At 62.6% G+C, this 55,711-nt stretch carries 54 protein-coding genes (2 of these 54 cut by a window edge); 27 read left to right on the top strand and 27 right to left on the bottom strand.

Annotated features, from left to right (window positions below; translation table 11 throughout):
- Positions 1–71: the 3' end of a formate--tetrahydrofolate ligase gene (locus tag QTJ18_RS16240; RefSeq protein ID WP_252751218.1), read on the top strand. 1,609 nt of this gene lie to the left of the window's left edge; only the last 71 of its 1,680 coding nucleotides appear in the window; the start codon falls outside the window, past its left edge; it ends in the stop codon at positions 69–71.
- Between the two features lie 278 nt (positions 72–349).
- The gene (locus QTJ18_RS16235) at positions 350–1,486 is read left to right on the top strand and encodes a GGDEF domain-containing protein (protein ID WP_252751217.1); all 1,137 of its coding nucleotides are present in this window, start codon (positions 350–352) and stop codon (positions 1,484–1,486) included.
- Positions 1,487–1,518: 32 nt separating this feature from the next.
- Here QTJ18_RS16235 and QTJ18_RS16230 read toward each other — a convergent pair whose 3' ends face one another.
- The 3 genes from QTJ18_RS16230 to QTJ18_RS16220 form a co-directional block, all read right to left on the bottom strand.
- Positions 1,519–2,643 (bottom strand): extensin family protein, encoded by a 1,125-nt coding sequence (locus QTJ18_RS16230; RefSeq protein ID WP_252751216.1) that lies wholly within the window; start codon positions 2,641–2,643, stop codon positions 1,519–1,521.
- A gap of 117 nt (positions 2,644–2,760) precedes the next feature.
- Complete coding sequence (locus QTJ18_RS16225) at positions 2,761–3,633, bottom strand: DUF2076 domain-containing protein (protein ID WP_252751215.1); 873 nt, start codon at positions 3,631–3,633, stop codon at positions 2,761–2,763.
- A gap of 229 nt (positions 3,634–3,862) precedes the next feature.
- The gene (locus QTJ18_RS16220) at positions 3,863–4,453 is read right to left on the bottom strand and encodes a HupE/UreJ family protein (RefSeq protein WP_252751214.1); all 591 of its coding nucleotides are present in this window, start codon (positions 4,451–4,453) and stop codon (positions 3,863–3,865) included.
- A gap of 225 nt (positions 4,454–4,678) precedes the next feature.
- Here QTJ18_RS16220 and QTJ18_RS16215 point away from each other — a divergent pair, with 225 nt between their 5' ends.
- The 3 genes from QTJ18_RS16215 (at position 4,679) to QTJ18_RS16205 (ending at position 7,082) form a co-directional block, all read left to right on the top strand.
- Positions 4,679–5,266 carry an ATP-dependent Clp protease proteolytic subunit gene (locus QTJ18_RS16215; protein WP_252751213.1) on the top strand — a complete coding sequence of 196 codons (588 nt, stop codon included), beginning with the start codon at positions 4,679–4,681 and terminating at the stop codon, positions 5,264–5,266.
- 125 nt (positions 5,267–5,391) lie between these two features.
- Positions 5,392–6,357 (top strand): acetylxylan esterase, encoded by a 966-nt coding sequence (locus QTJ18_RS16210; RefSeq protein ID WP_252751212.1) that lies wholly within the window; start codon positions 5,392–5,394, stop codon positions 6,355–6,357.
- Positions 6,354–7,082, top strand: a complete 729-nt coding sequence (locus QTJ18_RS16205) for an esterase family protein (protein ID WP_252751211.1) — start codon at positions 6,354–6,356, stop codon at positions 7,080–7,082. The genes QTJ18_RS16210 and QTJ18_RS16205 overlap by 4 nt, the downstream gene beginning before the upstream one ends.
- A gap of 66 nt (positions 7,083–7,148) precedes the next feature.
- Here the strand turns inward: QTJ18_RS16205 and QTJ18_RS16200 are convergent, their stop codons facing one another.
- Positions 7,149–7,757, bottom strand: coding sequence for a LysE/ArgO family amino acid transporter (locus tag QTJ18_RS16200; protein WP_252751210.1), 609 nt, complete (start codon positions 7,755–7,757; stop codon positions 7,149–7,151).
- A gap of 96 nt (positions 7,758–7,853) precedes the next feature.
- Here QTJ18_RS16200 and QTJ18_RS16195 point away from each other — a divergent pair, with 96 nt between their 5' ends.
- The gene (locus tag QTJ18_RS16195) at positions 7,854–8,753 is read left to right on the top strand and encodes a LysR family transcriptional regulator ArgP (protein ID WP_252751362.1); all 900 of its coding nucleotides are present in this window, start codon (positions 7,854–7,856) and stop codon (positions 8,751–8,753) included.
- Between the two features lie 18 nt (positions 8,754–8,771).
- On the opposite strand, the gene prmB is transcribed toward QTJ18_RS16195, so the two are convergent.
- The gene (gene prmB / locus QTJ18_RS16190) at positions 8,772–9,719 is read right to left on the bottom strand and encodes a 50S ribosomal protein L3 N(5)-glutamine methyltransferase (protein ID WP_252751209.1); all 948 of its coding nucleotides are present in this window, start codon (positions 9,717–9,719) and stop codon (positions 8,772–8,774) included.
- Between the two features lie 81 nt (positions 9,720–9,800).
- Here prmB and QTJ18_RS16185 point away from each other — a divergent pair, with 81 nt between their 5' ends.
- The 3 genes from QTJ18_RS16185 to QTJ18_RS16175 all read left to right on the top strand — a co-directional run bounded on the left by QTJ18_RS16185 (position 9,801) and on the right by QTJ18_RS16175 (position 12,769).
- On the top strand, positions 9,801–10,610 hold the full coding sequence (locus QTJ18_RS16185; RefSeq protein WP_252751208.1) for a pseudouridine synthase: 810 nt from the start codon (positions 9,801–9,803) through the stop codon (positions 10,608–10,610).
- 279 nt (positions 10,611–10,889) lie between these two features.
- A complete protein-coding gene (locus QTJ18_RS16180) occupies positions 10,890–12,131 on the top strand; it encodes an AAA family ATPase (protein WP_252751207.1) in 1,242 nt (413 codons plus the stop codon).
- Positions 12,131–12,769, top strand: a complete 639-nt coding sequence (locus QTJ18_RS16175; RefSeq protein WP_252751206.1) for a DUF4276 family protein — start codon at positions 12,131–12,133, stop codon at positions 12,767–12,769. The genes QTJ18_RS16180 and QTJ18_RS16175 overlap by 1 nt, the downstream gene beginning before the upstream one ends.
- A 61-nt stretch (positions 12,770–12,830) precedes the next feature.
- On the opposite strand, the gene QTJ18_RS16170 is transcribed toward QTJ18_RS16175, so the two are convergent.
- Positions 12,831–14,069 (bottom strand): saccharopine dehydrogenase family protein, encoded by a 1,239-nt coding sequence (locus tag QTJ18_RS16170; RefSeq protein WP_252751205.1) that lies wholly within the window; start codon positions 14,067–14,069, stop codon positions 12,831–12,833.
- A 51-nt stretch (positions 14,070–14,120) separates the two neighbouring features.
- Complete coding sequence (locus tag QTJ18_RS16165; RefSeq protein ID WP_252751204.1) at positions 14,121–15,218, bottom strand: carboxynorspermidine decarboxylase; 1,098 nt, start codon at positions 15,216–15,218, stop codon at positions 14,121–14,123.
- A 346-nt stretch (positions 15,219–15,564) separates the two neighbouring features.
- Between QTJ18_RS16165 and QTJ18_RS16160 the strand changes: the two genes are divergently transcribed.
- Positions 15,565–16,743 carry a benzoate/H(+) symporter BenE family transporter gene (locus QTJ18_RS16160; RefSeq protein ID WP_252751203.1) on the top strand — a complete coding sequence of 393 codons (1,179 nt, stop codon included), beginning with the start codon at positions 15,565–15,567 and terminating at the stop codon, positions 16,741–16,743.
- Between the two features lie 442 nt (positions 16,744–17,185).
- On the top strand, positions 17,186–18,922 hold the full coding sequence (gene leuA / locus QTJ18_RS16155) for a 2-isopropylmalate synthase (RefSeq protein ID WP_252751202.1): 1,737 nt from the start codon (positions 17,186–17,188) through the stop codon (positions 18,920–18,922).
- Positions 18,923–19,021: 99 nt separating this feature from the next.
- Here leuA and QTJ18_RS16150 read toward each other — a convergent pair whose 3' ends face one another.
- Positions 19,022–20,425, bottom strand: a complete 1,404-nt coding sequence (locus QTJ18_RS16150; protein WP_252751201.1) for an aminotransferase-like domain-containing protein — start codon at positions 20,423–20,425, stop codon at positions 19,022–19,024.
- A 167-nt stretch (positions 20,426–20,592) separates the two neighbouring features.
- On the opposite strand from QTJ18_RS16150, the gene QTJ18_RS16145 reads away from it, so the two are divergent.
- Together QTJ18_RS16145 and QTJ18_RS16140 are read left to right on the top strand one after the other, a co-directional pair.
- Entirely contained in the window at positions 20,593–21,459 is an 867-nt protein-coding gene (locus tag QTJ18_RS16145; protein WP_252751200.1) for a DMT family transporter, read from the top strand.
- A 196-nt stretch (positions 21,460–21,655) separates the two neighbouring features.
- A complete protein-coding gene (locus QTJ18_RS16140; RefSeq protein ID WP_252751199.1) occupies positions 21,656–23,347 on the top strand; it encodes a methyl-accepting chemotaxis protein in 1,692 nt (563 codons plus the stop codon).
- Positions 23,348–23,372: 25 nt separating this feature from the next.
- Here QTJ18_RS16140 and QTJ18_RS16135 read toward each other — a convergent pair whose 3' ends face one another.
- From QTJ18_RS16135 to QTJ18_RS16125, 3 genes are all read right to left on the bottom strand, one after another.
- Positions 23,373–24,200: an anti-sigma factor family protein gene (locus tag QTJ18_RS16135; RefSeq protein WP_252751198.1), complete on the bottom strand. Its 828-nt coding sequence runs from the start codon at positions 24,198–24,200 to the stop codon at positions 23,373–23,375.
- Positions 24,200–24,682, bottom strand: coding sequence for a sigma factor-like helix-turn-helix DNA-binding protein (locus QTJ18_RS16130; RefSeq protein ID WP_252751197.1), 483 nt, complete (start codon positions 24,680–24,682; stop codon positions 24,200–24,202). The genes QTJ18_RS16135 and QTJ18_RS16130 overlap by 1 nt, the downstream gene beginning before the upstream one ends.
- Before the next feature lie 186 nt (positions 24,683–24,868).
- Positions 24,869–25,822, bottom strand: coding sequence for a metallophosphoesterase family protein (locus QTJ18_RS16125; RefSeq protein ID WP_252751196.1), 954 nt, complete (start codon positions 25,820–25,822; stop codon positions 24,869–24,871).
- Between the two features lie 97 nt (positions 25,823–25,919).
- Between QTJ18_RS16125 and QTJ18_RS16120 the strand changes: the two genes are divergently transcribed.
- Positions 25,920–26,360 carry an NUDIX domain-containing protein gene (locus tag QTJ18_RS16120; protein ID WP_252751361.1) on the top strand — a complete coding sequence of 147 codons (441 nt, stop codon included), beginning with the start codon at positions 25,920–25,922 and terminating at the stop codon, positions 26,358–26,360.
- Positions 26,361–26,460: 100 nt separating this feature from the next.
- Here the strand turns inward: QTJ18_RS16120 and QTJ18_RS16115 are convergent, their stop codons facing one another.
- Positions 26,461–27,447, bottom strand: coding sequence for a glutathione S-transferase family protein (locus QTJ18_RS16115; RefSeq protein ID WP_252751195.1), 987 nt, complete (start codon positions 27,445–27,447; stop codon positions 26,461–26,463).
- 255 nt (positions 27,448–27,702) lie between these two features.
- Between QTJ18_RS16115 and QTJ18_RS16110 the strand changes: the two genes are divergently transcribed.
- The gene (locus QTJ18_RS16110; protein ID WP_252751194.1) at positions 27,703–28,320 is read left to right on the top strand and encodes a GNAT family N-acetyltransferase; all 618 of its coding nucleotides are present in this window, start codon (positions 27,703–27,705) and stop codon (positions 28,318–28,320) included.
- Positions 28,321–28,324: 4 nt separating this feature from the next.
- Here QTJ18_RS16110 and QTJ18_RS16105 read toward each other — a convergent pair whose 3' ends face one another.
- The 7 genes from QTJ18_RS16105 to QTJ18_RS16075 form a co-directional block, all read right to left on the bottom strand.
- The gene (locus tag QTJ18_RS16105; RefSeq protein ID WP_252751193.1) at positions 28,325–29,095 is read right to left on the bottom strand and encodes a class I SAM-dependent methyltransferase; all 771 of its coding nucleotides are present in this window, start codon (positions 29,093–29,095) and stop codon (positions 28,325–28,327) included.
- Positions 29,092–29,571, bottom strand: a complete 480-nt coding sequence (locus tag QTJ18_RS16100) for a GNAT family N-acetyltransferase (protein WP_252751192.1) — start codon at positions 29,569–29,571, stop codon at positions 29,092–29,094. Before QTJ18_RS16100 ends, QTJ18_RS16105 begins: the two co-directional genes overlap by 4 nt.
- A gap of 220 nt (positions 29,572–29,791) precedes the next feature.
- Positions 29,792–30,874 (bottom strand): VirK/YbjX family protein, encoded by a 1,083-nt coding sequence (locus QTJ18_RS16095; protein ID WP_252751191.1) that lies wholly within the window; start codon positions 30,872–30,874, stop codon positions 29,792–29,794.
- Between the two features lie 403 nt (positions 30,875–31,277).
- The gene (locus QTJ18_RS16090; protein WP_252751190.1) at positions 31,278–33,362 is read right to left on the bottom strand and encodes a hypothetical protein; all 2,085 of its coding nucleotides are present in this window, start codon (positions 33,360–33,362) and stop codon (positions 31,278–31,280) included.
- 13 nt (positions 33,363–33,375) lie between these two features.
- A complete protein-coding gene (locus QTJ18_RS16085; RefSeq protein ID WP_252751189.1) occupies positions 33,376–36,186 on the bottom strand; it encodes a DUF4159 domain-containing protein in 2,811 nt (936 codons plus the stop codon).
- Complete coding sequence (locus QTJ18_RS16080; RefSeq protein WP_252751188.1) at positions 36,183–37,118, bottom strand: DUF58 domain-containing protein; 936 nt, start codon at positions 37,116–37,118, stop codon at positions 36,183–36,185. Before QTJ18_RS16080 ends, QTJ18_RS16085 begins: the two co-directional genes overlap by 4 nt.
- A 50-nt stretch (positions 37,119–37,168) precedes the next feature.
- Positions 37,169–38,182 (bottom strand): AAA family ATPase, encoded by a 1,014-nt coding sequence (locus QTJ18_RS16075; protein WP_252751187.1) that lies wholly within the window; start codon positions 38,180–38,182, stop codon positions 37,169–37,171.
- A gap of 172 nt (positions 38,183–38,354) precedes the next feature.
- Between QTJ18_RS16075 and QTJ18_RS16070 the strand changes: the two genes are divergently transcribed.
- From QTJ18_RS16070 to QTJ18_RS16060, 3 genes are read left to right on the top strand one after another with little or no spacing between them, the layout of a single operon-like run.
- Entirely contained in the window at positions 38,355–38,990 is a 636-nt protein-coding gene (locus QTJ18_RS16070; protein WP_252751186.1) for a DUF1285 domain-containing protein, read from the top strand.
- A complete protein-coding gene (locus QTJ18_RS16065; RefSeq protein WP_252751185.1) occupies positions 38,987–39,634 on the top strand; it encodes a CoA pyrophosphatase in 648 nt (215 codons plus the stop codon). Before QTJ18_RS16070 ends, QTJ18_RS16065 begins: the two co-directional genes overlap by 4 nt.
- Positions 39,631–40,899, top strand: a complete 1,269-nt coding sequence (locus tag QTJ18_RS16060) for a CCA tRNA nucleotidyltransferase (RefSeq protein ID WP_252751184.1) — start codon at positions 39,631–39,633, stop codon at positions 40,897–40,899. The genes QTJ18_RS16065 and QTJ18_RS16060 overlap by 4 nt, the downstream gene beginning before the upstream one ends.
- Before the next feature lie 158 nt (positions 40,900–41,057).
- Here the strand turns inward: QTJ18_RS16060 and QTJ18_RS16055 are convergent, their stop codons facing one another.
- The 3 genes from QTJ18_RS16055 to hemF form a co-directional block, all read right to left on the bottom strand.
- Positions 41,058–41,252, bottom strand: coding sequence for a DUF1059 domain-containing protein (locus QTJ18_RS16055; protein WP_252751183.1), 195 nt, complete (start codon positions 41,250–41,252; stop codon positions 41,058–41,060).
- Between the two features lie 169 nt (positions 41,253–41,421).
- Positions 41,422–41,694 carry a hypothetical protein gene (locus QTJ18_RS16050; RefSeq protein WP_252751182.1) on the bottom strand — a complete coding sequence of 91 codons (273 nt, stop codon included), beginning with the start codon at positions 41,692–41,694 and terminating at the stop codon, positions 41,422–41,424.
- Between the two features lie 92 nt (positions 41,695–41,786).
- On the bottom strand, positions 41,787–42,701 hold the full coding sequence (gene hemF / locus QTJ18_RS16045) for an oxygen-dependent coproporphyrinogen oxidase (RefSeq protein ID WP_252751181.1): 915 nt from the start codon (positions 42,699–42,701) through the stop codon (positions 41,787–41,789).
- A 494-nt stretch (positions 42,702–43,195) separates the two neighbouring features.
- On the opposite strand from hemF, the gene QTJ18_RS16040 reads away from it, so the two are divergent.
- Both QTJ18_RS16040 and QTJ18_RS16035 read left to right on the top strand, forming a co-directional pair.
- On the top strand, positions 43,196–43,453 hold the full coding sequence (locus QTJ18_RS16040; protein ID WP_252751180.1) for a hypothetical protein: 258 nt from the start codon (positions 43,196–43,198) through the stop codon (positions 43,451–43,453).
- Positions 43,454–43,698: 245 nt separating this feature from the next.
- Positions 43,699–44,658: a flagellin N-terminal helical domain-containing protein gene (locus QTJ18_RS16035; protein WP_252751179.1), complete on the top strand. Its 960-nt coding sequence runs from the start codon at positions 43,699–43,701 to the stop codon at positions 44,656–44,658.
- Between the two features lie 95 nt (positions 44,659–44,753).
- On the opposite strand, the gene QTJ18_RS16030 is transcribed toward QTJ18_RS16035, so the two are convergent.
- Complete coding sequence (locus QTJ18_RS16030; RefSeq protein WP_252751178.1) at positions 44,754–45,215, bottom strand: tRNA (cytidine(34)-2'-O)-methyltransferase; 462 nt, start codon at positions 45,213–45,215, stop codon at positions 44,754–44,756.
- 464 nt (positions 45,216–45,679) lie between these two features.
- On the opposite strand from QTJ18_RS16030, the gene QTJ18_RS16025 reads away from it, so the two are divergent.
- From QTJ18_RS16025 to QTJ18_RS16005, 5 genes are all read left to right on the top strand, one after another.
- Complete coding sequence (locus tag QTJ18_RS16025; protein WP_252751177.1) at positions 45,680–47,584, top strand: ABC transporter ATP-binding protein; 1,905 nt, start codon at positions 45,680–45,682, stop codon at positions 47,582–47,584.
- Between the two features lie 168 nt (positions 47,585–47,752).
- Entirely contained in the window at positions 47,753–49,615 is a 1,863-nt protein-coding gene (locus tag QTJ18_RS16020) for an ABC transporter ATP-binding protein (RefSeq protein WP_252751176.1), read from the top strand.
- Between the two features lie 328 nt (positions 49,616–49,943).
- Positions 49,944–50,522 carry a ubiquinol-cytochrome c reductase iron-sulfur subunit gene (petA, locus tag QTJ18_RS16015; protein WP_252751175.1) on the top strand — a complete coding sequence of 193 codons (579 nt, stop codon included), beginning with the start codon at positions 49,944–49,946 and terminating at the stop codon, positions 50,520–50,522.
- Positions 50,523–50,534: 12 nt separating this feature from the next.
- On the top strand, positions 50,535–51,806 hold the full coding sequence (locus tag QTJ18_RS16010) for a cytochrome b (protein ID WP_252751174.1): 1,272 nt from the start codon (positions 50,535–50,537) through the stop codon (positions 51,804–51,806).
- Positions 51,807–51,831: 25 nt separating this feature from the next.
- Positions 51,832–52,692, top strand: a complete 861-nt coding sequence (locus QTJ18_RS16005) for a cytochrome c1 (RefSeq protein WP_252751173.1) — start codon at positions 51,832–51,834, stop codon at positions 52,690–52,692.
- Between the two features lie 48 nt (positions 52,693–52,740).
- On the opposite strand, the gene QTJ18_RS16000 is transcribed toward QTJ18_RS16005, so the two are convergent.
- Complete coding sequence (locus QTJ18_RS16000; RefSeq protein ID WP_252751172.1) at positions 52,741–53,073, bottom strand: type II toxin-antitoxin system PemK/MazF family toxin; 333 nt, start codon at positions 53,071–53,073, stop codon at positions 52,741–52,743.
- Positions 53,063–53,413: a hypothetical protein gene (locus tag QTJ18_RS15995; protein WP_252751171.1), complete on the bottom strand. Its 351-nt coding sequence runs from the start codon at positions 53,411–53,413 to the stop codon at positions 53,063–53,065. Before QTJ18_RS15995 ends, QTJ18_RS16000 begins: the two co-directional genes overlap by 11 nt.
- 144 nt (positions 53,414–53,557) lie before the next feature.
- Between QTJ18_RS15995 and QTJ18_RS15990 the strand changes: the two genes are divergently transcribed.
- Complete coding sequence (locus QTJ18_RS15990) at positions 53,558–54,100, top strand: adenine phosphoribosyltransferase (protein WP_252751170.1); 543 nt, start codon at positions 53,558–53,560, stop codon at positions 54,098–54,100.
- A gap of 73 nt (positions 54,101–54,173) precedes the next feature.
- Complete coding sequence (locus tag QTJ18_RS15985) at positions 54,174–54,788, top strand: LysE family translocator (RefSeq protein ID WP_252751360.1); 615 nt, start codon at positions 54,174–54,176, stop codon at positions 54,786–54,788.
- Between the two features lie 18 nt (positions 54,789–54,806).
- On the opposite strand, the gene QTJ18_RS15980 is transcribed toward QTJ18_RS15985, so the two are convergent.
- The gene (locus QTJ18_RS15980) at positions 54,807–55,274 is read right to left on the bottom strand and encodes a MaoC family dehydratase (protein ID WP_252751169.1); all 468 of its coding nucleotides are present in this window, start codon (positions 55,272–55,274) and stop codon (positions 54,807–54,809) included.
- Positions 55,271–55,711, bottom strand: partial view of a MaoC family dehydratase gene (locus QTJ18_RS15975; protein ID WP_252751168.1) — the 3' portion only. The gene runs 33 nt beyond the window's last position; the window shows 441 of its 474 coding nt (coding positions 34–474); its start codon lies beyond the right edge, outside the window; it ends in the stop codon at positions 55,271–55,273. Before QTJ18_RS15975 ends, QTJ18_RS15980 begins: the two co-directional genes overlap by 4 nt.

Here is a 55,711-nt window from a genome sequence, read left to right as displayed (position 1 = left end):
GCCTGCCGCGATCGCCGTCTGCCGAACGTATCCACCTGAATGCGGCAGGCCATATCGAAGGCCTCTTCTGAGACCATGCCGGGCAAGACGGAGCAGCGGCTTCGTCTCGCCGGTCTGCTCTCCACACAGGAGCTGAAGTCGCGCCGGGCGAAACCGCAACGTCGCCCCACGCTTTCAGGTACCGGTTGTGGACAGGTCAAGCCTTGCCTTTCACTTCCCGCTAAACTTGTATTTCATCATATCCTTTTGCGTTGTAATGTTAATGCAAGCAAGAATTGAGTTTTTTACTGAATCTTGTAGATGAATTTGAAAGGTTCCTCTGAATAATACACGTGTCAGAGGGGCTTTGATGAAGAGCAGAAACACGTATAGCGAACCAGATCTGGCGCCGCTTCGGTGGTTCGTGGCGACGCAGGACGATGCCACGCCGGAGGTGCGCGCAAGGCTCCGCGACACGCTGGTCGCGGGGGCGGTCGTCGTCATTCCCGCCAACATCAATTGCGTCATCCTGGCTTTCCTCGGCTATCTGCGCTCGGGAAACGCCATCTTCTTGAGTTTCATCCTCCTCAACCTTCTGGCCATGGGCCTGCGTTTCCTGCTGCCATCGCGGCAGGATCGGCGCCTGGCCATTGATGCCGCCATGCTGAGCGGCCTTCTGTGGGCCATGGCCACGGCTGGAACCACCGCGCTTGCCATGCTCGGCAACGACCTGCCATTGATCCTGATCGTGGTCGCCTCCGCCTTTGCCTCCTGCGCCGGCATCATCACCTATAATTACGCCGCGCCGCGTTACGCCTTTCTGCAGCTGGTCCTGATCGAGGCATCCTTCAAGATTCCCTTCTGCGCCCGCTTTCCGGATTTCACCGTACTGCTGGCCGTTCAGTGGCTGGTTGTGTCCGTCGTCGTGCTGGCGGTCATGCGCAACCTGCGCAAGACGACGGTGACGGCGATCCAGGCGGGTGTCGAAAGCCGCCAGCAGGCGATCAACGATCCGCTGACGGGGCTCCTCAATCGTCGGGGGCTGCAGGAGGCGGCAGTGGCAATGCTGTCGCATCAGCGGCCGCTGGTGCTGCTCTATCTGGATCTCGATGGGTTCAAGGCGATCAATGACGATCTTGGCCATGCGGCGGGCGATGAGCTTCTGTGTCAGCTTTCGGCGCGGTTGCGCGAGGCCGTTCCAGACGCCGCGGTCTGTCGGCTGGGGGGCGACGAGTTCCTGGTGCTGGCCTCGATTTCCACGCGAACCATGGCCGCCCATATGGCCGCCACGCTCATTGCCGTGGTTTCAGCCCCTTACGTCATCAATGACAGGCTTTCGAGCGTCGGAATCAGCATCGGCATATCCCGCGTCGGCAGCGAGGAGACCGATCTCGTGCCCGCCACCGGACGCGCAGACCGCGCCCTCTACCGGGCCAAGACGGCAGGCAAGGGCTGCTACGTCTTCGACGACGATCCCGATCTCGGCCATCGGGGCATGATCGCCTGACCGGCTCTCCAACCGCTCGATTCTCGCCCGGGTCAGCGGCAGTAGCGATAGCCGCCGTCGCGCGCCATCACGTCGAGATGCAGATGATCCTGATGGGTGGCATCGCTGCCGGGTGAAAGCACCGTGGAGAAATACAGGCAGGCTCCGGACGTCACGGTGCGCTGGAAGGCGCCGGTCACCGTTGAATCCTCCGTCTTCGGCGTCATCGAGATCGTCTCGCCCTTGTCCATGTCGAGGCTGATGATGTCGATCGCGTTTCCGCGCGCATGCTCGGAAATCTTGCCCGTCTCGGCACCATTGCGCTTGCGGCAGGTATAGCCCGGCGCATTGTTCACGCGGGTCACACGCTGGCCCGGCGCGGTCAGCGATGCCATGGGCTGCACGACATTTTTCAGCCAATGCGACAGGGCAAGCGCCGCCTCGCAGCGAAGCGTCGTTGTTTCCGACAGAGGCAGGCCGGGCAAGGCTTCCTTCAGCGCGATCGGCTTCTCTATGCCGCAAGCGCCTTCCTCATCCTCGACCGGCGGCAGGGTTTCGAATGTGGCGCCGATCGCCGTCAGATCGGCCATACAGGCCGCCAGCCGCTGCGGGTCCTCGGCGATCACATTGCGTGGCGGCTTTTCGGGCTCTGCCGCCTCAGTCGCGGCGGCTCCGTCTTTCGCGGCCGGCGTGCCGGCCCCGTCTTCCGGCTTGCCGGTTTGCGCCGCATCCGGCTTTGCGTGCGGTTTGGCGGCTGGCTTGTCATCCGGCTTGGCGGGAGCAACGTCCGGCAGCGGCTCGGGAACAGGTTTCGGCAGCGGCGTGCCGGGTTCGGCAGTCGGAGGCGCTTCCGGCGAGGGGCTCGGGATCGGCGCGGCCCCGGCATCCGGCAGCGTCTCCTGTCCCTGAACCGTCGAGGGGTTCTGCGGCCCGGCTCCGGTCTCTGTGCCGGTCCCAGTCCCGGTTCCAGTCCCAGTCCCAGTCCCAGTCCCAGTCCCAGTCTCTATGCCAGTTCCGGCTCCGCTTTCTGAATCATTCTGTGACGGCGGCTGCGGGGCAGGCGCCTTGTCCTGTACCTCTTCTTCGGCCGGTTTCTGCATCGGGCGCGGTCCCTGCGCCGGCAGGCTCGCCCCCATGGTCACGATCACGGCTGCACTCAGCCAGATTATCGATCGCATCCTGTCCCCTTCCTCGCCTCGCTACAGCCCGTTCAACGCGCGAGGCGGAATTTGGTCGCATCCGATCGGCAGACGTTTGTGCACGCCAGGAGGGAAGGGCAAGGCCCCTTGCGCCGTTCAGACGGTATCGTCGCCGGAGCCGCCGAAATCCCCGGACCACCCGCCATCGCCATCATCGAGATCGGCCTGCTGCAGGCCGACATCCGGGCCCGCATCGGTCTCCGAGCCGGGCTCGGTCGGGTCCGGCTGGTTGTTGCCGGCGTCGATCTGCGGCGGATCATTGGCGGCATCGCCGTAGACATTGTTGATGATCGTCTCCTCGACCGGCCCATTGCCGAAGCCTTCGCTGAAGGGCGCGCCCAGACCGAGGCCGGCCATATGGTGGCCGAATATGCCGCTGAGCGAATTGGCCAGCAGCATGCCGCCCGCCACGCCGGCAGCGGTGCCGAGAGCGCCGGTAAGGAAGCTGCTGCCGGTGGAGGGGGTGCGCATGGGCTGCGACCAGGGTCCCGCCGCCTGCTGGCCAAGGGAAAAGGTTCCGGATTGCTGGACTGGCGGGGCAGACGGAGCGGCGCCGGGAGCCGCCCCCCATGGGCCGGATTGCGATTGCCCCGGGCGGGCCGCTTGCGTAGGGCCGGGCTGCGGCGACGCGGCGCGCGGCGGCTGGCTGGAGCCGAAGATCGAGCTGAGGAAGCCGCGCTCCTCCGGCCGGGCCAGGGCATTGTCATCGGCCTCCGCCTGGGCCTGAAGCGCCTGCAGGCGCATTTCTAGGTCGCTAATCTGGGTTTCGAGGGCGCCGATGCGCTGCGCGGCAGCCTCCAGCCCTTTTTCCTGCACGATCACCGCCTGCGCCAGGTAATAAGGCGCCGCCGGTTGCGTCCTGACCGCTTCGGCGATCAGCTGTTCCGCCTGCGGGTCTCGCGGACTTGCGGCTGCGCCCTGGACACGATCGAACAGGGAGGTCAACAATTGGCGTTCTTCCGGCGACATCTCGTTTCTCCTTCGGGCAAGGTGCCTGAGTCAGTCGGGCCTTGCAGACTGCTGTTCAGACCACCTCTGCAGGCTGCCTTATGCAGACTGGAATGAAAGAGAATTGGGGCTGGATAAGGTCTATGTCAGCGGGACGAAGCTTAATTCTTGGTAAGGCGGACAAAGAGGAGCAGGCCCGCTGCTCCTCAATACGTCTCTTCCAGATGCGATACGTCTCTTCTAGAAGCGATCAGCCGCCGAAAGCGAGCGAAACGCCGGCGAGCGCCGCAATCGCGCCGAGCACGCGCGACAGGGCTGGAGCGCTGCGGCTGACCAGCAGGCCAAGGCCCAAGCCGGCAAGATGCAGGAAGGCGGTGGCGGTCACGAAACCGATGCCAAAGGCAAGGGCGCCGGCGCCGCCCAGTTCGCCACCATGCGCATAACCATGGAAGAGGGCGAAGACCGCGACGATCGCTGCCGATCCGGCCACCGGCAGGCGCACGGCAAGGCTGACCAGCAGGCCAAGCCCGATCACCGAGGCGAGGATGGCGGGCTCGACGAAGGGCAGGGGAAGGCCAAGCAGTGCCAGCGCGAAACCGAGCGCCATGGTGCCCACGAAGGCGAGCGGTACGATCCACATCGCCGATCGGCGCCCCGGTTCCGCGGAGATCTGGGCGGCCCACAGGCCGACGGCGATCATTGCCAGCACATGGTCGGCGCCGAAGACCGGATGGGAGAGGCCGGCGGCGAACGACCCATGCGCCAGAGGGTCGAGATGAGCGAAGGCCGGTGCGCTTGCAAGAGCAAAAAGACCGGCGGTGAGCGAAAGGCGTTTGAACATGGAAGATCCCCTGAGAATCGGCAGCGGCACCATCAGGCCAGGGCCTGCTGCACTGCGTCAGGCGCAAGATTAGGCAGTGCCTAAATTGTTGTCCATCCGCAAAATGACGGAGAGCGGATTCACCTTCCCGCGAGTTCGACCGCGCTCTTATGGTTTCGCTCATTGTCTTGCGCGCCCGAACGCATTATGTCCGGTGACATGCACATCCATATTGGAGATCGCTCTATGCTTGATGAGAATGAAGACGACAAGACGAAGGAATTGCCACTGGGTAAGGAAACGGAGGCGAACCTTTTCAAGTCGCGTTCGATCTTCATCTATGGCGGCATCACGATGGAGCTGGCACAGAAGGTCTGCACGCAGCTGGTGGCACTTGCCGCTGCATCCGACGAGGATATCCGCATCTATGTGAACTCGCCGGGCGGCCATGTCGAATCGGGTGATTCCATTCACGACATGATCAAGTTCATCAAGCCGAAGGTCTGGATCATCGGCACCGGCTGGGTCGCCTCGGCCGGCGCGCTGATCTATGTCTCGGTGCCGAAAGAGCGGCGCCTTTGCCTGCCCAATACCCGCTTCCTGCTGCACCAGCCCTCCGGCGGCACGCGCGGCATGGCATCGGATATCGAGATCCAGGCCAAGGAAATCATCAAGATGAACAAGCGCCTGATCAAGATCTTCGCCAAGGCCACGGGCCAGACGGAAGAGAAGATCGCCAAGGATATCGACCGCGACTACTGGCTTTCGGCCGAAGACGCCGTGCCTTACGGCCTCGTCTCGAAGATCATCGAGAGCCAGTCGGAAATCGGCTGATCCTCGAGCTTGGGGCTCGACCTGATGAAACTTTCTCCCCCGCCGAGCGATCGGCGGGGGTTTTCGTCTCGGGACGGGCACAAACGCCTGCCCGCAGACCAAGCGCAGCACCAGAGAAGGCGCCGATGCCCATTCCCGCCGATCACCCTTTCGATTTCGATCCGAGCTATGGCATGGCCCAGGCCGACCTTGAGGCGCTGACGGCACCGGAGGCACCACCCGGCTTCGACCCATTCTGGCAGGAGCGTTATCGCCGCGCGCTGGCGGTTGATCCGCAGCCGGTTCGTCGGCCATCGTCTCTGTCAGATCCGCGCTGGCTGGTGGAGGAGGTGCGGTTCACCTCGACGGATGAGGTGCAGATCGAAGGCTGGCTGCTGACGCCGAAACAGGGGCCGGTGCGCCGCGGGATCGTGGTCGGCCATGGATATGGTGGGCGCGAGGCACCGGATTTCGACTATCCGGTCAGCGATGCGGCACTGTTCTTCCTGTGCTTTCGCGGCCTCGGCAAGAGCCGCCATCCTCGCATTTCAGCCGATCCGCTGTGGCATGTGCTGCATTCGATCGACGATCCGTCCCGATATGTGATCGGCGGCTGCGTCGAGGATCTCTGGCTTGCGGTGACTACGCTCGGCGCGCTTCTTCCGGATGTCCGGGACCGTATCGGCTATAGCGGCATCAGCTTCGGCGGCGGGATCGGCGCCCTTGCCATTCCCTTCGATCCCCGCATCGATCGCGGCTTCCTGGAAGTGCCCACCTTCGGCAACCGGCCGCTTTGGCTCACGCTTCCGACGACAGGCAGCGCCGCCGCCGTGCAGGTCTATCGCAAGCGCCATCCGGAGGTCGACGAGGCGTTGCGGCTTTACGATGCCGCCACGGCGGCTGCCCGCATTGCCGTGCCGATGCTGACGGCGGTTGCGCTCTTCGATCCGGCAGTGGCGCCACCCTGCCAGTTCTCGATCGCCAATACGCTTTCGTCATCGAGATTTAATCAAACTTTCATCCTCGACGCCGGTCACTTCGATTATCCTGGCTCCGCGTCGCAACAGAACCGTCTCGCCAAGACGGTAAGGCAGTTTTTCGGAGCGCCATGAAGCGGGAATATCTGCGCTGGTTCAGTCCCCGGCTCCATCGTGAGATGGAGCTTCTGATTTTCGGGGAGGCCGGTGCCAAGGTTCTTGTTTTCCCGACCCGCGACGGCCGGTTTTTCGAATATGAGCAACTGGGGCTGGTGGCCAGCCTGGAGGAGAAGATCAGGTCGCGGCATTTGCAGCTGTTCTGCATTGAAGGCCTGGCCCGGGAAAGTTTCTACTGCGACTGGCGCAGACCTTTCGAGCGCCTCAGCCGGCACGCCGTGTTCGAGGATTATGTGCTGAACGAGGTCCTGCCGCTGATGCAGGCGCGCAATGGCCATGACTGCACCATTGCGCATGGTTGCAGCCTCGGCGCCTTCCAGGCGGCCAGCATCGCGCTTCGCCACCCGCATCTGTTCTGCAAACTCGCCGCCTTTTCCGGCCGCTACGACCTGACCCTGCCGGTGGAGCATTTCGGCGACCTGCTGGATGGCCATTACGATGAGGATGTCTATTTCCGCATGCCGACGCATTTTTTGCCCAATCTCGGGCCGTCGGCGCAGCTCGAGGCGCTGCGGCGCCTGGATATCGTGCTCGTCATTGGCGCCGACGATCCCTTCCTCGACAATAACCGGCATCTGAGCCACCTGCTGTCGCAAAAGGCGATCCCGCACCGGTTGCATGTCTGGGATGGCCGGGCGCATCAGGGCGCTGCCTGGCGGCGCATGGCGCCGCTTTACATCTGACAGGCAACCATCCTGCCGCGCCTCGTGCGAACGCCTGTGATCACGGCCGATTCACTTTGGTTGGCATCAGTTGCCAAAGACGAGGCGAGCGGCGATACTGAACATCACGAGGGCGATTACGGCCTCCAGAATGCGCCAGGCCTGTGGCCTTGCAAAGAGCGGACGCAACCATGCCGCGCCATAGCCCAGCGCGAAGAAGAACAGGAAGGACCCGGTTATGGCGCCGAGTGCGAAGCTCGTTTCATGTCCGGGAAACTGGGTGGAAATGGTTCCCAGCAGGACGACCGTATCGAGATAGACATGCGGGTTCAGCCAGGTGAGCGCCAGGCAGGTCATCAGGCTGCGGGAGAGCGGCACGCTCATGCCGGCGCCGACCAGGAGCATATCGGTGGAGGCCAGGGCGGATTTGAGGCTGCGGGCGCCATACCACAGCAGGAAGGCGGCGCCGCCGGCGCGCATGAGCGGATCCAGCCATGGCATGATCTCGATGATCCGGCCGAAGCTTGAGACGCCAAGCGTGATCAGCAGCGCATCGGAAAGCGCGCAGGAGAGGCAGACGGCCGCCACGTGTTCGCGGCGCAGCCCCTGGCGCAGCACGAATGCGTTTTGAGCGCCGATGGCGGCAATGAGGCTCAGCCCCATGGTCAGTCCGGTCAGGTAGATGGTGATGTTCATGGCGGCGCGGATCTCGTGGCGTCTTGAACCTTTTGTAAATGCAGCTGAGCTAATCAGCTACTGAATATCCCTTAGGCTGATTAAGCGGGGCTAATGATGCTGGACTATTCTGCCTTGCGGGCCGTGGCGGCGGTCGTTCAGACGGGAAGCTTCGAAAGGGCGGCCGCGCTTCTGCATGTCACACCCTCGGCGGTGTCGCAGCGCGTCAAGCAATTGGAGGAGCGGCTGGGCACGGTGCTGATACAGCGAGGCTCGCCCTGCACGGCAACGGAGCACGGCGCCTGGCTGTGCCGGCATGTCGAGCATGTGGGCATGCTGGAAAAGGACCTGCTGCAAAACCTGCCGCGGCTCTCGGAGCGCGAGGCGCCGGCCCTGCGGGTCACACTGCATCTCGCCACCAATGCCGATAGCCTGGGCACCTGGTTTCTCAAGGCGGCGGCCGATTTTGCCAATGCGACGGACTATCTCTTGAAGATCGAGGTGGACGACCAGCATCATACCGCCGAATGGCTGCAGCGGGGCCGGGTGGTGGCCGCCGTGACCGGCTATGGCAAGCAGGTGCAGGGCTGTCGCATGACAAGGCTGGGAAACCTGCGCTACCTCGCCACCGCCAGCCCCGAATTCAAGGAGCGCTATTTCGGCGAGGGGGTGAGCGAGGTCTCGCTGGAACGGGCCCCGGCGCTGACCTTCAACCAGAAGGATCTTCTGCAGGGGGAGTGGATCCGCAAATTATGCGGCCATGATCTCAATCATCCCACGCATTGGCTGCCCTCCACCCAGGGCTTTGTGGATGCCTGTCTTTCCGGCATGGGCTGGGGGATGAACCCGGCGGTTCTGGTTCAGGATCACCTGGCGAGCGGCCGGCTGGTGGAACTGGCGCCGTCTATGGGACTGGACGTGCCCTTGTACTGGCAGGTGAACCGCATGGCCGCCGATCAGCTGTCGGGACTGACCAAGGCGGTCATCGCCGCCGCCCGGACGGTGCTGGAGCCCTGATCGGACGCCAGTCCGGCATCAGTCCGTTCCGTCGCTGACGCCGAGCGCTTCGGCCGAGATCCAGAAGACGGCATCCTGCGACTGCGCGGTCTCGATCCAGGCAAAATCGAGATGCGGGAATTCCTCTTCGAGGATCTCGCGGCCAGAGCCGATCTCGCACAAGAGACCGCCGCCGGCATTGAGGAATTGCGGGGCATCGCTCAGGATCCGCCGCACCAGATCCAGCCCGTCAACGCCGCCATCATGGGCGAGCCGCGGTTCCGCCTGATATTCCGGCGGATACCCATCGAGCGCCTCATGGTCGACATAAGGCGGATTGGTGATGATCAGATCATAGGTGCGGCCCGCGATGGGCGCAAAAAGATCGCCCTCGAGAAGCTCCACCTGGTCTTCCACCTCATGGGCCTCGACATTGATCGCGGCCACATCGAGCGCATCGGCCGAAAGATCGACCGCATCGACGCGGGCATTGGGGTAGAATTTCGCGGCCAGCACGGCCAGGCAACCGGAGCCGGTGCAGAGATCGACCGCGCTTTCCACCAGCATCGGATCCGGCAGGAAGGCCGAGCCGTTCTCGTTCAGATATTCCGAAAACAGGATTTCGCCGATATGGGACCGCGGCACGATGACCCGCTCATCCACATGGAAGCGCACGCCCTGGATATAGGAGCGGCCGGTGATATAGGCGGAGGGTTTGCGGCTCATGACACGCATCTCGATACGCTCGGCCAGCATGCGGCGCTCGGCGGGCAGAAGCTTCGCATCGAGGAAGGGATCCAGCACGTCGATGGGCAATTCGAGGGAATCGAGGATCAGGAAAGCGGCATCGTCGCTTGCCGTATCGGTGCCGTGGCCATAGCTCAGCTCGGCGGCGTTGAAGCGGGAGATCGCATAGCGCCAGTAATCGCGCAGCGTGACTAGCTCCGTGACGACCGCAGTCTGGTCGATGATCTCGTTCTGGTTCATGGGCGCCTCTCTTCCAAACGGTGCGGCTCTGCTTTATGGGCAAAGCCTGTCTTGAGCAACGGGGTCTGACCTGGGATCAGCATGGTGAAGAACAGCCGCAATCGCCCGCCGGCCGGGCCGGCCAGGACGCCGGACAACCGTCGTGGCAGGCAGGCCTTGCCGCGAAAGGCCGAGGCGGGCCAGCGCGCCACCCTGCCGCGGGCGCTCTCCAAGCTCGGTTTCTGCTCGCGCGGGCAGGCGGAGGCGCTGATCGCGCAAGGCCGCGTGCGCCTGGGTGGCCGGGTGATCACCGATCCGGAGACCTGGGTGGATCTGGCGGCGGATACGATCTTCGTCGATGGCGAACGGGTCGCGGCGGAACGGCGGATCTACCTGATGCTGAACAAGCCGCGCGGGCTCGTTACAACACGGCACGACCCGCAAGGCCGCCCGACGGTGTTCGACTGCCTGAAGGACATCGAGGCCACCCATCTCTCCGCCATCGGCCGGCTGGACAAAGCGAGCGAAGGCCTGCTGCTCTTCACCAATGACACCGACTTCGCCAACCGCCTGATGGATCCGAAAACCCATGTGGCGAAAACCTATCATGTGCAGGTGGAGGGGCAGGTTTCCCCGGAAGTGCTTGCCCGCCTTGCCGCCGGCGTCGAACACAAGGGCGAATCCTTGAACGCCGAGCGCGTGGCCCTCATCCGCAAAGGCGACAAGAACAGCTGGCTTGAATTCGTGCTGACCGAGGGAAAGAACCGCCAGATCCGCCGGATGCTGGAGGTGGAGGGGATTGCGGTGCTGCGCCTCATCCGCATCGCCATCGGCAGCCTGGAGCTGGGGACGCTTGCAAAGGGCGCGGTGCGGGACCTGACGGCAGACGAGGTGCGCAGGCTTGGGGGGTAGGTGAGATTCTTTTGAACTAACTATTGAAGAGGAGACGGCTGCAAGGGCTAGCTGTTTAGTCCCTGATCTGATGAAAACGACCTCGAAATCAGGGTTCTTTCGCCAACATCACGGACTACAACAAAACCATCACCAATCATTGGTTGAAGAAAACTGTGTGAAGGACCGCTATCGCGAACTTCTCTTGGAGCTAAAAGGCTTGTTGCGAGCTTCGAACTTTTTGCTGTCAGTTGCGGCGCAATCAGTCAGTATGTACGGTGACGGCAGTGAGGGGCCAAAATGCAAATTTCGAAGAACACCGCGAAGAAGTCAGTCAAGCCTGCTCGTATTACCTATCTCCGTGTCGAAAATTTCCGTGCACTTCGCAGCGTCGAATTAAAAAATATCACACCGCTAACAGTCTTGTTAGGCCCCAATGGAAGTGGAAAATCTACGGTTTTCGACGTTTTTGCATTTCTATCAGAGTGTTTCGAAGGTGGTCTGCGACGAGCGTGGGACAGGCGTGGAAGAGGTCGGGAGCTCAAGACTCGAGGTAGTGAAGGTCCGATCGTTATCGAGATCAAGTACACTGAGCCAGGGTACCCCATCATAACCTACCATCTTGCCGTGGACGAGAAAAATGGGTCGCCGGTCGTCGCGGAGGAATGGCTGAAATGGAGGAGAGGAGCAACCGGACAACCGTTTCGCTTTCTCGACTACAAAGAGGGTATTGGCCGGGCAATTAGCGGACAGTCCCCTGAGGCTGATGATACTCGTGTTGATATTCCCCTGAAGTCTCCGGACCTAATTGCAGTCAACGCGCTGGGGCAGTTTGCAGAGCATCCTCGTGTAGCTGCGCTACGTGATTTTATAACTGGATGGCATGTCTCCTACTTTTCGGTTGACAATACCCGCGGGCAGCCTGAAGCGGGGCCGCAAGAACGAATGTCCAGAACGGGCGATAATTTAGCGAACGTGATTCAATACTTGAGTGAGCAACATCCTGATCGTCTGGAAAACATATTTCAGGTATTGCGGCGCCGCGTGCCTAGGATCGAAAAAGTTATGGCGGAAGCTATGCCAGATGGGCGCCTTCTGCTTACCATCAAAGACGCCCCCTTCGAGAACCCTGTTCTCTCACGCTTTGCCTCGGACGGAACCCTTAAGATGTTGGCCTATTTGGTGCTTCTTTATGATCCAGATCCGCCCCCGTTTATTGGCATCGAAGAGCCAGAGAACTTTTTGCATCCACGCCTGCTTTACGGCCTAGCGGAAGAATGCCGAGCAGCAGCAGAAAAAGGTCAGTTGCTTGTTACGACACACTCTCCATTCTTTCTAAATGCCCTCCAACCGAATGAAGCCCGTGTGCTTTATCGCGATGAGTTTGGATACACGCAGGTGGCGACGGCCGGGGATATCGTTGGCATCAATGAGTTCATGAGTGAAGGTGCACTACTGGGTGACCTTTGGCTGGAAGGACACTTTGGTGTAGGCGATCCTCTCGTAAATCAAGGCGGCCCAAAAAGGAAAATATTCTCGTGATGGCTACACATTTTGAGTTTTTAGTAGAAGAGCCGTCTATGGAGGCGTTCTTATCGGTTCTTTTGCCTCGTATCCTAGCCGCTCAAGCCACATTTGATATTCACACCTATCAAGGCAAATCGGACCTGTTGAAGAAGCTGGACGGTCGCTTGCGGGGTTACGCCAGATGGCTTCCGCAAGACCATCGTATCGTGGTGCTAGTGGATAGGGATGACGATGATTGTGCCTCACTTAAAACTTCACTGGACGATATCTCCACAAAAGCCGGTTTGAATACAAAAGCCAGCGCAAACCCTGTGTGGCAGGTTGTCAATCGTATTGCGATCGAAGAGCTGGAAGCGTGGTTTTTCGGCGAATGGAAAGCTGTTAGGGCCGCTTATCCTAAGCTCAACGCAAATACGGTTTCCAAGCAAGCATATCGAGATTGTGATAAAATTGCTGGAGGTACGTGGGAAGCCCTGGAACGGGTGATGAAACCTCACGGCTATTTCACTGGCGGTCTGCGTAAAGTCGAATTGGCAACGGCCGTAGGTGCACAATTCAATCCCGCTGAATGTGTCTCGCCAAGCTTCCGCAAGCTTCATGATGCGTTAGCCGAGGCCATCAGTCCACTCGGCGGCCACGCGAACGTTGGATAACAAAAAACCCCGCCGGATCGCTCCAGCGGGGTCGCGTCTCTCACACCGTCTGCAATGCCGGTTAGAACTCGACGGCCCGGTCGCCGTTTTCGTCCTTTATGCGGGTCGGCAGGCCGATTTTGTTCAACAGGTTGATGAAGGGCTTGGGGGGCAGTTCCTCGACATTCGCCATTGCCTTGACATCCCATTCGCCGGTGGCAACCAGCATGGCGGCTGCGACGGGAGGCACGCCCGCCGTGTAGGAAATGCCCTGGCTGCCCACCTCATTGTAAGCCTCCTTATGGTCGGCGACGTTGTAGAGGAAGACGGTCTTTTCCTTGCCGTCCTTGAACCCCTTCACATAGTCGCCGATGCAGGTCTTGCCTTCGTAGTTCGGGGCAAGCGAGGCGGGATCCGGCAAGCAGGCCTTGACGACCTTCAGCGGCACGACTTCGGAGCCGTCGGCGAGCTTGACCGGCTGTTCGGACAGCAGGCCGATATTCTTCAGGACCGTGAAGACATTGATGTAGTGATCGCCAAAGCCCATCCAGAAGCGCACATCGGCGCCATCCATGTTCTTGGCCAGCGAATGCACTTCGTCATGGCCGCAGAGATAGGCGCGACGCGTGCCGACCACCGGCAGATCGTAATCCTTGCCGATCTCGAACATCTTGTTCACCTTCCACTCGCCGCCCTGCCAGGAATAGACGACGCCGGTGAATTCGCGGAAGTTGATTTCCGGATCGAAATTCGTCGCGAAATATTTGCCATGGCTGCCGGCATTGATGTCGACGATGTCGACATCCGTGACCTTGTCCAGATATTCATCCTTGGCAAGCCGCGCATAGGCATTGACGACGCCGGGATCGAAGCCGGCGCCGAGAATGGCGGTAATGCCCTTCTCCTTGCACTCGGCGGCGCGCTTCCATTCATAGTTGCCGTACCATGGCGGCGTTTCGCAGATCTTGTTCGGCTCTTCATGAATGGCGGTATCGATATAGGCGGCACCGGTATCCATGCAGGCGCGCAAGACCGACATGTTGAGGAAGGCGGTGCCGACATTGATGACGATCTGGATGTTCAGCGCCTTGATGAGCGCCTTCGTTGCCTCGATATCGAGCGCGTCCAGCGCATGCGCTTCCAGCACGCCCGCCTGCTTCATCGCCTTCTTGTCGTGCACGCTTGCTATGATCGCATCGCATTTCGACCTGGTGCGCGATGCGATGTGCAAATCGCCCAGCACGTCGTTGTTCTGTGCGCATTTATGCGCCACGACCTGCGCGACGCCGCCAGCGCCGATGATGAGCACGTTCTTTCTCATGATGGGGACCAACTCCTTGTCCAATCGTCAGAAACCTTCGCCTGAGGAATTTCAGGAAAGGCTTTGTTCGTAGTCCGTGTACGAAAATTCGCGGACCGTCCTGATGCTGCCATCCAGTTCGCGGATGGCGATTGCCGGCATTTTCACGCCGTTAAACCAGTTTTTCTTGACCATCGTGTATCCGGCGGCATCCTGGATGGAGATCCGGTCGCCCACGTTCAGCGCGTTCTCGAAATCGAACTCGCCGAAAATGTCGCCGGCCAGGCAGGATTTGCCGCAGACCATGTAACGATGTGGTCCCTGGTTGGGAAAGACCTTCGCATTCTCACGATAGATCAAGAGATCCAGCATGTGCGCTTCGATGGATGAATCCACCACGACAAGGTCCTTGCCGTTGTAGAGCTTGTCGAGCACGGTGACTTCCAGCGTGGTCGATTTGGTGATGGAGGCCTCGCCGGGCTCCAGATAGACCTGCACGCCGAAATCACCGGCAAAGCGCTTCAGGCGCTCGGCAAATCGTTCCAGCGGATAGTGCTCGCCGGTAAAATGGATGCCGCCGCCAAGGCTCACCCACTCCGCCTTCTTCAGAAGCACGCCGAATTTGGTCTCGATCTCGCCGAGCATCCTGTCGAAGAGATCGAAATCGCCATTCTCGCAATTATTGTGGATCATGAAGCCCGAGATCATGTCCATCACCGGCTCGACCTTGGCGACATCCCATTCGCCAAGCCGCGAGAAGGGACGGGCCGGATCCGCCAGATCGAAGCTGGAGGAGGAGATGCCGGGGTTCAGCCGCAGGCCGCGGATGATGCCGGCGGACTGTTTTTCAAAGCGTTGCAGCTGGCCGATCGAGTTGAAGATGATCTTGTCGGCATGGCTGACGACCTCATCAATCTCGTAATCGGCATAGGCCACGGAATAGGCGTGGGTTTCCTTGCCGAAACGTTCATGGCCCAGGCGCACTTCGTTGAGCGAGGACGAGGTGGTGCCGTCCATATAGTCGCGCATCACGTCGAACACGCCCCAGGTGGCAAAGCATTTCAGCGCCAGCAGCGCCTTGGCGCCGGACAGTTCGCGCAGTCTCGCGATCTTTTCCATGTTGGCGATCAGCTTCGACTTGTCGATGAGATAATAGGGAGTCTGGATCAAGGCTTCATCCTTCGTGAACCCTGCCGTTGCCGGCGGAAGTGAACGGGACGCCCCGAATGCGTCGGAGGGGGTCGTATGCAAAAGGGGGGCGCAAAGCAAGAGGCAAAGCGCGCCTCGCGCGCCAGGAAGGCAGGTTTGCCACGGTCTTTGGGCCGCCGGCGAGGCTTATCTGGCCCGAAGCTCATGCCTGGCCAGGCCTGTTCAAGCCGGGCCGGGCCGGGAATGAGCTTCGGGCCAGCGGAGAAAGATCGAGGAGAACGGAAAGGAGCCGGCGGAGACTTGCCGAGACCCTCGCTTTCTGGTCTCACTCCGGCCATCGCAACAATCGCCATGCGGATGGTTTTGCATGCTCAAAGATCTGTCAGTCCAGGCCTCGATCATGGGGCTGCTTGCCGCCTTTGTTGGTTTCGTCAGCTCCTTTGCGGTCATCATGCAGGGTTTGACGGCCATGGGCGCAAGCCCGGATGAGGTGGCGTCGGCGCTTCTCGTGCTCTCCGTCCTGATGGGTGTGCTGGCGATTCTCCTGGCGGTGTGGAAGCGCATGCCGATCAGCATCGCCTGGTCGACGCCGGGAGCGGCTCTTCTGGCTGGCGTGGGCATGGTGGAAGGTGGTTTTCCCGTCGCAGTCGGCGCTTTCCTGCTCGCGGCAGGGTTGATCGTCCTGTCCGGCCTCTTCTCCCCGCTCGGGCGCGCCATCCGCATGATCCCGGCTCCGCTTGCCAATGCCATGCTGGCCGGCATCCTCGTCAATCTGTGTCTGGCGCCGGTCAAGGCGGTGGCCTTCAACCCTTTCCTCGGCCTTCCCATCGTGCTGACCTGGATCGTGGTGGTGATCTGGCGCCGGATCTGGGCCGTGCCGGCCGCGCTTCTGGCCTTTGCCGGCGTGCTGGTGCTCGGCGTCGATCTGCCGGCCGATGTGCTTGCGCAGCTCGGACATTCGATCCATCCGCAGCTGATCGCGGTCATGCCGGTCTTCACCCTGAACGGCTTCATATCGATCGCCATTCCGCTCTTCATCGTCACCATGGCCTCGCAGAACATTCCGGGCATAGCGATCCTGAAGGTGAACGGATATGAACCGGCGCCCAATCCGCTGTTCGTCGCCACCGGCGCCTTTTCCGCCATTGGCGCGATCTTCGGCGGCGTGCCGGTCAATCTGGCGGCGATCACGGCGGCCATGTGCGCCAGCGAGGAGGCGCATCCGGATCCCGCCCGCCGCTACTGGTCGGCCATCATTGCCGGCATCGGCTACATCTTCTTCGGCCTGCTGGCCTCCGGCATCATTGCCTTCGTCGCTTTGTCGCCGCCCATCCTGCTGCAGGCGGTGGCGGGCCTGGCCCTGATCGGTGCCTTTTCCAGCGCCGCCCAGGCCGCCTTCCGCGATGCCGATATGCGCGAGGCGGCGGCGCTCACCTTTCTCGTCACCGCATCGGGAACGGCCTTTGCCGGCATTTCCGGCGCTTTCTGGGGGCTTCTCGCCGGCGGGCTGATGCTCGGTCTGAAGCGGATCTTCGCATCCGGTTGAGCTGCGGCGGGTCGCGAAAGCCGGTGGGCGCTCCGGGCAGCCTTATCGGAACGGCATGAACGAGCATTGAAGGACGGCGCGCCCTCTTGCACTGTCCTTCGTCTCGCGTTATGTCTCGTGACATGAAGAATTCGGGCGACATCATTGCTGCTTCATACGCCGCGGGCCGGATGGCACACCGCGCGTCTTCGTTCGCCCTAAACTCGCTTCTTCTTCTCGGCCTTATCCGCGGTTGCCGGGTCCGTTGAGGAGCGCCCGGCGGCCGAACAGCCTGCCGGCATGAGCTCCTCGCACAAAATCCCCCGTTTGAAGACCAAAAGCCTCCTCTGAGGCCTTGATCCATCGTCGCGGCGCTGTAACAGGCTTTTGCCACAGGATACTGGCACAGGTTTTGACACAGTTTGACACTGGCGCCGACGCTGGACGCGAAGGAGAAGAAAAAATGGATGCCAAGAATTCCACCGCCACGCCTGTCTCTTCCGGCATGAAGGGCATGGCCGACGCCTCCCGCAAATATCGTCCCTATCCCACCATCGACATTCCGGATCGCACCTGGCCCTCCAAGGTCATCGACAAGGCGCCGATCTGGTGTTCTGTCGACCTGCGCGACGGCAACCAATCTCTGGTCAACCCGATGGGGCACGACCGCAAGGCGCGCATGTTCAAGCTGCTGCTCGATATGGGCTTCAAGGAGATCGAGATCGGTTTCCCCTCCGCCTCGCAGACGGATTTCGATTTCGCCCGCTGGTGCGTCGAAGAGGGCAATGTGCCTGCGGATGTGTCGCTGCAGGTTCTGGTGCAATGCCGGCCCGAACTGATCACCCGCACATTCGAGGCGCTGGAAGGCGCGCATCGACCGATCATCCATTTCTACAATTCCACCTCCGAATTGCAGCGGCGCGTCGTGTTTGCCAAGGATGTGGGAGGCATCAAGCAGATCGCGGTCGATGCGGCCAAGATGATCATGGACATGTCGACCAAGGCGGCGACCGGCGACAATGGCGGCTTCCGCTTCGAATATTCGCCGGAAAGCTTCACCGGCACGGAGCTGGACGTGGCCCTGGAAATCTGCAATGCGGTGATTGCCGAGGTGAAGCCCACGCCGGACAACAAGCTGATCCTGAACCTGCCATCGACCGTGGAAATGGCCACGCCCAATATCTATGCCGACCAGATCGAATGGATGTGCCGCAATATCGACAATCGCGAGAACATCATCATCTCGCTGCATCCGCATAACGACCGCGGCACCGGCATTGCCGCCACCGAACTCGGCTTGATGGCCGGTGCGGATCGTGTCGAGGGAACGCTGTTCGGCAATGGCGAGCGGACCGGCAATGTCGACGTGGTGACGCTGGCGCTCAACATGTATACCCAGGGTGTCGATCCGCAGCTGGATTGCACGGATATCGAGCGCATCAAGGCGGTTTACGAATATTCGAACGAGATGGTCATACCCGAGCGCCATCCCTATGTGGGCGAATTGGTCTATACCGCCTTTTCCGGCTCGCACCAGGATGCGATCAACAAGGGCATGAAGGCGATCAAAAAGGCCAATTCGTCAATCTGGGAGGTTCCCTATCTGCCGATCGACCCTCAGGATGTCGGCCGGACCTATGAGGCGATCATCCGCATCAACTCGCAGTCCGGCAAAGGTGGCATCGCCTATATCCTCAGCCAGGATTACGGCATCAACCTGCCGCGCAATCTGCAGGTCGAATTCCGCGAGGATATCCAGCGCATCACCGATGAAGAAGGCACGGAGCTTCCGTCCAGGCGCATCTTTGAGCGTTTCATCGAACGCTATGTCGAGCAGCCGGAAGGCCGCATCAAATTCGTCGACCACCACACCTATCCAGCCGGTACAGATCAGAAGGGCATCCGGGTTGTGGCCGCGGAGATCACCGATGGCGGCGAGGTGAAGCGGATCGAGGGCAAAGGCACGGGCCCGATCGACGGCTTCATCAACGCGCTGTCGCTCTATCTCGGCACGGATCTGTCGGTGGCCGATTATTCCGAGCATTCGCTGCAGCACGGGTCGAATGCCGCGGCCATCGCCTATGTCGAGGTGGAGCATGCCGGCGGCAAGCTTTTCGGCGCAGGCATCAACAAGAACATCGTGACCGCGTCGCTGGAAGCCATCGTGTCCGCGGCCAATCGCGTGCTTGCCACGCGGTGAAAGAGGGGCGTGGCGGGTCTGTCTGAACGATCGCGCCGCGCTTCGCCACACAAGCCGGCCGGCCATGACGCCTGACCGAAGACACTAGCATCCGGCGCGTCACGCGCCGGATTGCGCTTGCAGGGCCCTTGCCAGGATCAGGTCGATCCGCCGATCGCTCATCTGGGCGGTGTTGAAGCGCATCAGCTGGTCGGCGCTCTGGCCAATGCTGAAGACATTGCCGGGTGCGAGCACAAGCCCTTCGGCAAGCGCCGTCTGGGCAAGGGCGGTGGAAGAGCAGGAAGCCGGTAGTCGGCACCAGAGATAGAAGCCGCCCCGCGGCATCAGCACCGGCGTGATCCCCAGAGCCTTCAACCGGTCCGCCACCTCGCTGCGCTGGTGCGCCAGGCGTCGGCGCAGGGCCTCCAGATGCTTGCGATAACTGCCGGAGCCAAGCACCTCCGCGATCACCCCAGCCGTCAAGGGGCTCGGCCCGCCGAATTGCGTCGCCACCTGCAGGTCGATCAGACCTTCGATCCAGTCCGGACGCGCCGCGATGTAGCCGCATCGGAGCGAGGCGGAGAGCGTTTTCGAAAAGCTGCCGATCCGGATGACATGCGTCAGGCCATCCAGCACCGCCAGCCGCACCGAGGGCTCCGGCTCCAGATCCGCAAAAATATCGTCCTCGACAATGGTCATCCGGTGCTCGGCCGCCAGAGAGAGCATGCGGTGGGCCGTGTGCGGGGAAAGCGTAGCACCCGTCGGGTTGTGGAGAGCCGAATTGGTTAGATAGAGTTTCGGCTGCCTCTCGCGAAGGATTGCTTCGAACTCGGTCATGTCAGGCCCGTTTTCGGTATAGCGCACACCGATGACGGCAGACTGATGGGCTTTCAGCAGAGCCTGGAAGTTGAAGTAGCAGGGATCGTCGATCAGCACGGTATCACCCGGGCGCAACAGGAAGCGGCACACCAGATCCAGCGCCTGGGTGCCGCTGGACGTCAGAAGGATCTGTTCGGAGCCGAGGCTCAGCCGCTCCTCCTCGAAACGTGCGAGCAGCAGGCGGCGCAGGGCCTGAAGGCCGCGCGTGCTGCCATAGTCGCACAACAGCGCCGCGTCGCTGCGCGCCAGATGCCGCAGAGCGCGGCTGATGGCTTCATGTGGCAGCCAGTCCGGCGGCAGCCAGCCGCAACCGGGTTTCAGCGTGGTCTCGTCGGCATCCAGCGATTGGCGGGAGACCCAGAAGGGATCGACGGCCCTTTGCGGCGGGGTTTCGGCTGCCATCAGGGTCAAAGGCTGGGAGACCTGGTCACGGACGAAAAAGCCGGCGCCGCGCACCGCCCGGATCAGGCCTTCGGCGACCAGCCGGTCATAGGCTTCCACGACAGTGCTCGGCGAAACTGCCATGGTCTTGGCGAAGGCGCGCACCGAAGGCAGGCGGTCGCCCGGCATCAGCGCCCGGCCGGCAATGCGCCGGCGCATGGCCTCGACAAGATGAACGGTTCGGTTGGCGTGACCTTCAGCCATGCCGTCTCCAGTCTGTATGGGCAAATGTTTCAGTACAGTTTGTCCAAATTGTACAGATTTGTGCCTGTCTTTGCCAGACCGCCCGTCGCATTTTCTGTCCAGACTCACCACTCGAAGCCGCCCGTCGACGATGGGATGGGGCAGAACGACAGCGAAAGCGGGGACGGATGAAGGATGCAACGGATGGCTGGATCAGCGGGCTTCTCGGCGTCGTGATCTTCAGTGGCTCACTGCCGGCGACGCGCATTGCGGTGACGGATCTGTCGCCACTGTTCCTGACATCCGCGCGCGCCGTGATCGCAGCCGTGCTGGCGGGCCTCCTCCTGTCCGCCTTGCGCCGGCCGCGGCCGGCTGTCGCCGACCTTCCGTCCCTCCTGGTCATCGCGCTCGGCGTCGTCGTCGGCTTCCCGCTTCTGACGGCTCTGGCACTGCAGAGCATGACATCGGCGCGGTCGATCGTCTTTATCGGCCTGCTGCCTTTGGCGACCGCCGTGTTCGGCGTGATCCGGGGCGGGGAGCGGCCAAGGCCGCTGTTCTGGATCTTTGCCCTGGCGGGAAGCGGCTGCGTGGCCGGCTTCGCTCTTGTTTCCGGGGGCGGCGGCGCCTTGTCCGGCGACATCCTGATGATCCTCGCCATTCTCGTCTGCGGCCTCGGCTATGCCGAAGGCGCAAGGCTATCGCGCCGCCTCGGCGGCTGGCAGGTGATCTGCTGGTCGCTCATCGTCGCACTGCCGCTGATGGCCGCCATCGCGCTTGCGACCATTCCGGGCGATTTCTCACGCATCGGTGCCGCTGCCTGGGGCGGATTGGCCTATGTCTCCGTCTTCAGCATGCTGATCGGCTTCGTCTTCTGGTATCGCGGCCTGGCCCTCGGCGGAACCGCTTCGGTGGGCCAGTTGCAATTGCTCCAGCCCTTCTTCGGGCTCCTTCTTTCGGCCCTCCTGCTTGGAGAGGCGGTGAGCCCCGCAATGCTCGCCGTGACGCTCGTTACAGTTGCGCTTGTCACCTCGGCGCGGCGCTTCGCACATCGATGATGGTGAAGGCCGGTAGGAGGATGACCGGCGGGATTTGCGTTAACCGCTCGGAAAACAGCCTCACGAGGCGGATTTTCGTCCGCTCGTTCTTGAGCGCCTTCTACAATTTATAACCCCTCACTTATTCAAATTGTCTTTTAGCAATTGCGAAATCTATCTCCGGTTGAATACGCTTTACACATAGGGGAGATAGGCAATGGCATTGGGCGGATTCCTGAGAGGGTCGAATTGCAGCGAGGAAATGAAGGCCATCTCGCGCTCGCAGGCGATGATCTGGTTCTCCCCCAGCGGCACGGTGCTGAACGCAAACGAGAATTTCTGCAAGACGCTGGGCTACCAGCTGACCGAGATCGTCGGCCAGCACCATCGCATGTTCTGCGAAGAAGCCATCCGCTCCGCGCCGGATTACAATGCCTTCTGGAGCGATCTGGCCGCCGGTCACTTCAAGAGCGGACAGTTTCGCCGGCAGAAGAAGTCCGGCGAAGACATCTGGATCGAAGCAACTTATAATCCGGTCTTCCGCGGCTCCAAGGTCGTCCGCGTGCTGAAGATCGCCAGCGACATCACGACAAGCCGCATCCAGGCGCTGAACGACGGCAACCGCCTGCGGGCCATCGATCAGTCCCAGGCGATCATCGAATTCGAGCCCGATGGCCGCGTCTCGAAGGTCAACGACAATTTCCTATCCGCCATGGGCTATCGGGCGGATGAGGTGGTCGGACAGTTCCACCGCCTGTTCTGCGATCCGGCCTATGTGGCGACCAGCGATTATGCGCGGTTCTGGGACCGGCTGCGGGCAGGGGAATATATTGCCGATAATTTCGTGCGGATCGGCAAAGGCGGTCGGCGCGTCTGGATCCAGGCGGCCTATACGCCGGTCTTCAACTCCCGCGGCCTCGTCTACAAGGTCATCAAGGTTGCGACCGATATCACCGCGCGCATGCAGGCCGTCGAGACGATCGGCGATGCCATAGGCCGGCTGGCATCGGGCGATCTGACAGTGGAGATCAACACGCCCATCGATACGGCACTGGAGCGCACGCGGCAGGATTTCAATGCTGCGGCGCGGGCGCTGGAGGCCACGGTGGGCTCCATCCAGCATTCGGCCGAGGTTCTGGCCGCCAATGCCGCGGTGATCCGCTCCGTCTCCGACGATATTGCCCGCAATTCCGAACATCAGGCGGCGTCCGTCGAGGAGACGGCGGCCGCTGTCGAACAGATCGCCACGACGGTCCGCGATTCCAGCGTCAGCGCCGGCCAGGCAAGCCAGCTTGTCAGCGCCACCCGGCAATCGGCCGAGGCCTCGGGCAAGATCGTGCGCGATGCCACCGAGGCCATGGGGCGGATCGTCACCTCGTCCAAGGAGATCGAGAACATCATCTCGGTGATCGATGAGATCGCCTTCCAGACCAATCTGCTCGCGCTCAATGCCGGTGTGGAGGCAGCGCGCGCCGGCGAGGCCGGCAAGGGTTTTGCCGTCGTGGCGCAGGAGGTCCGGGAACTGGCGCAGCGCTCGGCGCAGGCGGCGAAGGAGATCAAGGCGCTGATTGCCGCCTCGGCCTCGTCCGTCGAACACGGCGTCACGCTGGTGGCCAATACAGGCGAAGCACTGCGCGAGATCGTGCGCAAGGTTTTGGACGTGGACGGCAATGTCCAGGCGATCTCTGCGGCCGCGCGCGAGCAGTCGGTGGGAATCAACGAGATCAATGCCGCCATTGGCAGCCTCGACAAGGTGTCGCAGAAGAATGCCTCCACCGTCGAGGAAGCCAATGCGGCGGCCCAGACCCTGGCTGCGGAAGCGGCGAGCCTCTATGAGATGATCGGGCGCTTCAAGGTTTCGGCAACGAGCGAGGACATGACGGCCGCGCACCGTCGTCAGGTCGCCTGACGCCCGGTATCGGCCACGCCCTGCGTCAGATGATGCGGGCGACCTTGCCTGCCAGCGTGTCGAGGAAGGCGTCGGAAGAGGGGCCGGTTACGACGTAGCTTGCCTGAAGCCCCTGCCAGGCGACCATGCCGATATCGTCGCGAATGACCTCGCGCATGTCGCTCTCGATCGGCGCGATATTCTTGGCAAAGGAAATGCCGATGATATCGCCGTCGCGATTGCGGTAGATCAGCTGGCCGACCGGCCGGCCGCCGGCGGAATAGAGGCGGGCGCCCAGAAAATCGAGCCCTTCGGCGGACAGGTCGGGAATGCGGAAGGAAACGCCCGTCGTGGCCATCAGCCATTCGACAATATGCGCCGACTCATTGGCTGGCACTTCGACGAGATGCCGGGACTGACGCGAGAAGAGCCGGTAATGCGAGGCGACGTCATCCATCCAGGCCTTGGCGGGATCGCCGGCAATATCGGCATAGGTGACCATGCTGGGCCGGGCGCCGAACATGTAGCCGGCGCCGGTTCCAAGCCCGAACATCAGCAGCGACGAGGCAATCACCGTTGCCAGCGTCGGGCGCAACCGCAATGCGCGGCGTCCCGTCTGCGGCAATTGCACGACGCGGCGGGGTTCCGAGGCGGTCTTGATGGAGCGGACGAGATCAAGCGATACCGGCTCCTTCAGGAGTTCGTCGAAATGCTCCCGGCCGATCGTGTCGGCGCGCCGCAGCGCATCGAGTGCCGCCCGGGCCTGGGAATCCTGTTCCAGCAGTGCATCCAGCGCTGCGGCTTCGATTTCCGAAAGTTCACCGTCCAGATGGGCGGAAAACTGCGCTTCGGAGCTCTTGCGTTGATCAGCCATCAGGCTCTTAGCTCGCTATTGTTGACCGCCAGAGCCTTCAGCTCGCGGCGTGCGTTCAAAATGGATTGGGCAATGGCCTCTTCCGTCGTCGCCATGACGGCGGCGGCCTCGCGGTAGCTGAGGCCTTCGACGGCGCAAAGAAGGAATGCCGCGGCAGAATCTTCGGCAAGCATGTCGATAATGAGGCGGGAGGAGCGCGCGGCCTTCATCGCGGCCTTGCGGCCGCTATTTTCCTGCTCTGCAAGCTTGAGTTTGTGGGCATCCTGCCGCGCCAGCCGGCGCAGGATGGAAAACAGGCACAGGTCGAGCCGCGCATCCCCCTGCAGCTCGACCGTTCGGGAGACCGCCTCCTCGCAGGCCTTGCCCAGGAGGTGCTCGATGCGGCTTTCATCCCGGCAGAGCGCCAGCGCAAAGCGCCGCAATCTCGGAAGAATGGCGACGAGGTCGCGTCTGATATCCGATCTTGCGGGCACACAGTCCATGGGATTCGCTCATTCTGGTTGACGGTCGATTGGCTCGATGGGTGGGCAGTTAAGCATGCCGGGCTTTCGCCAAGCTAGAGTGGGATTGCGCTTGACTGACGTTTTTCTGCACTTTTTCTGCGGGATCAGGCTCATCCTGACCCTTCTTCGTTTTGCGGGCCGAAAGCGGCGCCGAATCAGGCATGGCTAAAGATCCAGTTCCAGCGGCGGCGGAACGGGAAGCTCCTGCGGCTGGCCAAGCAGCACGCGGCGCTGCTCGTGTTCGATGGCGTCCGCCGCGGCGTTCAGGCCATAGCGATCGCAGGCCAGGTTCCAGGCGCCGGGCTCGCCGGTCAGGGTGAAGTAATTATAGGCGGCGGCCGGCTTGTGACCGCCCGGCCCCTGGGAGGCGGAGGCAATACCCAGGACCGGCACTTCGCCGTGATGCGTGCGCAGCATGTAGAGCGTGTTCAGATGCGTGTGGCCGTGCAGGATCAGTTCGGCACCGCCGAGAGACAGAGCCGCCGCGAAGCGTCGGATGCCGATCATGCGTTTATGCGAGGGCGCGGCGCCGCGGATCGGCGGGTGATGGATGAGGACCACGCGAAACAGGCCGTCCGCCTTCGCCTGCCGCAGCAGATTGGCAGTCTCGCGAGCCTGCCGCGCGCTGAAATAACCGCCGGCGGAGAAGGGCAGCGTGGCATTGGATGTGGAGCAGCCGATGATCGCCACAGGGCCGCGCCGTCGATAGGTGGGAAACAGATGTTCGTCATCCGTCCATTCGCGGGGGGAGGCGTCGCCGGCGATGAAAGGATACCAGGCATTGACGGAGCGATCATGGGCGCCCGGGACATAGGCATCGTGATTGCCGGGCACGACGGTCGTGTCGATCGGATCCCCGACGCTTTCCAGCCATTCCGCCGCCAGCCGGATTTCGATCGACGTGGCCAGGTTGACGAGGTCGCCGGTGATCATCAGATGGTCGGGACTGCGCAGGCGCATGTCGCTCAACAGAAGGTCGAGCGTATTGACCAGCAAATGCTTGCGCCGGTTCCGGTGCCAGTTGATAAAGCCTGTTATGCGCTTGGATGCCAGTTCACGCACGGTGAGACGCGGCAATGGGCCCAAATGGATGTCGGAGATATGCGCGAACGTGAACATGGGTCGAGACATAGAGCCAAGAGGCCATGACGCCAAGGGGGAGGCAGGGGCGCGCAAGACAGGGATTGCCGAAATCGGCAGCTGGCGCACGCGCCTGATGGTGTTTTTCCTGCATCGGCTGTTCGCTTTCACCCGTGGCATGACGCTTGGCGTGCGCGCCGCCTGCTTCGACGAAGCCGGTCGCATCTTCCTGGTCCGCCACACTTATGTGCCCGGCTGGTACATGCCGGGCGGTGGTGTCGAGCACGGCGAAACCGTCTTTTCGGCGCTCGTCAAGGAATTGCGCGAAGAGGGCAATCTCGAAATGGCGGCAGCGCCGGACCTTTTTCACATCTACCAGAATGCCGGCGCCAGCCGCCGCGATCACGTGGTGTTTTTCCGGGCCGTCGTGCGACAGACGGCGCCGAGATCCCCCGATGGCGAGATCGCCGAAAGCGGCTTCTTTGCACTGGACGCCCTGCCGGACACGGTCACGGCGGCAACCTTGCGGCGGCTGCGCGAATTGTCCGGCGAGACGGCGAAGGCCGATCTCTGGTGAGTCCCAAGCGCCCGTCGGCTGGCCCAAGCGCCGGCCGGACGGCCGGTGACGCGCAAAATCACACGCGCAAAATCACACGCGCGACATCACACATGCAAGTTCAGCCGAGGCGCTCCCGCCCGTGCGGCGCCGTCAGGTCGATCAGAGGGCCAAGCGGCACGATCCCGGTCGGATTGATCGTCTTGTGGCTGCAATAGTAATGCGCCTTGATATGCGCCAGGCTGATCGTCTCTGCCACGCCCGGAACCTGAGCCAGATCAAGCAGATAGGACTGAAGGTTCGGATAGTCCGCAATGCGTTTCAGATTGCACTTGAAGTGGCCGACATAGACGGGATCGAAACGCACCAGCGTGGTGAACAGCCGCCAGTCCGCTTCCGTCTGGCGATTGCCGAAGAGGTAGCGCTGGTCCGACAGACGCGAGTCCAGCCAATCCAGGCTGTCGAACAGCGCCGAGACGGCCTCCTCATAGGCCTCTTGCGTGGTGGCAAAGCCGGCCTTGTAGACGCCGTTGTTGACGCTGTCGTAGACACGATCATTGACGGCATCGATCTCGGCGCGCAGCGGTTCGGGATAAAAATCATCCGTCGATCCCGTCAGTCCATCGAAGGCATTGTTGAACATGCGGATGATATCGGCCGATTCATTGGAGACGATAGTGCCGGTCTGCTTGTCCCACAAAACGGGCACTGTCACCCGGCCGGTATAATGCGGATCGGCCTTCACGTAGACCTGCCAGAGCGTCGACAGGCCGAACAGGTGATCGGGCGTTGCCGCGGGATCGTCATCAGGGCGGAACTCCCAGCCATTCTCGGCCATCAAGGGGTGCACGACGGAGACGGATATCAGATCGTCCAGCCCCTTCAGCTTGCGGAAGATCAGGGTGCGATGCGCCCAGGGACAGGCAAGCGACACATACAGATGGTAGCGGCCCGCTTCCGCCATGAAGCCGCCGCTGCCGGTCGGGCCCGGCGCGCCATCCTGGGTGACGAAATTGCGGAAACTCGATTGCGCGCGCTTGAAACGGCCGCCGCTCGATTTCGTGTCGTACCAGACATCCTGCCAGTGACCGTCGACCAATCGTCCCATGAGGCTCTTCCCATTTTTGCTGCGGTTTCGTGCAATGTGGCGATGGCGGCGAAAATATCGAGTCCTCGATCGATGGACAGTGTGTTTTCCGATGGACGGGACATGGTTTTGCTGTTACTTCGGTCGGAAATCGGAGATAGCGACGATATGACTGAAACTCGGATCCTGCGACGACGCTGAACGACCTTTCACGGTGCCAGATCCTGTGCGCCGCGCCGACCGTTGTCCCTTATCGCTATCTGGTTTCAGCTTCCCATGCATGATCACGAGCTCGTCTACCTCACCGAGGACGCGTCGCACGACGCCATCATCGACATCATCAATGCAGAGGCCTTCGGCCCCGGCCGGTTCGCCAAGGCCGCCGCGCGCATCCGCGAGCAGGGTCCGCATGACCGCAGCCTGTCCTTTATCTGCGCCGATCGCGGGGAGACCATCGGCTCCGTCAGAATGACTGCCGTGCGGGCGGGCGGGGTGGACGCTCATCTTCTCGGGCCGCTGGCGGTTCGCCCCTCCCACAAAAATCTGGGAATTGGCCGCGAACTGGTGCGGATCGCCATCGAGGCGGCGCGTCGCAAGGGGTCGGAAGCGGTGATCCTGGTGGGCGATCCGCCCTATTACATGCCGCTCGGCTTCGAGAAAGTGCGCTATGGCGCGCTCAACTTTCCGGGACCGGTCGATCCGGGCCGGGTGCTGGTCGTGCCGCTGGCCGGCGACGTGCATTCGCGGCTGTCCGGCGTGATCGCCTGGCAGGATTGGCAGCCGGAGGTCCAGTCGCAAGTTCAGTCTCAAGTTCAGTCTCGGCTCCAGTCTCAGAGCTTGGCTCAGACCGCGGCTCACAGCTTGCAACACGCCCTGGCCGCCGCCGCCGAATAAACCCTCAACCGGGTTTCACCCATTCCATAAGGTGGCGATAGGGCACGCGGTTATAGGCCGAGCGCGCGGCTTCCGGCCCGCCCACGGCCGGCGGTTCGCGAAAGCTCACCAGCCGCAGCCCAGCGGCCAGCAGTGCCTCCATGTAGCGGCTCATGGGCCGGTGATAGTTGAGAATGCGGATGCCGCGCCAGGCCTGCCAGTCGGCATGCTCCTCCAGATAGGTGTCGACGCGGACGAAATCCTTGCGACCGTGCGCATCCCGCACCCAGGCCGCGCCGCCGCTGGCGGTGATGAAGGGATTGAGATTGGCGATGACCAGGCTTGCCCCCAGCCTCATGACGCGCGCCATTTCCGCCACCGAACGGTCCAGATCGGCAATGTCGATCAGGCTCAGATAGCTGACGACGAGATCGAAGCTTTGTGCGGGCAAAGGCATGTCTTCCGCCTGTGCAAGGATATAGGTTCCGGCCGGATCCTTCCGGCGCGCGACGTCCAGAAGCGGTTCGGTGGGATCGATGCCGGTGACGCTGGCAAGGCCGTGATGCTGGCGCAGGCGCCGCACGAAGCGGCCTTCGCCGCAGCCGACGTCCAGGGCGCTGGCAAAGCTGCGCCCCGCCAGCAGGAGGTCAAAGGCAGGATCGAGAACATATTGGCGGTTGAAATCACCGAATTCGCCCTGACTGTCGATCCAGCCGTCCGCGGATTCGCTCCAGCCATTGTCAAGCGGCTGTACCGCGCCGCTGTCTGCGCCATCGTGTCCCTTCGGTTCCGTCATTCTTCGTCTCCCGTGGTAAACCGCTTGCTCAGCCAGGTGATCCGCAAGGCTTGCTCACAATCGCCGCCGTCCGGCCCCTGCCTGCTCAGGCTGCCGCGAAGAGGGCCATGCTCGCCAATCCTCGTGTAGCCGCAGCGCAGGTAAAGGTCCAATGCCGAGGGGTTCATCGTATCGAGATAGGCGCCAAGGCAGCCGCGTGCTCTGGCTTCATCTTCGGCCATCAAGAGCAGGCGGGCGCCGAGTCCCTTGCCGCGGGCATGGGCGGGAATGAACAGGAGCTGGACATAGAGCCAGCCGCGCGCGGTATAGCCGACAAGGCCCCCCTCCACCTGGCCCGCATCATTGCGCAGCGCGATATGGAGATCGCGCTTGCCGCTCTGGCCGAAGGTTTCGAGATTATAGGCGATCAGCGGCGCCTCGATCGCCTTCTGTTCCTCAGGCGTAAGGTTATCGGTGACTGATACGGTATAGTTCATGGCAGAAGATCCGGTGGGGCTGGTAGAGGTTCGGAGAGGGTCTGGTGGAGGCTCGTGGAGGCCGGACAAGGGGGATCAGCTTCGAAGGCGTGATCCAACATATCTCCTTCGCAGGAGGATCGACCGGAATCGCCGGCAAGCAGAGCATAGTACGGATTTCTGCCCAATGCTGAAAGCCGAGGCCGTGCGGCCGCGTCAAGCAGTATCCGAGACCTCGCGATCAAGCAGGCGAGAGATCCTGTCCCGTCCCGATCGCGATTGCGGCCGCATGCGGCGGGCCGAAATTTTCCGCCGGCAAAGCCATTGCCGGACGCGTATCCGCGGGCGGGCGAATCGGGGCAGATCCCGTCCCTTCCTCCTGATGCTCCGGGCCTGGGCTCAGCAAAGCGGCCTCGATCTCGGCCGCCATCTGCTGCTTCAAGGCATAGCGGCGCAGGGTTTCCGCCCGTCGCTTTGCCGCAATGCTCTCCAGCGGCCGATAGTGCGTGACAGCCGGCAGGAGATAGTCGCCATCCGGTCGGCATATGCCGCCGAGATCGGTCCACAGACTGTCGAAATCGGCCTTGATGCCGGTCGGCCTTCGCCGCCCGGCCGCCAGATGCCGCGTCTGCGTCGGCGCCAGAATGGCCTCCGCACCCAGAAGGGTGGCGATGGTCTGCGCGGCAGCCATGATCAGGTCCCGCGGTCGCAACTGATGGAGATCCCGCGTCGCCTCGCGCACCACGTCCTTGGCATCCGCTCCGTTGGCGCCCTGCATGGTGCCGATCAGGAAGACGAGCCGGCGATCGCTCCGGCAGAAGCTGCCGCACAGGCAGCAGATGCGCCGGCTGTTTTTCCTCAATTCCAGAATGAGCTCGCCCTCCCGCCTTTGCGCCGCATTGCAGGTGATCACCAGATGATAATCCGTCTGCGTCCGGCCCTTGAGCGTCGCGATCACGCCGGTCATGCGCGACAAGGCCAGAATGCGACGGCCCGCCACGCTGGAGAGCAGCGTGCGATAGTGATCCAGCATGCAGCGGACGCGATCCTCGACCCGCCAGCCGCGGCGCATATATTTGCTCAAGGGTTTTGCCGCGATGAAGGGAAAGGCGATGAGCTGCGGCTGCAGGCCGGGCGTCGAGCGGAGATAGCGAAGCCAGGGGGCCGCCGCGTGATGAGAGAGCAGCGCGCGCAGCAGAAAGCGCAAACGCCCCTGCCAATCCTCGGGCTGGCAGCCCGGATGAAGGTGCTGGGCCAGCGCCCAGGCATCTACAAAGAACGAAAACCTCAGATTGTGCAGCGACATGAGCTGGAAAACGAGCATGAGCAATGTCTCGCGGGGGAAATGCAGGTAATATGGAAATTGGAACAGTATAGATTGCAAAATAGTTTATTTTCATATGGTTATAGGCGGCATGATAACCTATAACGCTGCCCGGATACAGGGTCTATGCTTGAAGATCAACACGAAAGAGAGCGGAATGGCACAAGCGCAGCGCGGTTTTCACCGCAAATCCTGCTTTGGCCGATTAAATGAGATGATGATTCAGGTTTCCGCCAGAAGAGCTTGAAAAGCATCATGATCCAGGCGGCGGGCCATCGCCTACTGCCTACTGCCTATTGCCTATTGCCAATTGCCTATTGCCCATCGTCCATCCTTCGTCCTTCACCGTCTGGCGGAGGATCGGGCTGAGGCGCGCGGGGGCGCCATCAAGGGCACAGGTCGGTTATCGCCCTTCGCGCCACCACATGGCGGAAATGGCCATCAACAGCACCGCCAGACCGGCAAAGCCCGCAAAAAGCGGCGTGGTGTCAATGCCGCGCAGCACGGTCTCATCCGTCATGCGAATGACCATGCGGTCGGGATCGCTGATGCGGACTTCGCCGCGCACGGGCAGAATGTCCGGCAGGCGCACTCCGGTGCCATCGTCCTCGGCGATGCGGGTCACGAGACCACGGGTCTTTTGCGCATAAGGTGCAAGCGTCTCCTCGGTGGAGATCATCGCCTTGAATTCCGGCGCATCCACCGTGCCGATATGCACCAGCGTCGAGAATTGCCCGTTGGAAATCTGGAAGAGGCCGGTCTCCTCCATGCGTTTCTCGATCCGGTAGAGGCCGGGTCCCGCGGCGGTAAAGGGCACGGTTTCCGTGCGGCCCGAAGGGTAGCGGATTTCCGCAGGGCCCGGATCGTCGCCGATCGTCTGGCGGGTGGCTTCCAAAGTGCGGCCAAGCGCTCTCGCGGTCAGCGCCTCCTCCTCCAGTTCCGGCTCCTTCATCAGCCAATGGGCAATGCGCCGGTAAAGGGCGACATGCGGACCGCCGCCTTCAAAGCCGCGCGCCCAGAGCCAGCCCTGGTCGGACAGAAGCATGGCGACGCGGCCTTCGCCCTCTCGGCTGAGCACGAGGAGGGGCCGGTTGGCATCGCCCTCCATCACTGTCTCACCCTGCGGCTGACTGACATCGATGGTGCGGAACCAGCGTCCCCAGGCGGGCGGTTCGCTGGCAGAGCCGTCCAGACCGCGGGTCACCGGGTGCTTCTTGCCCAGTTCCGACAGTCGGGGGAAATAGGCCGCCTGTTCGATCTCGCCCGTCGGCGTGGCCGGCAGAATGCCGGCAAGCGGCGTGGAGGCAATCGAATCCTGGCCGGAAAATTCCGGTCCCGCAGCGATCAGCAGCGCGCCGCCATTCTGCACATATTGCGCAATGTAATCGTAATAGAGGATCGGCAGAACGCCGCGATGCTGGTAGCGGTCAAAGATGATCAGGTCGAAATCATTGATCTTCTCGACGAACAGCTCGCGCGTGGGGAAAGCGATCAGCGAAAGCTCGTTGATCGGCGTGCCGTCCTGCTTTTCCGGCGGCCGCAGAATGGTGAAATGCACCAGATCCACCGAGGCGTCGGATTTCAGCAGGTTGCGCCAGGCCCGCTCGCCCGCATGCGGCTCGCCGGACACCAGAAGCACCCGCAGGTTCTGCCGGATGCCGTCGATGACGTGCACGGCGCGGTTATTGGCCGCCGTCACCTCGCCTGGCACTTCGTCCACCGCAAATTCCATCACATTGCTGCCGCCGCGCGGCACGGTGAAATCGAAGGGAATGGGCATGCCGGGCGTTGCCTGCAGCCTGGCGATCTGCTCGCCATTCATGCGGATGGTCACCGTCGCGGCGCTGGCCGCGCCACCCGGCGCGGTGCGGCCGTCATCGAAAACGCGCAGCGTCATCTGCTGGTCCTCGCCGACGATCCCGAAGCGCGGCGCCCGCACCACCTCGATGCGCCGATCGAATTCGTCGGCCTTGCCGGTGATCAGCCCATGAATGGGGGCGTTGAAGGGCAGCGCCTGTTCGGTGCCCGGCAGGTCGTGGATCTGGCCGTCGGTCAGGAAGACGGCCCCGCCGATCCGGCCGGGAGGAACATCGGCCGTGGCGGCGGAAAGGGCGGAAAACAGCCGTGTCGAGGGCGTATCGGAATTCTCGTCGTCGCGCACCTCGACGATCCGCGGCTCCATGCGGGGGAAGCGCTGGAAGCGATCCCTCAGCGCCGTCAGCGCCTCATCCGTTTGCGAAACGCGCTCGGCGGTGTCCTGGCTCTGCGACCGGTCGACGATGACCGGAACGATGGTCGACAACTGCTCCCGGTCTTCCTGGTTCAGGATCGGATTGGCAAGCGCCAGCAGCAGGGCGACCAGGGCCAATGCCCGCAGGAGGCTGCCGCGAAGGCCCCGCCACAGCGCCAGCACCGTCAGAAGCGCGGCGACGACGCCAAGCGCGACCAGCACGGACAAAGGCAGGAATGGGGCGAATTGGATGTCCATAGCCTTGGTCTTCCTATTGTCCAAGCCGCTCGAGCAAAGCGGGAACATGCACCTGATCGGCCTTGTAGTTGCCGGTCAGCATGTACATCATGATGTTGACCCCGGCGCGGTAGGCATATTCGCGCTGCATCTCGTCCGGCGGAACAGTCGGCAGCACGGCCGCGCCATTGGCGTCGATGGCCCAGGCGCCGGCAAAATCATTGCCGGTGATGAGAAGCGGGGTCACCCCGTCGCCCGAGGAACTCAGCTGGCTTCCAGACTGGCGGGCATCCTGCCGCGCCTCCACCCAGAGCGGACTGCCCGAATAGCGGCCGGGAAAGCTGGAGAGAAGATAGAAGGCGCGCGTCAGAACGTGATCTTCCGGGGTCGGCTCCAAGGGTGGAATGTCGATATTGGCGAGGATTTCCTGCAGGCGCTGGCCGTTTGCGCTGGGCGCGCCGCCGGTATCCAGCGTGTTCAGCTGATCCCTCGTGTCGAAAAGCACGGTTCCGCCATTGCGCATATAGGCGTCGATGCGCGAGATCGCAGCCTCGGTCGGCATGGGCGCCGTGGCCGAAATCGGCCAGTAGATGATGGGGTAGAAGGACAGCTCGTCCTTGGTAATGTCGAGACCGACCGGAGCGCCGGGCTCCAGCGTCGTGCGGTAGGCGAGGAACTGGCTGAGGCCGTCGAGCCCCTGTTCGGACAGGCGGTCCACATCCGCCTCGCCGGTCACGACATAAGCGAGATGGGTGGTGTCGAGCCGTTCGAGCGCCTGCGCATCGCCGGGTTTTGCGTCTTGGGCACGGCTTTCGCCGGGCGAAAAGGCAAAGGGCAGGATGGCCAGCAGCGCCAAGGCCGCCGCTGCGCGCCCGCCGCGGGGTTTGCGGGAAAAGGCGCCGTTCATGAAAAGCACGATGAGACTATCCAGGATGAGCATGAGCAGGGCTGCGGTGAACAGCGCCGGACGCAGCGAGATCGCCTCGCGTCCGATCAAAGCTTCGCGCAGGACCGGAAGATCGGCGGCGCTGATCTCGACCGGATTGAGCTCCGCATTGGCCGGCAGCAGGTTGACGGCGGTGAAGCCGTCCTCCGACCCGTAGAGCCCGGGCGGATGATCGATGCTGGCCACCGGCACCGTGCCGGCTTCGACGCTGATCGGCTTTGCGGCGGTCTTGTCGGCCGTCAATATGCCTTCCGCCGTCAGCAGGCGGTAAGGGGGGAGGGCTGCCGCCGGTTCGGCCGCGGTGGCCGCGCTTTCGGCACCCGTCGCACGCGACAGCTGGACGAGGCGGCGCAGCATTTCGACGAAGGTGCCCGACAGCGGCAGGTTGGACCAGGTGGCTTCGGCGCTGACATGGAACAGGATGATCCGGCCGGCCTCGACGGGGCGGGTGGTGACGAGCGGCGTTCCATCGGCAAGGCTTGCCCAGGTCCGGTCCGCCAGATCCGGTGTCGGCTCCGCCAGGACCTGGCGCGTCACCGTGACATCCGTGGCGGGCGCCATCCCGGCAAAGGGACCGGCTGCGGGAAATTCCGCCAGCGGCTGGGGCTCTGCCCAGGACAAAGCGCCGCCCAGCGATCTCTCGCCACGGCGCAGGATGACCGGTACCAGCGGATCATCGGTCGGTGCAGCGGCAAGCCGCGGTCCGGCAAAGCGGATCAGCGTGCCGCCGCGGGCGATCCATTGCTGCAGCGGCTGGTAGGTTTCCGCCGGCAGGCGGCCGACATCGGCGAGGATGATGGCGGACGGGTTCTGCTGCAGGATATCGGGGATGGAGGTGGAGAGATCGGCGCCCTTCGGCTCGATCAGGTCGGCATAGGGCTGCAAAGCGCGGCTGATGTAATAGAGCGGCAGGAGGAGCGGCTGCATGTCATTGCCGCTATCGCCGGCAATCAGCGCCACGCGACGACGCTTGAAGCCGTCATCCAGGAGATGCACGCCGCCGGCACTGGAGGCGCCTTCGATCACCAGACGGGAGAAATCATTGCGCAACTCGAATGGCGCGGCAATTTCGGCGCTGGCGGTGGCGGCTCCGGCCGCAAAGCTCAGCTCCCCGGTGGCCAGCGACCGGCCCTGCTGGTCGAGCGCATTGACGGTGTAGCTGGCCGAAGCTTCACGCTCCAGCCGGGAGGCGGTCACCGAAAGCGCATCGGCCGTGTTGGCCGCCGCGGTCAGAGCAAGCCCCTGCGCGCCGTCGCCTTCGATCAGCCGCAGGTTCGCCGGCGAGAGACTGGCCAGTTCTGCCGCCATATCGGCATCCTGGGGCGTCGCGATCCCATCGGACAGGAAGGCGACGGTGCCCGGACGCAGGCCGTTGAAAGCCTCGGTCACGGCAGCGGCGGCCCGGGCGCGTTCCGGCACGAGAGGATTGGGCCGCGCCGCCTGCAGTTTTTCGCGTGCCGCAGCCGCGCTGCCGGGAACGGCATCATGCGTGGCATCGGTGGTGAAGACGATCGACACCGGCAGGTCCGCCGCTTCCGCGTCGCCGATCAGCAGTTCGGCGGTCTCGACCCGCCGGTCCCAGTCTCTCGACGTCGACCAGCTGTTGTCGATCACCAGCGAGAGCGGGCCGGCGGTGGACAATTCGCCCGTTCTGGGATTGAGAACCGGATCGGATATGGCAAGGATCAGCGCCGCCGCCATCAGCATGCGCAGGAGCGTCAGCCACCAGGGGCTCTTGGCAGGGGTCTCCTGCCGCTTCAGCACCGTGGCCAGAATGGCGAGCGGCGGAAAGATCTCGGCCTTGGGGCGCGGCGGAGTCAGCCGCAGCAGCCACCAGATCGCCGGAAGCGCCACGAGCGCGAGAAGAATGGCCGGATTGGCAAAGGCAAGCGCACTCATGAACCAGCTCCCGATCCCCGCGTCACCTGCATCAGCGGCGGATTGCCCGAAAGATAGCCATGAATGGCGGCCAGCGCTTCGGAAGCCAGATGATCGGTGCGGTGAAAGACGAAATTCCAGCCCATATGGCGCAGCGACTGGCCAAGCGTCTCGCGTCTGGCGTGATAGGCCCGCTGGTAATCCTCGCGCAGCGTCTCGGCACGGCCGGAGACCAGTTTTTCGCCGGTTTCGGGATCGGTGAACTCGGTCCTGCCGCTATAGGGAAAGATCTCCTCGGCGGGATCGGCCACTTCGACCACATGGCCGCGCAGATTGCGGCGGGCGAGCGGCGCCAGGCGCTCCATAATGCGGTCGGCATCGTCGAGGAAATCGCCGATCAGCACGATATCGCTCGCGCCGCGGATCATGCTCGCATCGGGAAGGCCTTCGGTGGTCGGCGCATGGGAAATGGCCGTGGCCAGCCGTTCGGCCGCATTGCGCGCCGCGACCGGTTCCATCACGCCGGGGCAACCGATCCGCTCGCCGGAGCGCGCCAGGATCTCGGCAAGCGCCAGCATCAGCACCAGAGCACGGCTTTCCTTGGAGACCGTGCCATAGCTCGACTTGTACATCATCGAAGCCGACATGTCGGCCCAGAGCCAGACGGTATGGGCCGCTTCCCATTCCCGGTCGCGGACATAGGTATGATCGTCGCGCGCCGAGCGCCGCCAGTCGATGCGTGACAGACTTTCGCCTTCCGAATAGGGCCGGAACTGCCAGAAATTCTCGCCGATGCCGCGCTTGCGCCGGCCGTGCCAGCCGGCGATCACTGTATTGGCGATGCGGCGCGCTTCCACCATGCAATCAGGCACCAGAACGGCGCGCTGCCTGGCGCGTGCCAGAACCTCGCTGCCCGGGGTCTGCGGAACGATCTGGCCGATGGATGCTGCCACGCCTGCTCCTTCGTCTTTGCCTCGATTGGGTTACTGCGGTCTCTTCGGCCTCAGCCGCGCGTCTGCTTGGCAAGGCCCTGGATCACGTCGCGCACGCTCATGCCTTCGGCGCGCGCTGCGAATGTCAGGGCCATCCGGTGCTGCAGGATGGGTTCGGCCAGGGCGTGCACATCGTCCAGCGATGGTGCCAGCCGGCCTTCGTAGAGCGCACGGGCGCGGGCGCAGAGCATCAGCGCCTGGCCGGCACGCGGACCGGGACCCCAGGCGACATGCCTGTCCGTCAGCGTATTGCCGTGGCCGGGGCGCGCCGAGCGCACCAGAGACAGAATGGCCTCAACCACGCTGTCGCTGACCGGCATCTGGCGAATGAGGCTCTGAATGCCCTGAAGCCGGGCCGCATCGATGACGCCGCGCGGCTTTGCCTCGCTGAGGCCTGTGGTTTCGAGCAGGATCTGCCGCTCGGCATCGAGATCGGGGTACAGCACATCGACCTGCAGCAGGAAGCGGTCGAGCTGCGCTTCCGGCAGCGGATAGGTGCCTTCCTGCTCCAGCGGGTTCTGCGTTGCCAGTACGTGGAAGGGGGCCGGCAGGTCGTAGCGCTGGCCAGCCACGGTGATGTGATATTCCTGCATGGATTGCAGGAGGGCCGATTGGGTCCGCGGCGAGGCGCGGTTGATCTCGTCCGCCATCAGGAGCTGCGCAAAGACCGGCCCCTTGACGAAGCGGAAGGAGCGCCGTCCGCTCTCGTCCTGGTCCATCACCTCCGTCCCTAGAATATCGGAGGGCATCAGGTCCGGGGTGAACTGGATGCGGTTGGCATCCATGCCGAGAACGGTGCCGAGCGTGCTGACAAGCTTGGTCTTGGCAAGGCCCGGAACGCCGACAAGCAGAGCATGGCCACCCGACAGCACGGCGATCAGGGTGTTTTCCACCACCTGTTCCTGGCCGAAGATGACCTTGCCGACTTCGGCGCGCACGGCGGCAATATCCGACAGCGCCTGTTCGGCGGCTGCGATGATCGCCTTCTCGTCGAGCGGCGCTTCGGTGGAGGTCATGACACCCATATCGGTCTCCATCAGGCGTCTCGCCGGCATCAGGCCGGGGATCGCGAATCGTTGCAGTTGCGGGCTCTCCCCGAGCTTAACAACTTATTCCCACGTCAGCCGCTGGCAAGAATGGCCGGAATGACTATCTCGTGAGAGAGTATCCCCTTATACAGCAAGCATGACTGAAATTATGGCAGACGAGACGATAAACAGCGCAAGCGATGCGGCCGGACTGGCCGCGATGATCGCCCGGGCATCCGAGCAGACCGATGCAGGCGCGGCGGGAGCGGCGCGCGCCCTGCCGCCGGTGGATCGCTGGAACCCGCCCTTTTGCGGCGATCTGGACATGGAAATCCGCGCCGATGGGACATGGTATTATCTCGGCACGCCCATCGGCCGGCCGGCCCTGGTGCGCCTCTTTTCCACGGTTCTGCGCAAGGACGAGGATGGTCGGACCTATCTCGTCACGCCTGTGGAAAAAGTTGGCATTCGCGTGGAGGATGCACCCTTCCTCGCCGTGGAAATGCGCCAGACCCTGCGCGACGGCGTGCCCGTCATCACATTCCGCACCAATCTCGGCGATGTCGTGGAGGCCGGCCCGGAGCATCCCTTGCGCTTTTCGCTTGAAGGCGAGGAGGGCGGGTTGAAGCCCTATCTGCATGTGCGCGGGCGGCTGGAGGCACTCATCAGCCGCGCCCTCATGTATGAACTGGTGGAACTCGGCGAAATCATTGAACTGGACGGCATCGCTACCTTTGCGCTTCGCTCCGCCGGGGCGGTCTTTCCGGTCATGCCGGCGGATGAACTGGACGCGCTGTCGCAATGACTGAGGCTCTGCTCGATCCGAACCGTTTCTCGGCGGAGGAATTCCGCCGCCGCGCGCAGAACCAGTCCGGCGCGCCGTTGGCGCAAGCCATTCACGATCATGGCGATCACCTGCTCAATCCGGATATCGTCGCCCAGGTGGAGGGGCTGGCCCTCAAGGATGCCGCGGTGCTGGTGCCGGTTGTCGACGACCGGGATGGCGGCAAGGTGATCCTCACCCAGCGCGCCACAAAGCTTCGCAAGCATTCCGGTCAGATCGCCTTTCCCGGCGGCGCGATCGATCTCGGCGATACAGGGGCGGAGGGCGCCGCCCTTCGCGAGGCGCAGGAGGAGATCGGCCTTTCGCCGCATTTCGTCGAGCCGGTGGGCCGGCTGCCGGATTACTATGCGGCAAGCGGCTTCCGCATCACGCCTGTGCTTGCCGTGGTGCGTCGCGGTTTTACGCTGAAGCTCAACCCCGACGAGGTGGACAAGGCCTTCGAAGTGCCGCTCTCCTTCCTCATGGATCCGCACAACCACGCCCAGGGAAGCCGCGAGTGGCAAGGTGCGATCCGCCGCTTCTACCGCATGCCCTATGGTGAATGGAACATCTGGGGTATCACCGCGGGCATAATCAGAACGCTTTATGAAAGGCTTTACCGATGACGCATCGTCTTGCCGGCGCGCCCTGGCTGGTCGATCAGCCGGTGCGACAGGTCTTCGCGCTCCTGAACGCCGATGGCGGGGAGGGCCGCATCGTCGGCGGCACCGTGCGCAATGCGCTGATGGGGCTCCCCGTTTCCGATTGCGATTTCGCCACCACACTTCGGCCCGAAATCGTCATTGAGCGCGCCGCTGCGGCCGGGATCAAGGCCGTGCCGACCGGCCTTGCGCATGGAACGTTGACGCTTGTGCTTGACGGGCGCGGCTTCGAAGTCACCACGCTGCGCCGCGATATCGAGACAGACGGCCGGCATGCCGTTGTCGAATTCGGCACCGACTGGCAGGCGGATGCCGAACGGCGCGACTTCACCATCAACGCGCTTTACGTGACGGCCGAGGGCGAGGTGATCGATCTCGTCGACGGGCTGAAGGATATCGAGAGCCGCCAGATCCGTTTCATCGGTGAGGCGTCCCTCCGGATTGCCGAGGATCATCTGCGCGTCCTGCGATTCTTCCGCTTCTTTGCCTATTACGGGTCCGGACGGCCGGATGCGGAGGGATTGCGGGCCTGCGCCCAGGCCAAGACCAAGCTCGACCATCTGTCGGCGGAGCGGGTCTGGAGCGAGATGCGCAAGCTGTTTGCGGCGCCTGATCCCTCCCGGGCGCTGTTGTGGATGCGCACCACCGGGGTTCTGTCGGCCATCCTGCCGGAAAGCGAGAAATGGGGCATCGACGCCATTCACGGCCTGGTGGCCAGCGAACAGGCGCTGGGCTGGACGCCCGATCCGCTTTTGCGGCTTGCGGCCGTCATACCGCCTGATGCCGCGCGGATCGATGCGCTCGCCAGGCGATGGAAGCTTGCGAATGCCGAGACGGAGCGTCTTCTCGCTTTCGCCGCGGCGCCTGCACCGCAGCCCGATCTGAAGGACACGGCGTTGGATCGGCTGCTTTATCGTTCGGGCAAAGCGGGGCCGATCATGCGGCTCAGGCTGGCCCTTGCTTCGGCGCGCGTGAACGCCGCCAATAATGATGCCGATCTGGTAAAGGCCGGGCGCCTCTCGGCGCTGCTGACGCGTGCCGAACGCTTCGAAAAGCCGCGTTTTCCGCTCTCGGGCGCCGATGTCATGGCGGCGGGCGTTCCGGCCGGGCCGAAAGTCGGCGAGATGCTGAGGAGCCTCGAGGATCTCTGGGTCGAGAGAAATTTTTCGCTCGACCGGGCAGCGCTCACCGCCCGGCTGACTGAACTGGCCGGTCTGCCACGGGGCTGATGCGCCCCGGCTGACAGCCGGCGTGCGGCCACTGAAGGGCCTGCACGGAACCTTGCCCGCATCCCGCCTCAAAGATCCGTGCATCTTCGAGGCGGCTATTGTCGATCCGAACCCGGCTCGGGGACCTCTGGACGTGCGGGCCGGGCGTGTGGCTGTGCCTACATGACCGCCTTTGCGGGCGAGTCGTCGCGGATCCGGGCCTTGATATTGTCCACCATGTTCTCGCGGATATAGGTCTCGCCGTGAACATTGCGCATATGGTCCACGGCACGGCGAACCACCTCCGCATCTTCATCGGCGCGGGTATGCCAATCGCATCCGGGAACAAGTGTTCCGCATTCGAAAAGTCTCATTCGAGCCTCCATCGTTGGCGTCTGGACCCTTTGTCAGGGGTACCAGAGAAACAACGATGACAGGCGCCGAGCGTTCCCGTTCGATGCGCGGAAGGACAAAAGATCAGATCCTTCGCACCCGTCAGCCGACGGCTATGCCCAGGCGACTTTGAACCGCTATTCGGCAGCGCTATTCCGAAAGCGCCCAGGCATGGAAAACCGAGGGGTGGAGCTGTCCCGTCCGGTTGGCGCCCTTGCCGCTGTCATTGGCGGCGGTGCGTTCTCCGGCCCGCGCTTCCCCCGCCAATTGGCGGCGGATCTGCTGCACGTAGAAAGAATGCGGCAGATCGGTATCGCTGCGGGCTCGAAGCTCGGCAGCCATGCGGTCTATCATTTCGGGGGTCTCTATCAAGCGCTCCCTGTCGGTAGCGCTTTGTACGGGCACGCCTTGCGATGTAACCATGACATCCTCCTCCGGTGCTTCCTCGGGGAAGCTAGCACCGGAGGGTTGATTCGAATATGGCGAAAGTCAATTCGTCAACCGATCAATTTTCATCACGGCCAACGCACCAAAGGCGGCAGGGATGAGAGGATCGATTCCACGTTGCCGCCGGTCTTCAGTCCGAAGATCGTGCCGCGATCATAGAGCAGGTTGAATTCGACATAGCGGCCGCGCCGGACCAGTTGCTCGTCCCGGTCCTTTTCGGTCCAGCCGGTGTTGAAATTCCGTTTCACAATGGCGGGGTAGACGGCGCTGAAGGCCTTGCCTACCGCCTGGACAAAGGCGAAATTGGCGTCCCAACCGCCTTTTTCAGCCTGTGGATAGAGCCAGTCGAAGAAGATGCCGCCAATGCCGCGAGCCTCGTTGCGGTGCTTCAGGAAGAAATACTCGTCGCACCAGGCCTTGTAGCGATCGTAATCGGCGACCGCTGCATGGCTGCGACAAGCCTCCTGCATGGATTGGTGGAAGAGCTGGGTGTCGGGATCGTCCTGCCGACGCCGGCGGTCGAGAACCGGGGTGAGGTCGGCGCCGCCACCGAACCAGACACTGGTGGTGGTGACCATGCGTGTGTTCATGTGCACGGCCGGCACGTTGGGATTGACGGGATGGGCAATCAGCGAGATGCCGGAGGCCCAGAAACGCGGATCCTCTGCGGCGCCCGGCATCTGCTTGCGGAAATCCTCGGTGAATTCCCCATGCACGGTGGAGGTATGGACGCCGACCTTCTCGAAGACGCGGCCTTCCATCATCGACATGCAGCCGCCGCCGCCTTTGCCGTCCTCGCGCAGCCAGTCCTTGCGGCGAAAGCGTCCGGGCGGCTGGTCGGACAGCGGGCCTTCCACCGCATCCTCCAGGGCCTCGAAGGACAGACAGATCTCGTCGCGCAGGCTCTCGAACCAGCTGCGCGCCGCGTGCTTCTTTTCCTCGATGTCATGCGGCACGCCGAAGGGGATTTGCGGTCTTTCCATGGGGCATGCCATCCTTTGTTCACTGCATTGCCAGCGCTTGTGCCGGCATCGGGTTTACGGTCAAACTCGATCAGGTTCCGGGCGTGGCGCGAGCGGATTTTGTTTGCGAATAGGAGAAGAGGCTGCCGTGGCGCAAGGCTCCACAAAGCCTTTCGACGCTTTCGCAGAGAAAATCAGCCGCGTCCCGAAGGGATATGGCGAAAATCGCCCATTTTAGCGTCGCAAAGCTTTGAAAGGCGTTGGCCCTTCCTGCGGCTTCGCTCCTCAAACCGAACGATTTTCTCTCATGCCCCGCGCCAAAATCTGCCTGAAACCTGCCCGAAACCTGCCCGAAACCTGATTGGGTTTCGACCCTAGCCCAGGCAGGCATCGGCGCGCAACAGGCGCCGGGCGCCAGAAGCTCGCCCACACGAGGCGCGATTCGACTCTCTCCACGCGCTGTGCCAAACTTGACCCTTCAGCAACAGGGCAAGTACTCCGCAAGAGGAGACGGCATGGCCAAGTTCTCAACCCCGCCACTGGACGGCCTGAAGCGCAGGATCCGCAGGCACCGGCTTGAAAAGGGCACGACCTCTTCCGGCCTGTTCGTGCGCGAGACCTATACGTTATCTCGCGAGGAGGCGCGGCAAAAGGCGCGCGAATGGTTCGATGCCTTTCCCAAGGCCGCCTATTGGACGGAAGTGGAAAGCTGGCGCCCGCTGGAAGGCGACCAGATCGAATTCACCATGCGTCGTCTGCCGACCGCAGATTAGGGAAAAAACCAATCAGGTATCGGCCGCGTCCCGCAGGCATATGGCGCTCCAAATCCTGATTGAGTTTTGGCCATAGACCATTTCCTTAAAATGCGACATTTCCCTGAAACCGAAGTGCAAAGCCTCGCGGCTAAACTCTGTCGCGAAGGGTGGGGCGGGACCTACCAGATGGGCCAGATGGGCCAGATCGGCCAGATGGGCCACACAGGCCAGACAGTCCAGATAGGGACGTGATGCGGGGTGACATGCAATTTAGCCCGGTAAATACCAGTGCGGCCTCGGCGCTCGCTCTGCTCGGCGGCACCACGCGCGCCTTGAGCGAGACGACGGTTCGTGCCGCTTCCGGCCGCGCCGTGGAGACGGCTGCCGACAATGCCGCCTATTGGTCGATCGCCACCACCATGACCTCGAGCAATCTGTCGCTCTCCAGCGCCGAGGATGCGCAGGCCTACTCGGCAGCCATTGCCGATAGCGCCGCCCTCGGCATGCAGGCCGCCGGTCAAATCGTGTCGCAGATCCAATCGAAGCTGATCCTGGCGAAAACGCCGGGCACCGACAGAGACGTGTTGAATTCTGAAATGTCCCTGCTGAAGGCGCAGCTTGGCGAGGTCATCGGCGCCAGCAGCTTCAGCGGCCAGAACTGGCTGAAGACCGGCGCTTCGGAGCGTCCCAGGATGGAGAGCATGGTCGGCTCGCTCAGCACTGGCCCGCAGGGCGAGGTGTCCATCAATGTCATCAATTTCGACAGGGGCAAGGCCAATCTCGTGGCCGAAGGGGACGCCGCCGACGGTCTGCTGACGCGCGCCTATTCCGGCATAACCCGGTCCGGCGCCGCCTTTGATTACTATCTGCTGGATCAGGGTTCCGCGACGCCGGCGGGCGGCGGCGCCCGCGAGATTGCGCTTTCGCAGACGAGCACGGATGACGAGATCGACGGAATGATCCAGGCGGTGAATGGCATGCTGAAGGGCATGACGGCGGCCGGCGCGGAGATTGGCGCGACCGCAACGCGCATCGACACCACTGCCGGTTTTCTGGAGACGCTGCAGGATACGACCGAGGCGGGCATAGGCTCGCTGATCGATGCGGATCTTGGCGAGGACGCGGCACGGCGCGCCGCATTGTCTGTCCAGCAGCAATTGCAAATGGTCGGCCTCAACATGGCCAATGCCTCGATGGGCAACAGCCTGATGCTGTTTGCCTGACAGCCGCGCTCTTTGATGAGAGACCAGATCCTCTTCCGGACCCGGTGATCATTATGATCACCCGCCGGTGACCATGGACTGCCCGAGGCTCTGCTTCAGCTCCAGGCGGTCTGGCGCAGCGCCTCGCCGGCGATCATCGCGGCGGACATGGCGACATTGATCGATCTCTGCCCCTCCACCATCGGAATGATCAGCCGCGCATCGGCGGCATCATGGACAGGTTCCGGCACGCCGGCGCTCTCGCGGCCGAGCAAGAGAACATCGTCATCGCGAAAGCTGAAATCGGTGTAGCGGACGGCAGCCCGGGTGGAGGCCAGCACCAGGCGTCGGCCTTCCGCCGAGCGCCAGGCCTGGAAGGCGTCGAAATTTACGTGACGCGTCATCGTGACATGAGCCAGATAATCCATGCCGGCGCGGCGCAGATTCTTGTCGCTGAGGACGAAACCGGCCGGCTCGATGATATCGACCGCAAGGCCCATGCAGGCGGCAAGCCGCAGAATCGTCCCGGTATTGCCGGGAATGTCGGGCTGGTAAAGGGCGATGCGAAGGCGGGTCATGATGGTCCTGACGGGAAACGGAAAGGGTCGATCAAGAAGGTCGGATCAAGAGGGGCAGATCGAGAATGGCAAATCCAGAAGGGGCAGGCGAGGGCCCTGCGGCCGCGTCTTCCTGCCTATCTCATCCACAGGGGGTGTAACGCAACCGTCACATCCGCCGCCGGCTGCGCCCCGCGTGACGTTTTCCCTCTTTTCAATTCCGGCCGCTGCTGGTAAGCGGAGACATCTTCAACGCCAGCCAAGGAGGCAGACATGGATATGACCGTAATGACACGCCTCCGCTGTGCCGATCTTCGGCTTTCGGCTTGAGGCGTTCGCGGTTCCCGCAGCTTCCTTCCTGACAGTTTCTTTTCGCGGCTGCTTGCCGGCCTCGCCATTCGAATTATCTCGCCAGACGACCCGTTATTGATGCGCAAGGGCGCATGCAGATGGTCGCGGCGGATCTGATTTGACGGAGCTTTTTGATGTTTGCCTGGTTCGAATCCCGTGTAAATCCCTATCCGGCCGGGGAGCCGGAACTGCCGCCCAAGGGGCTTTTCGCCTTTTGCTGGTATTATACCAAGCCTGTCTGGCCCTGGCTCGTCGTTCTCGGCCTCTGCTCCATGGGCATCGCCGTCATCGAGGTGTTTCTCTACCAGTTCCTCGGCAATATCGTCGACTGGCTGAGCAATGCCGATCGCGCGACCTTCCTGGAGCGTGAGGGCTGGCATCTGGCGGCCATGGCCGTGCTTCTGCTGGTCGGCCTGCCGCTCATCGGTTTTTTCCACACGCTGACCATGCACCAGGTGCTGGCCGGCAGTTTCCCGATGATCGCGCGCTGGCAGATGCACCGCTTCCTGCTGCGCCATTCCATGACCTTCTTCGCCAATGAATTTGCCGGCCGCGTCTCCACCAAGGTGATGCAGACGGCGCTCGCCGTGCGTGACGTGGCGATGAAGATCATCGATGTCTTCGTCTATGCCATCAGCTTCTTCGTCTCCATGCTGGCGCTTGTCGCCGCAGTCGACTGGCGTCTCGGCATTCCGCTGCTCGCCTGGCTGATCGTCTATATTCTCATCCTCAGGCATTTCATCCCAAGGCTGCGGGCCTCCTCCCGCGCCCAGGCCGATGCCCGCTCGATGATGACCGGCCGGATCGTCGACAGCTACACGAATATTGCAACGGTGAAGCTGTTTTCCCATGCCGGCCGCGAGGAGACCTATGCCAAGGAGGGCATGGACGAGTTTCTGGGAACGGTGCATGGCCAGATGCGGCAGATCTCGCTCCTGAACATCGCCGTCGACGTGAACAATGTTCTGGTGCAGTTCGCCGTCGCCTCGCTGGGCATCTGGTTCTGGCTCGGCGGCTCCGTCAGCGTCGGCGCCCTGGCCGTTGCGATCGGCCTTTCCATGCGCGTCAACGGCATGTCCAACTGGATCATGTGGGAAGTCGCAGCGCTCTTTGAAGGCATCGGCACCGTCTATGACGGCATGGGCATGATGACCAAGGCGCACGACATCGTCGACAGACCGGGGTCGACACGGCTCGCGGCGCCGAAGGGCGAAATCGTCTATGACAGCGTCCGCTTCCATTATGGCAAGCAGGCGGGCGTCATCGACAATTTCTCGCTGACCATCAAAGCCGGGGAGAAGGTCGGACTGGTGGGCCGGTCCGGTGCCGGCAAGACGACGCTGATGAACCTGCTCCTGCGCTTCTACGATGTCGAATCGGGGCGCATCCTGATTGACGGCCAGGACATTTTCAAGGTCTCGCAGGACAGTCTGCGCGCGCTTGTCGGCGTCGTGACGCAGGACACGTCCTTGCTGCACCGGTCGATCCGCGACAATATTGCCTATGGGCGGCCGGAGGCGAGCGATGCCGAGGTGATCGAGGCGGCCAAGCGGGCCAATGCCTGGGACTTTATCCAGGGCCTTGCCGACCAGCAGGGCAGGACGGGACTCGACGCGCATGTCGGCGAGCGCGGCGTCAAGCTGTCCGGCGGCCAGCGCCAGCGGATCGCGATCGCGCGCGTCTTCCTCAAGGATGCGCCGATCCTGATCCTCGACGAGGCGACCTCGGCGCTCGATTCGGAAGTCGAGGCGGCGATCCAGGAAAGCCTGTTCAAGCTGATCGAGGACAAGACGGTGATCGCGATCGCCCACCGCCTCTCGACGCTGACGCAGATGGACCGGCTGATCGTGCTGGACAAGGGCCGGATCGTCGAGCAGGGCAGCCATGCCGAGCTGGTGGCGCAGGGGGGCATCTATGCCGATCTGTGGAACCGCCAGTCGGGCGGCTTCCTGGCCGATCAGGTCGGCGCCGACGATGCCCGGCGATCGGCCAGGGCCGCGGCGGACGAGGATGACCATGATACGGAGGCAGCGGAGTAAGGGCCGCTCCTCGCAGACCGGCCATCAGGGCAATGCCCGCAACGACATCGCGGCGACAGAGCGGCGGGAGGCTTTGCACAGCCTCCCGCCTTTCTTGTGGGCGAAGATTGCCAAGAATTAAGCCGCCCGCTGCCTTGCTGCAGGCGCGAAACGGCCTATACCAGTTTCATGATCGACGCCTTCTTCCGCTTTTTCGAGACACGGATCCAGCCTTTCGCTGCGCAGCAGGATCTGCGGCCGCCCAAGGGCACGGCCGCCTTCATCTGGTTCTATGTTCGCCAGGCCAAGTTTCCCTTCTTTGCCATGCTGGTGCTGGGCGGAATGACGGCTGCCATCGAGGCGGCGCTCTTCTGGTTCGTCGGCCGGCTCGTGGATATTCTTGCCAGCATCGACAAGGCACAAGGCTGGGGCGGGCTGCTTGCGACCCATGGTTACGAGCTGTTCGGCATGCTGGTGCTGATCGGCCTCGTGCGCTTTCTGGTGACCATGGCGACCGCGATCGTCGACCAGCAGATCATCACGCCCGGTTTCTACAATCTCGTGCGCTGGCAGGCCTATCAGCATGTCGCACGGCAATCGGTGTCCTTCTTCCAGAATGACTTCGCCGGGCGGATCGTCACCAAGGTCTGGTCCGGAGGCCAGGCAGCCGGCGACCTGGTGACCTCGCTGATGGAAAGCGTCTGGTTCGTCCTGATCTATGCGGTCTCGATGCTGACGCTGATCGGCGGCCTCGACTGGCGCCTGGCGATGATCGTGGTGGCCTGGGTGGTGATCTTCTCCTTCCTCGCCCGCTATTTCGTGCCCCGCATCCGGTTTCATTCGCGCGAGACGGCAGAGGCGGCCTCCATGCTGAACGGTCGGATGGTGGATGCCTACAGCAATATCCAGACCCTGCGGCTGTTCGGCCGCGACGAGATGAATGACCGCTATATGCGGGACGGCTTCGACATCTTCCAATCGACGACGATGATGTTTACCCGCTTCATCACCGGCGTCCGCGCCTCCATGGCCGCGCTTTCGGGCATCATGATCACCAGCATGGCGGCGCTCTGCATCCATTTGTGGCTCGACGGGCGCATCAGTTCGGGAGCGGTCGCCTTCACGCTCGCTCTCGTGCTGCGCCTGAATTTCCTGCTCGGGCGGCTGATGACGCAGTTCAACGGCATCATGCGCAATTTCGGGACGGTGCAGAATGCCGCCGAGCTGATCTCGCAGCCGATCGGCCTGACCGATGCGCCGAACGCGCCGGCGCTCGTCGTTGCCCATCCCGCGATCCGGTTCGAGAATGTCAGCTTCCATTACGGACGCGCCGGCGGCGTCATCGATCATCTCGATCTTGCCATCGCCGCCGGCGAGAAGGTCGGCATTGTCGGGCGTTCCGGTGCCGGCAAGTCGACGCTCGTCAATCTCCTCCTGCGCTTCTACGATGTCGAAGCCGGCCGCATCCTGATCGACGGCCAGGACATTGCGCGGGTGACGCAGGAATCACTGCGGGCGCAGATCGGCATGGTGACGCAGGACACCTCGCTCCTGCACCGCTCGATCCGCGACAATATTCTGTTCGGCCGGCAGGATGCCAGCGATGCCCAGCTTCTGGCGGCGGCGCGGCGGGCGCAGGCGGAGGATTTCATCCTGTCGCTGGAGGACCAGCGCGGGCGGAAGGGGTTCGACGCCCATGTCGGCGAGCGCGGCGTCAAGCTGTCCGGCGGCCAGCGGCAGCGCGTGGCCATTGCCCGGGTGATGCTGAAGGATGCGCCGATCCTGGTACTGGACGAAGCGACATCGGCGCTCGATTCGGAAGTGGAAGCCGCGATCCAGTCCAATCTGATCGAGCTGATGAAGGGCAAGACGGTGCTTGCCATCGCCCATCGGCTGTCGACCATAGCAGCGCTCGACCGGCTGATCGTGATGGACAAGGGCCGCATCATCGAACAGGGAACGCATGCCGAGCTGGTATCGGCCGGCGGGCTTTATGCGGAACTCTGGTCGCGCCAGTCCGGCGGCTTTCTCGCCGTGGACGAGCCCGGTTGAGCCCGTCCCGCTGCAGCGCTGGCGCGCATGTCGGCCGCCGATTTTCGCCGAGGCGGCGAATCACTGAAGGCCGCTGCCGGTCATTTGCGGGGCTCCGCCTTGATCCAGCGTAAGGCAAACACAAAAAATCTTGGCATATGCAGGGCTTCCACCCCTTGCCCCCCGCGACAATGTGACCGGAGGGCGTGTGGGAGGCTAGACTTCTTGTTGAGCGACGCTTAAAAAATTCGCTTGGGAGAAGTGAGGCCGATTTTTGTCAAAATCCGGCTTCGACATGGGCGAGGGGCAATGCGATATCATCACATTTCTGTGCAGAGGATGGTTTGACGTGAGCGAGCACGACACGACGAGCGGAACCGCGGGCGAGCCCACTCGCCGCGATTTCCTTTACCTGACGACCGGCATGGCGGGTGCGGTGGGGGCCGCCGCCGTTGCCTGGCCTTTCATCGACCAGATGCGGCCGGATGCCTCCACGCTTGCGCTTGCTTCGATCGAAGTCGACGTGACCAGCCTTGAGCCGGGCATGTCGCTGACGGTGAAATGGCGCGGCAAGCCGGTTTTCATCCGCAATCGGACGGAGAAGGAAGTGGAAGAGGCGAAGGCCGTGACGCTGGACGATCTGAAGGATCCGGTGGCGCGCAACGCCAATATTGCCGCCGACGCGCAGGCGACCGACATCGATCGCTCCGCCGGCGAAGGCAAGGAGAACTGGATCGTGATGATCGGCTCCTGCACGCATCTGGGCTGCGTGCCGCTTGGCCAATCGGGGGACTTCGGCGGGTGGTTCTGTCCCTGCCATGGCTCGCACTACGATACGGCGGGCCGTATTCGCAAAGGCCCGGCGCCGCAGAATCTGGCGATCCCGACCTTTACATTCGCAAGCGATACCGTGATCCGGATCGGCTGAGGGGACTAATCAATGAGTGGGCATTCAAGTTATCAGCCTTCCACGGGCTTGGAAAAGTGGGTCGATGCGCGGCTTCCCCTGCCGCGCATGATGTATGACAGCTTCGTCGCCTATCCGGTTCCGCGCAACCTGAACTATGCTTACACCTTCGGCGCCATGCTGATGGTCATGCTGGTGGTGCAGATCCTGACCGGCGTGGTGCTGGCCATGCATTATTCGGCCGAGACGACGGTCGCCTTCAACTCCGTCGAAAAGATCATGCGCGACGTCAATAATGGCTGGCTCTTGCGCTACATGCATGCCAACGGCGCGTCCTTCTTCTTCATCGCCGTCTATCTGCACATTGCCCGCGGTCTCTATTACGGTTCCTACAAGGCGCCGCGCGAAATCCTCTGGATCCTCGGCGTGGTGATCTTCCTTCTGATGATGGCGACCGCCTTCATGGGCTATGTTCTGCCCTGGGGCCAGATGTCCTTCTGGGGCGCCACCGTCATCACCGGCTTCTTCACCGCCTTTCCTCTGGTGGGCGAGTGGATCCAGCAGTTCCTGCTGGGCGGCTTTGCCGTGGATCAGCCGACGCTCAACCGCTTCTTCTCGCTGCATTACCTGCTGCCCTTCATGATCGCGGGCGTCGTGATCCTGCACATCTGGGCGCTGCACGTGACCGGCCAGACGAACCCGACCGGCATCGAGGTGAAGACCAAGACCGATACGGTTCCCTTCACGCCCTATGCGACGCTGAAGGATGCCTTCGGCATTTCGGTCTTCCTGATCGGCTATGCCTGGTTCATCTTCTACATGCCGAACTTCCTCGGCCATCCCGACAACTACATCATGGCGGATCCGCTGAAGACCCCGGCGCATATCGTTCCGGAATGGTACTTCCTGCCATTCTACGCCATGCTGCGCGCCATCACCTTCAATGTCGGTCCGATCGATTCCAAGCTCGGCGGCGTGCTCGTGATGTTCGGCGCCATCATCGTCCTCTTCTTCCTGCCCTGGCTCGATACGTCGAAAGTCCGGTCCGCCGTCTACCGTCCCTGGTACAAGCTGTTCTTCTGGATCTTCGTGGCCAATTCGATCATGCTCGGCTGGCTTGGCGCCATGCCGGCAGAAGGCATCTATGTCATCATGTCGCAGATCGGCACGGCTTATTACTTCGGCTTCTTCATCGTTCTGATGCCTCTCCTTGGGCTGATCGAAACGCCGAGGCGCATCCCCAACTCGATCACGGAGGCCGTGCTTGCCAAGAATGGCAATGTCACCGCCGACATGCGCGCCTGAGCCAGAAGCCGGAGAGGAATAAACGATGAACAAGCTTGTAAAGAGCCTCCTGTGTCTGGCCATGTTCGGCGCCTTGGCGACCGGCGTCCAGGCTGCCGAAGAAGAGGCGCATGCCGAAGGCGGCACGCCGCATTACCCGATCCACAAGCCGCACAATCTCGATTGGAGCTTTGCGGGTCCCTTCGGTCACTACGACAAGGGCCAGCTGCAGCGGGGCCTGAAGGTCTATACCGAAGTCTGTTCGGCCTGCCATTCGATGAACCTCGTCTCCTTCCGCACGCTGGAGGGGCTCGGCTATTCGGAAGCGCAGGTAAAGGCCTTCGCCGCCAATTACGAGGTGCAGGACGGCCCGAATGACGACGGCGAAATGTTCACCCGCAAGGCCGTGCCTTCGGATCACTTCCCGTCGCCTTTCCCGAACACCCAGGCCGCCGCGGCGGCCAATGGCGGAGCGGCGCCGCCGGACTTCTCGCTGATCGCCAAGGCGCGCGGCGTGACCCGCGGCTTCCCGCTCTTCGTCTTCGACATCTTCACGCAGTATCAGGAAGGCGGGCCGGATTACATCTACTCGCTCCTGACCGGCTATCAGGAACCGCCGGCAGGCGTCGAAGTCGCTCCGGGAACCCATTACAACCCGTATTTCGCCGCGGCTGCCGCACTTGCCATGGCGCCACCGCTCTCCGACGGTCAGGTGACCTATGAGGACGGCTCGCCCGAGACGCTGGACCAGTATTCCAAGGATGTCTCCGCCTTCCTGATGTGGGCGGCGGAACCGCATCTGGAAGACCGCAAGCGCACCGGCTTCATGGTCATGGTCTTCCTGGCGATCTTCACCATCCTGATCTATCTGACGAAGAAATCGGTCTACGCGCGCAAGGAACATTGAGCCCGGCGCGGGCGACGGTTATGAAGGCGGCTTCCGGGCCGCCTTTTTTTATACCAGAATGGCCGCGAGTTCTCGTTCGCAGGCTTGCCTGTCGCGACCTGCCAATGTACCCAGCCGCTGAAGAATGAGGTCGTTGGGGATCGTGGCCATGCGCCAGCGTATGACGCAAGCCGCGTTCAGGCTGGCGGATTGCAGGTCTTGGATGAGAATATCGCTCGGCCAGACCGTTGCCTTGGCAGTGGTGATCATTGCGACGATGGTGGCATCATTGCTTTGATTGAAGCTCCGTCCTGACAGAACGACGACAGGCCGTCGCTTGAGAACGGGTTGTTCCGCAAAGGGAAACGGTACGACGGCGGTGTCGTAGCGATCACAGATCACGAAACGCGGCCTCGTCCTCAGCGCTCGACCATTCTGGAAAGAGCGATTTCAGTGAGAGGCCTCTGCCGGTTTCGTCCAGAACTTCTCGCACGGGGAGCCGGTCTCCGCGCCTCATGCTGTACCATTCGCTCCAGATTGCGCGCATTGAGCCGCTCGGCTTGATCCCGTCCGTCGGGCGCCCGTCCGAGCCGATGCTCATGCGTTTCCAGCGCCCGACGACACCGTTAACCTCGAGGTTGATCTCCTCGCCGGGGGGTAAGGATTTCAAGCGTTCCAGCAGCGTCGAGCCCTCGACATGCTTGAACCAGATGACCTGATCCGTTAAGCGAACATGCTGCATCTGAGACCTCCAATTACGCTTGATGATAATCGATCGTAGTGGCAGATTCCAGCAGTCACAATGCCTGGAGCCCATGGCTTAATCGTGTCGCGGCGCAAGGTGTATCCATCGCGGCTAACCCCCCAAATGAGGACTCAAACGACAATGACGTCTGTCGAGCATAGGCTGGCCGCCTCCATCCGCGCCATTCCCGATTACCCAAAGCCCGGCATCATTTTTCGCGATATCACCACGCTGCTTGGCGATGCCAAGGCCTTCCGCCAGGCGGTGGATGAGCTGGTCCGGCCCTATCAGTCGCTGTCCGTTCATCAGGTCGCGGGCATCGAGGCGCGGGGCTTCATTCTCGGCGGTGCCATGGCGCATCAGCTTTCCGCCGGCTTCGTTCCCATCCGCAAGAAGGGGAAATTGCCGCATGCCACGGTGCGGGTCGCCTATAGTCTGGAATATGGGGTGGACGAGATCGAGATGCATGTCGATGCGGTCAGACCGGGGGAAAAGGTTATTCTGTGCGACGACCTGATCGCCACGGGCGGCACGGCGGAAGGGGCGGTGAAGCTCCTGCGCAAGATCGGCGCGGAGGTTGTGTCGGCCTGTTTCGTCATCGACCTGCCGGATCTTGGCGGCAGAAAGAGGCTGGAAGCCCTCGGCGTGGAAGTGCGCACGCTGGTCGCCTTCGAAGGGCATTGACCCCTTATTTTTCGCGTATTGTGGCAGGGCGCCGGCGGGCTTAGGCTCTCTGGTGAACTGGAGAGCGACGATGCTGGATCTTCACACGCTCATTGCCTTTGCCGCAGCGTTTTTCGTGTTCGCTGCCAGTCCCGGCCCGGACAATATGACGATCCTGGCGCGCACGCTGCACAATGGTGCGGCTTCGGGTCTCGCCTACGGTTTGGGCACCGTGACCGGCATACTCATCTTCCTGTTTCTGGCGGTCTTGGGCCTGTCAGCATTCGCCTCCGGAATGGGTGCCGGCATGACTGTGCTGCGTTATGCGGGTGCGGCCTATCTCATATGGATGGGGGTGCGTATGTGGAGCGGACCTGCGGTGGTTCCCGAGGCGCGTCCGATGGCGGATGCCGGCGATTTGAAGCGCGGCTTTCTCGCCGGCGTCGTGCTCAATCTCGGTAACCCGAAAATGCCGCTCTTCTATATCGCGCTATTGCCCAATATTGTGGGCCCTGACTTGTCCTGGCACCTGGCAGCCAGCCTTGCGGCGGTGATCCTGCTGGTTGAGGTCGTGGTGATTGGCGGTCACGTTCTTCTGGCCGGACGCGCCCGAGGTCTGCTGCGTGATGCCCGTTCTGTGCGCCGGCTGAACCGGGGATGCGGTGCCACTATGATCGGCGCCGGCGTGGCAGTGGTCGCCACGCGTTGAGCGGACAGCGTCCCCCGTTCACGTGAATTCCAGCACGCTGCTGTCGAACCGGAGAACCGTTTCGCCCTTCTGGTTGACGCCTTCGTTGAAAGTCGAGTTCAGCCAGGTGCCCGGCCGGGAGGCGAGTTCGCGCGTATCCGTCAGGGTCACGAAGTAGGTCACGCTGTCATCGGCATAGACAGGACGGATCCATTTCAGGTTCTTGAAGCCGGGGGAGGGGCCGAGCCGGGGGGGCTCTATGCCCTGTTTCACCAGGCGCAGATGTTCTTCCTTCCAATGGGCGAGGAACATCTTCATCCAGCCCGCGCAGGTATGCCAGCCGGAGGCGCAAAGCCCGCCGAAAACATAGGATTTCGCCGCCTCCGCATCCAGGTGGAAGGGTTGCGGGTCGAACTTGGTGGCGAAGCGGATGATGTCGTCTGCCGTGAAGAGCAGCGTGCCGGTCTCGACGCGGGTGCCGATCGGGTTGAGCTCCGCCAGTTTCATGATTGCGTCTCCGTGCTTTGCCGCATGCCGAACATGATGACCTGATCGGCCACGCATATGCTCTGGTCGCGCTGGTTCTTCAACTCCGTGCGCATGCGCACGAGGCCAAGGCCGGGGCGCGATTTCAACGGCCGCGCCTCCAGCACGGTCGCAGTGCCGGCCAGGGTGTCGCCGGCCAGAACCGGTTTCTTCCACTCCATCAGGTCGATGCCGGGCGCGCCCTGGCAGGAGGAATTGAGGATGTAGGAATCGATGATCATCCGCATCAGCATGGAGGAAGTGTGCCAGCCGGAGGCGGCAAGCCCGCCCAATATGCTGGCCTTGCCGGCCTCCTCGGACAAATGCATCGGCTGCGGATCGAATTCCGTCGCAAATTCGATGATCTCGGCGGCGGAGACGGTTTTCGGTCCCAGCGGAAACTGGCGGTCGACGGTGAA

It is taken from the genome of Rhizobium sp. SSA_523 (genome assembly GCF_030435705.1).
Taxonomy (GTDB): domain Bacteria; phylum Pseudomonadota; class Alphaproteobacteria; order Rhizobiales; family Rhizobiaceae; genus Neorhizobium.
Note: the sequence above shows the minus strand (reverse complement) of the source record. Positions and strands in the feature narration are given on the sequence as shown.

Coding starts and splice junctions, on each gene's coding strand:
- hemF (WP_252751181.1), bottom strand. CDS start 42,701: ATGGAAAGACCGCAAATCCCCTTCGGCGTGCCGCATGACATCGAGGAA.
- QTJ18_RS16220 (WP_252751214.1), bottom strand. CDS start 4,453: ATGTTCAAACGCCTTTCGCTCACCGCCGGTCTTTTTGCTCTTGCAAGC.
- QTJ18_RS16110 (WP_252751194.1), top strand. CDS start 27,703: ATGCATGATCACGAGCTCGTCTACCTCACCGAGGACGCGTCGCACGAC.
- QTJ18_RS16170 (WP_252751205.1), bottom strand. CDS start 14,069: ATGAGAAAGAACGTGCTCATCATCGGCGCTGGCGGCGTCGCGCAGGTC.
- QTJ18_RS16185 (WP_252751208.1), top strand. CDS start 9,801: ATGGTGAAGAACAGCCGCAATCGCCCGCCGGCCGGGCCGGCCAGGACG.
- QTJ18_RS16135 (WP_252751198.1), bottom strand. CDS start 24,200: ATGGCTGATCAACGCAAGAGCTCCGAAGCGCAGTTTTCCGCCCATCTG.
- QTJ18_RS15990 (WP_252751170.1), top strand. CDS start 53,558: ATGACGTCTGTCGAGCATAGGCTGGCCGCCTCCATCCGCGCCATTCCC.
- QTJ18_RS16140 (WP_252751199.1), top strand. CDS start 21,656: ATGGCATTGGGCGGATTCCTGAGAGGGTCGAATTGCAGCGAGGAAATG.
- QTJ18_RS16195 (WP_252751362.1), top strand. CDS start 7,854: ATGCTGGACTATTCTGCCTTGCGGGCCGTGGCGGCGGTCGTTCAGACG.
- QTJ18_RS16130 (WP_252751197.1), bottom strand. CDS start 24,682: ATGGACTGTGTGCCCGCAAGATCGGATATCAGACGCGACCTCGTCGCC.
- QTJ18_RS16030 (WP_252751178.1), bottom strand. CDS start 45,215: ATGACCCGCCTTCGCATCGCCCTTTACCAGCCCGACATTCCCGGCAAT.
- QTJ18_RS16215 (WP_252751213.1), top strand. CDS start 4,679: ATGCTTGATGAGAATGAAGACGACAAGACGAAGGAATTGCCACTGGGT.
- QTJ18_RS16055 (WP_252751183.1), bottom strand. CDS start 41,252: ATGAGACTTTTCGAATGCGGAACACTTGTTCCCGGATGCGATTGGCAT.
- QTJ18_RS16105 (WP_252751193.1), bottom strand. CDS start 29,095: ATGACGGAACCGAAGGGACACGATGGCGCAGACAGCGGCGCGGTACAG.
- QTJ18_RS16040 (WP_252751180.1), top strand. CDS start 43,196: ATGGCCAAGTTCTCAACCCCGCCACTGGACGGCCTGAAGCGCAGGATC.
- QTJ18_RS16100 (WP_252751192.1), bottom strand. CDS start 29,571: ATGAACTATACCGTATCAGTCACCGATAACCTTACGCCTGAGGAACAG.
- QTJ18_RS16210 (WP_252751212.1), top strand. CDS start 5,392: ATGCCCATTCCCGCCGATCACCCTTTCGATTTCGATCCGAGCTATGGC.
- QTJ18_RS16230 (WP_252751216.1), bottom strand. CDS start 2,643: ATGCGATCGATAATCTGGCTGAGTGCAGCCGTGATCGTGACCATGGGG.
- QTJ18_RS16120 (WP_252751361.1), top strand. CDS start 25,920: ATGGTGTTTTTCCTGCATCGGCTGTTCGCTTTCACCCGTGGCATGACG.
- QTJ18_RS16085 (WP_252751189.1), bottom strand. CDS start 36,186: ATGAGTGCGCTTGCCTTTGCCAATCCGGCCATTCTTCTCGCGCTCGTG.
- QTJ18_RS16150 (WP_252751201.1), bottom strand. CDS start 20,425: ATGGCTGAAGGTCACGCCAACCGAACCGTTCATCTTGTCGAGGCCATG.
- QTJ18_RS15980 (WP_252751169.1), bottom strand. CDS start 55,274: ATGAAACTGGCGGAGCTCAACCCGATCGGCACCCGCGTCGAGACCGGC.
- QTJ18_RS16075 (WP_252751187.1), bottom strand. CDS start 38,182: ATGGGTGTCATGACCTCCACCGAAGCGCCGCTCGACGAGAAGGCGATC.
- QTJ18_RS16205 (WP_252751211.1), top strand. CDS start 6,354: ATGAAGCGGGAATATCTGCGCTGGTTCAGTCCCCGGCTCCATCGTGAG.
- QTJ18_RS16115 (WP_252751195.1), bottom strand. CDS start 27,447: ATGGGACGATTGGTCGACGGTCACTGGCAGGATGTCTGGTACGACACG.
- QTJ18_RS16090 (WP_252751190.1), bottom strand. CDS start 33,362: ATGGACATCCAATTCGCCCCATTCCTGCCTTTGTCCGTGCTGGTCGCG.
- QTJ18_RS16025 (WP_252751177.1), top strand. CDS start 45,680: ATGTTTGCCTGGTTCGAATCCCGTGTAAATCCCTATCCGGCCGGGGAG.
- prmB (WP_252751209.1), bottom strand. CDS start 9,719: ATGAACCAGAACGAGATCATCGACCAGACTGCGGTCGTCACGGAGCTA.
- QTJ18_RS16235 (WP_252751217.1), top strand. CDS start 350: ATGAAGAGCAGAAACACGTATAGCGAACCAGATCTGGCGCCGCTTCGG.
- QTJ18_RS16145 (WP_252751200.1), top strand. CDS start 20,593: ATGAAGGATGCAACGGATGGCTGGATCAGCGGGCTTCTCGGCGTCGTG.
- QTJ18_RS16125 (WP_252751196.1), bottom strand. CDS start 25,822: ATGTTCACGTTCGCGCATATCTCCGACATCCATTTGGGCCCATTGCCG.
- QTJ18_RS16180 (WP_252751207.1), top strand. CDS start 10,890: ATGCAAATTTCGAAGAACACCGCGAAGAAGTCAGTCAAGCCTGCTCGT.
- QTJ18_RS16035 (WP_252751179.1), top strand. CDS start 43,699: ATGCAATTTAGCCCGGTAAATACCAGTGCGGCCTCGGCGCTCGCTCTG.
- QTJ18_RS16060 (WP_252751184.1), top strand. CDS start 39,631: ATGACGCATCGTCTTGCCGGCGCGCCCTGGCTGGTCGATCAGCCGGTG.
- QTJ18_RS16050 (WP_252751182.1), bottom strand. CDS start 41,694: ATGGTTACATCGCAAGGCGTGCCCGTACAAAGCGCTACCGACAGGGAG.
- QTJ18_RS16175 (WP_252751206.1), top strand. CDS start 12,131: ATGGCTACACATTTTGAGTTTTTAGTAGAAGAGCCGTCTATGGAGGCG.
- QTJ18_RS15995 (WP_252751171.1), bottom strand. CDS start 53,413: ATGCAGCATGTTCGCTTAACGGATCAGGTCATCTGGTTCAAGCATGTC.
- leuA (WP_252751202.1), top strand. CDS start 17,186: ATGGATGCCAAGAATTCCACCGCCACGCCTGTCTCTTCCGGCATGAAG.
- QTJ18_RS16070 (WP_252751186.1), top strand. CDS start 38,355: ATGGCAGACGAGACGATAAACAGCGCAAGCGATGCGGCCGGACTGGCC.
- QTJ18_RS16005 (WP_252751173.1), top strand. CDS start 51,832: ATGAACAAGCTTGTAAAGAGCCTCCTGTGTCTGGCCATGTTCGGCGCC.
- QTJ18_RS16010 (WP_252751174.1), top strand. CDS start 50,535: ATGAGTGGGCATTCAAGTTATCAGCCTTCCACGGGCTTGGAAAAGTGG.
- QTJ18_RS16095 (WP_252751191.1), bottom strand. CDS start 30,874: ATGCTCGTTTTCCAGCTCATGTCGCTGCACAATCTGAGGTTTTCGTTC.
- QTJ18_RS16160 (WP_252751203.1), top strand. CDS start 15,565: ATGCTCAAAGATCTGTCAGTCCAGGCCTCGATCATGGGGCTGCTTGCC.
- QTJ18_RS16200 (WP_252751210.1), bottom strand. CDS start 7,757: ATGAACATCACCATCTACCTGACCGGACTGACCATGGGGCTGAGCCTC.
- QTJ18_RS16225 (WP_252751215.1), bottom strand. CDS start 3,633: ATGTCGCCGGAAGAACGCCAATTGTTGACCTCCCTGTTCGATCGTGTC.
- QTJ18_RS16065 (WP_252751185.1), top strand. CDS start 38,987: ATGACTGAGGCTCTGCTCGATCCGAACCGTTTCTCGGCGGAGGAATTC.
- QTJ18_RS16020 (WP_252751176.1), top strand. CDS start 47,753: ATGATCGACGCCTTCTTCCGCTTTTTCGAGACACGGATCCAGCCTTTC.